This window comes from Marivita sp. GX14005 (genome assembly GCF_023370775.1).
Taxonomy (GTDB): domain Bacteria; phylum Pseudomonadota; class Alphaproteobacteria; order Rhodobacterales; family Rhodobacteraceae; genus Marivita.
Genome location: NZ_JAMCCQ010000001.1, coordinates 725117 through 781546, shown reverse-complemented (window position 1 = coordinate 781546; position 56430 = coordinate 725117). Strand labels below are relative to the sequence as shown.

The 56430-nt window shown below is 61.8% G+C and carries 56 protein-coding genes (2 of these 56 only partly in view); 25 read left to right on the top strand and 31 right to left on the bottom strand.

All coding sequences use genetic code 11. The features are described from left to right. A protein-coding gene (locus M3465_RS04015; RefSeq protein WP_249500407.1) for a YihY/virulence factor BrkB family protein crosses the window boundary here: on the bottom strand, positions 1-661 show its 5' portion. The gene continues 287 nt to the left of window position 1, outside the view; only the first 661 of its 948 coding nucleotides appear in the window; its start codon is at positions 659-661; its stop codon lies beyond the left edge, outside the window. 278 nt (positions 662-939) lie between these two features. Between M3465_RS04015 and M3465_RS04010 the strand changes: the two genes are divergently transcribed. Continuing rightward, positions 940-1137, top strand: coding sequence for a CsbD family protein (locus M3465_RS04010; protein WP_249500406.1), 198 nt, complete (start codon positions 940-942; stop codon positions 1135-1137). A 145-nt stretch (positions 1138-1282) separates the two neighbouring features. Here M3465_RS04010 and M3465_RS04005 read toward each other — a convergent pair whose 3' ends face one another. Together M3465_RS04005 and nth are read right to left on the bottom strand one after the other, a co-directional pair. Next, on the bottom strand, positions 1283-2275 hold the full coding sequence (locus M3465_RS04005; protein ID WP_249500405.1) for an adenosine kinase: 993 nt from the start codon (positions 2273-2275) through the stop codon (positions 1283-1285). Further along, positions 2272-2916: an endonuclease III gene (gene nth / locus M3465_RS04000; protein ID WP_249500404.1), complete on the bottom strand. Its 645-nt coding sequence runs from the start codon at positions 2914-2916 to the stop codon at positions 2272-2274. Before nth ends, M3465_RS04005 begins: the two co-directional genes overlap by 4 nt. A gap of 86 nt (positions 2917-3002) precedes the next feature. Between nth and M3465_RS03995 the strand changes: the two genes are divergently transcribed. The 3 genes from M3465_RS03995 (at position 3003) to M3465_RS03985 (ending at position 5350) form a co-directional block, all read left to right on the top strand. Further along, positions 3003-3890, top strand: a complete 888-nt coding sequence (locus tag M3465_RS03995) for a bifunctional helix-turn-helix domain-containing protein/methylated-DNA--[protein]-cysteine S-methyltransferase (RefSeq protein WP_502846096.1) — start codon at positions 3003-3005, stop codon at positions 3888-3890. A 121-nt stretch (positions 3891-4011) separates the two neighbouring features. Beyond that, positions 4012-4671 carry a YiaD family glycine zipper/OmpA-like lipoprotein gene (locus M3465_RS03990; RefSeq protein ID WP_249500403.1) on the top strand — a complete coding sequence of 220 codons (660 nt, stop codon included), beginning with the start codon at positions 4012-4014 and terminating at the stop codon, positions 4669-4671. 124 nt (positions 4672-4795) lie between these two features. Further along, positions 4796-5350 carry an NADPH-dependent FMN reductase gene (locus M3465_RS03985; RefSeq protein WP_249500402.1) on the top strand — a complete coding sequence of 185 codons (555 nt, stop codon included), beginning with the start codon at positions 4796-4798 and terminating at the stop codon, positions 5348-5350. Here M3465_RS03985 and M3465_RS03980 read toward each other — a convergent pair whose 3' ends face one another. After that, positions 5351-6040 (bottom strand): sugar transferase, encoded by a 690-nt coding sequence (locus M3465_RS03980; RefSeq protein WP_249500401.1) that lies wholly within the window; start codon positions 6038-6040, stop codon positions 5351-5353. It abuts the gene before it with no gap. 879 nt (positions 6041-6919) lie between these two features. Here M3465_RS03980 and M3465_RS03975 point away from each other — a divergent pair. From M3465_RS03975 to M3465_RS03950, 6 genes are all read left to right on the top strand, one after another. Continuing rightward, complete coding sequence (locus tag M3465_RS03975; RefSeq protein ID WP_249500400.1) at positions 6920-7534, top strand: ribonuclease D; 615 nt, start codon at positions 6920-6922, stop codon at positions 7532-7534. Between the two features lie 13 nt (positions 7535-7547). Then, entirely contained in the window at positions 7548-8138 is a 591-nt protein-coding gene (locus M3465_RS03970; RefSeq protein ID WP_249500399.1) for a hypothetical protein, read from the top strand. After that, positions 8138-8617 (top strand): lipopolysaccharide transport periplasmic protein LptA, encoded by a 480-nt coding sequence (gene lptA, locus M3465_RS03965; RefSeq protein WP_249500860.1) that lies wholly within the window; start codon positions 8138-8140, stop codon positions 8615-8617. Before M3465_RS03970 ends, lptA begins: the two co-directional genes overlap by 1 nt. Beyond that, complete coding sequence (gene lptB / locus M3465_RS03960) at positions 8617-9369, top strand: LPS export ABC transporter ATP-binding protein (RefSeq protein WP_249500398.1); 753 nt, start codon at positions 8617-8619, stop codon at positions 9367-9369. The genes lptA and lptB overlap by 1 nt, the downstream gene beginning before the upstream one ends. A gap of 226 nt (positions 9370-9595) precedes the next feature. Further along, positions 9596-10159 carry a ribosome hibernation-promoting factor, HPF/YfiA family gene (gene hpf / locus M3465_RS03955; RefSeq protein ID WP_249500397.1) on the top strand — a complete coding sequence of 188 codons (564 nt, stop codon included), beginning with the start codon at positions 9596-9598 and terminating at the stop codon, positions 10157-10159. Positions 10160-10198: 39 nt separating this feature from the next. Further along, positions 10199-10660: a PTS sugar transporter subunit IIA gene (locus tag M3465_RS03950; protein ID WP_249500396.1), complete on the top strand. Its 462-nt coding sequence runs from the start codon at positions 10199-10201 to the stop codon at positions 10658-10660. A gap of 6 nt (positions 10661-10666) precedes the next feature. Here the strand turns inward: M3465_RS03950 and M3465_RS03945 are convergent, their stop codons facing one another. The 8 genes from M3465_RS03945 to cysQ all read right to left on the bottom strand — a co-directional run bounded on the left by M3465_RS03945 (position 10667) and on the right by cysQ (position 20069). Beyond that, positions 10667-12088, bottom strand: a complete 1422-nt coding sequence (locus tag M3465_RS03945; protein ID WP_249500395.1) for a sulfotransferase family 2 domain-containing protein — start codon at positions 12086-12088, stop codon at positions 10667-10669. A 3-nt stretch (positions 12089-12091) separates the two neighbouring features. Then, complete coding sequence (locus M3465_RS03940) at positions 12092-13795, bottom strand: DUF5927 domain-containing protein (RefSeq protein WP_249500394.1); 1704 nt, start codon at positions 13793-13795, stop codon at positions 12092-12094. Continuing rightward, positions 13792-14802, bottom strand: coding sequence for a glycosyltransferase family 2 protein (locus M3465_RS03935; protein ID WP_249500393.1), 1011 nt, complete (start codon positions 14800-14802; stop codon positions 13792-13794). The genes M3465_RS03940 and M3465_RS03935 overlap by 4 nt, the downstream gene beginning before the upstream one ends. A gap of 41 nt (positions 14803-14843) precedes the next feature. After that, positions 14844-16052, bottom strand: coding sequence for a glycosyltransferase family 4 protein (locus tag M3465_RS03930; RefSeq protein WP_249500392.1), 1209 nt, complete (start codon positions 16050-16052; stop codon positions 14844-14846). Further along, positions 16033-17013, bottom strand: coding sequence for a UDP-glucose 4-epimerase GalE (gene galE, locus M3465_RS03925; RefSeq protein WP_249500391.1), 981 nt, complete (start codon positions 17011-17013; stop codon positions 16033-16035). Before galE ends, M3465_RS03930 begins: the two co-directional genes overlap by 20 nt. 4 nt (positions 17014-17017) lie before the next feature. Beyond that, positions 17018-17908: a UTP--glucose-1-phosphate uridylyltransferase GalU gene (galU, locus tag M3465_RS03920; RefSeq protein WP_249500390.1), complete on the bottom strand. Its 891-nt coding sequence runs from the start codon at positions 17906-17908 to the stop codon at positions 17018-17020. 112 nt (positions 17909-18020) lie between these two features. Next, positions 18021-19265: a glycosyltransferase family 2 protein gene (locus M3465_RS03915; protein ID WP_249500389.1), complete on the bottom strand. Its 1245-nt coding sequence runs from the start codon at positions 19263-19265 to the stop codon at positions 18021-18023. Positions 19266-19271: 6 nt separating this feature from the next. After that, complete coding sequence (gene cysQ, locus M3465_RS03910) at positions 19272-20069, bottom strand: 3'(2'),5'-bisphosphate nucleotidase CysQ (protein WP_249500388.1); 798 nt, start codon at positions 20067-20069, stop codon at positions 19272-19274. 125 nt (positions 20070-20194) lie between these two features. Between cysQ and M3465_RS03905 the strand changes: the two genes are divergently transcribed. Next, positions 20195-21025 (top strand): ABC transporter permease, encoded by an 831-nt coding sequence (locus M3465_RS03905; protein ID WP_249500387.1) that lies wholly within the window; start codon positions 20195-20197, stop codon positions 21023-21025. Here the strand turns inward: M3465_RS03905 and M3465_RS03900 are convergent, their stop codons facing one another. Continuing rightward, complete coding sequence (locus M3465_RS03900) at positions 21026-21628, bottom strand: alpha-ketoglutarate-dependent dioxygenase AlkB family protein (protein ID WP_249500386.1); 603 nt, start codon at positions 21626-21628, stop codon at positions 21026-21028. 212 nt (positions 21629-21840) lie between these two features. On the opposite strand from M3465_RS03900, the gene dnaK reads away from it, so the two are divergent. The 3 genes from dnaK to radC all read left to right on the top strand — a co-directional run bounded on the left by dnaK (position 21841) and on the right by radC (position 25795). Then, entirely contained in the window at positions 21841-23769 is a 1929-nt protein-coding gene (gene dnaK, locus M3465_RS03895; protein ID WP_249500385.1) for a molecular chaperone DnaK, read from the top strand. A gap of 79 nt (positions 23770-23848) precedes the next feature. Further along, the gene (gene dnaJ, locus M3465_RS03890; protein ID WP_249500384.1) at positions 23849-24988 is read left to right on the top strand and encodes a molecular chaperone DnaJ; all 1140 of its coding nucleotides are present in this window, start codon (positions 23849-23851) and stop codon (positions 24986-24988) included. A 66-nt stretch (positions 24989-25054) separates the two neighbouring features. Next, the gene (radC, locus tag M3465_RS03885; RefSeq protein ID WP_249500383.1) at positions 25055-25795 is read left to right on the top strand and encodes a RadC family protein; all 741 of its coding nucleotides are present in this window, start codon (positions 25055-25057) and stop codon (positions 25793-25795) included. Here the strand turns inward: radC and M3465_RS03880 are convergent. The 3 genes from M3465_RS03880 to secA form a co-directional block, all read right to left on the bottom strand. Further along, positions 25792-27351 carry a substrate-binding domain-containing protein gene (locus M3465_RS03880; RefSeq protein ID WP_249500382.1) on the bottom strand — a complete coding sequence of 520 codons (1560 nt, stop codon included), beginning with the start codon at positions 27349-27351 and terminating at the stop codon, positions 25792-25794. The two genes, radC and M3465_RS03880, sit on opposite strands and share 4 nt — an antisense overlap. A gap of 24 nt (positions 27352-27375) precedes the next feature. After that, positions 27376-28341 carry a translocase gene (locus tag M3465_RS03875; protein ID WP_249500381.1) on the bottom strand — a complete coding sequence of 322 codons (966 nt, stop codon included), beginning with the start codon at positions 28339-28341 and terminating at the stop codon, positions 27376-27378. Between the two features lie 104 nt (positions 28342-28445). Next, positions 28446-31136 carry a preprotein translocase subunit SecA gene (secA, locus tag M3465_RS03870; RefSeq protein ID WP_249500380.1) on the bottom strand — a complete coding sequence of 897 codons (2691 nt, stop codon included), beginning with the start codon at positions 31134-31136 and terminating at the stop codon, positions 28446-28448. Positions 31137-31311: 175 nt separating this feature from the next. Here secA and M3465_RS03865 point away from each other — a divergent pair, with 175 nt between their 5' ends. The 4 genes from M3465_RS03865 (at position 31312) to M3465_RS17030 (ending at position 34020) form a co-directional block, all read left to right on the top strand. Beyond that, a complete protein-coding gene (locus M3465_RS03865) occupies positions 31312-32163 on the top strand; it encodes a peptidylprolyl isomerase (protein ID WP_249500379.1) in 852 nt (283 codons plus the stop codon). Between the two features lie 4 nt (positions 32164-32167). Next, positions 32168-33397 carry a bifunctional glutamate N-acetyltransferase/amino-acid acetyltransferase ArgJ gene (gene argJ, locus M3465_RS03860; protein WP_249500378.1) on the top strand — a complete coding sequence of 410 codons (1230 nt, stop codon included), beginning with the start codon at positions 32168-32170 and terminating at the stop codon, positions 33395-33397. Between the two features lie 4 nt (positions 33398-33401). Next, positions 33402-33800 (top strand): 8-oxo-dGTP diphosphatase MutT, encoded by a 399-nt coding sequence (gene mutT / locus M3465_RS03855; RefSeq protein WP_249500377.1) that lies wholly within the window; start codon positions 33402-33404, stop codon positions 33798-33800. Positions 33801-33885: 85 nt separating this feature from the next. Then, positions 33886-34020: a hypothetical protein gene (locus tag M3465_RS17030; RefSeq protein WP_283254899.1), complete on the top strand. Its 135-nt coding sequence runs from the start codon at positions 33886-33888 to the stop codon at positions 34018-34020. Positions 34021-34086: 66 nt separating this feature from the next. Here the strand turns inward: M3465_RS17030 and infB are convergent, their stop codons facing one another. From infB to M3465_RS03820, 7 genes are all read right to left on the bottom strand, one after another. Then, a complete protein-coding gene (infB, locus tag M3465_RS03850) occupies positions 34087-36570 on the bottom strand; it encodes a translation initiation factor IF-2 (RefSeq protein ID WP_249500376.1) in 2484 nt (827 codons plus the stop codon). Continuing rightward, on the bottom strand, positions 36567-37214 hold the full coding sequence (locus tag M3465_RS03845) for an RNA-binding protein (RefSeq protein WP_249500375.1): 648 nt from the start codon (positions 37212-37214) through the stop codon (positions 36567-36569). Before M3465_RS03845 ends, infB begins: the two co-directional genes overlap by 4 nt. A 26-nt stretch (positions 37215-37240) precedes the next feature. Then, positions 37241-38863, bottom strand: coding sequence for a transcription termination factor NusA (gene nusA / locus M3465_RS03840; protein WP_249500374.1), 1623 nt, complete (start codon positions 38861-38863; stop codon positions 37241-37243). 5 nt (positions 38864-38868) lie between these two features. Then, positions 38869-39438, bottom strand: a complete 570-nt coding sequence (gene rimP / locus M3465_RS03835) for a ribosome maturation factor RimP (RefSeq protein WP_249500373.1) — start codon at positions 39436-39438, stop codon at positions 38869-38871. Between the two features lie 133 nt (positions 39439-39571). Further along, a complete protein-coding gene (locus tag M3465_RS03830; protein ID WP_249500372.1) occupies positions 39572-40378 on the bottom strand; it encodes an iron chelate uptake ABC transporter family permease subunit in 807 nt (268 codons plus the stop codon). Beyond that, on the bottom strand, positions 40375-41106 hold the full coding sequence (znuC, locus tag M3465_RS03825) for a zinc ABC transporter ATP-binding protein ZnuC (protein WP_249500371.1): 732 nt from the start codon (positions 41104-41106) through the stop codon (positions 40375-40377). Before znuC ends, M3465_RS03830 begins: the two co-directional genes overlap by 4 nt. After that, entirely contained in the window at positions 41103-41579 is a 477-nt protein-coding gene (locus M3465_RS03820; protein ID WP_249500370.1) for a Fur family transcriptional regulator, read from the bottom strand. Before M3465_RS03820 ends, znuC begins: the two co-directional genes overlap by 4 nt. An 85-nt stretch (positions 41580-41664) precedes the next feature. On the opposite strand from M3465_RS03820, the gene M3465_RS03815 reads away from it, so the two are divergent. Then, positions 41665-42606 (top strand): zinc ABC transporter substrate-binding protein, encoded by a 942-nt coding sequence (locus tag M3465_RS03815; RefSeq protein ID WP_249500369.1) that lies wholly within the window; start codon positions 41665-41667, stop codon positions 42604-42606. Here the strand turns inward: M3465_RS03815 and M3465_RS03810 are convergent. From M3465_RS03810 to M3465_RS03800, 3 genes are all read right to left on the bottom strand, one after another. Then, positions 42600-46682: a translocation/assembly module TamB domain-containing protein gene (locus tag M3465_RS03810; RefSeq protein ID WP_249500368.1), complete on the bottom strand. Its 4083-nt coding sequence runs from the start codon at positions 46680-46682 to the stop codon at positions 42600-42602. The genes M3465_RS03815 and M3465_RS03810 overlap by 7 nt on opposite strands. A 1-nt stretch (position 46683) precedes the next feature. Continuing rightward, the gene (locus M3465_RS03805) at positions 46684-48432 is read right to left on the bottom strand and encodes an autotransporter assembly complex protein TamA (RefSeq protein ID WP_249500367.1); all 1749 of its coding nucleotides are present in this window, start codon (positions 48430-48432) and stop codon (positions 46684-46686) included. Between the two features lie 146 nt (positions 48433-48578). Beyond that, positions 48579-49055, bottom strand: a complete 477-nt coding sequence (locus M3465_RS03800) for a hypothetical protein (protein WP_249500366.1) — start codon at positions 49053-49055, stop codon at positions 48579-48581. Positions 49056-49191: 136 nt separating this feature from the next. Between M3465_RS03800 and M3465_RS03795 the strand changes: the two genes are divergently transcribed. Further along, on the top strand, positions 49192-49473 hold the full coding sequence (locus tag M3465_RS03795; RefSeq protein ID WP_249500365.1) for a hypothetical protein: 282 nt from the start codon (positions 49192-49194) through the stop codon (positions 49471-49473). Further along, positions 49445-50149 (top strand): winged helix-turn-helix domain-containing protein, encoded by a 705-nt coding sequence (locus tag M3465_RS03790; RefSeq protein WP_249500364.1) that lies wholly within the window; start codon positions 49445-49447, stop codon positions 50147-50149. Before M3465_RS03795 ends, M3465_RS03790 begins: the two co-directional genes overlap by 29 nt. An 11-nt stretch (positions 50150-50160) precedes the next feature. On the opposite strand, the gene M3465_RS03785 is transcribed toward M3465_RS03790, so the two are convergent. From M3465_RS03785 to rbfA, 4 genes are read right to left on the bottom strand one after another with little or no spacing between them, the layout of a single operon-like run. Then, positions 50161-50919 carry a 3'(2'),5'-bisphosphate nucleotidase CysQ gene (locus tag M3465_RS03785; RefSeq protein ID WP_349305028.1) on the bottom strand — a complete coding sequence of 253 codons (759 nt, stop codon included), beginning with the start codon at positions 50917-50919 and terminating at the stop codon, positions 50161-50163. A gap of 10 nt (positions 50920-50929) precedes the next feature. Then, positions 50930-52276, bottom strand: a complete 1347-nt coding sequence (locus M3465_RS03780; RefSeq protein WP_249500362.1) for a TldD/PmbA family protein — start codon at positions 52274-52276, stop codon at positions 50930-50932. Positions 52277-52335: 59 nt separating this feature from the next. Further along, positions 52336-53085, bottom strand: a complete 750-nt coding sequence (locus tag M3465_RS03775; RefSeq protein WP_502846095.1) for a phosphodiester glycosidase family protein — start codon at positions 53083-53085, stop codon at positions 52336-52338. After that, a complete protein-coding gene (rbfA, locus tag M3465_RS03770; protein WP_249500360.1) occupies positions 53072-53467 on the bottom strand; it encodes a 30S ribosome-binding factor RbfA in 396 nt (131 codons plus the stop codon). The genes M3465_RS03775 and rbfA overlap by 14 nt, the downstream gene beginning before the upstream one ends. An 84-nt stretch (positions 53468-53551) precedes the next feature. On the opposite strand from rbfA, the gene dapB reads away from it, so the two are divergent. Continuing rightward, positions 53552-54370, top strand: a complete 819-nt coding sequence (dapB, locus tag M3465_RS03765; RefSeq protein ID WP_249500359.1) for a 4-hydroxy-tetrahydrodipicolinate reductase — start codon at positions 53552-53554, stop codon at positions 54368-54370. A gap of 59 nt (positions 54371-54429) precedes the next feature. Beyond that, the gene (locus M3465_RS03760) at positions 54430-54783 is read left to right on the top strand and encodes a dihydrodipicolinate reductase (RefSeq protein ID WP_249500358.1); all 354 of its coding nucleotides are present in this window, start codon (positions 54430-54432) and stop codon (positions 54781-54783) included. A gap of 3 nt (positions 54784-54786) precedes the next feature. On the opposite strand, the gene M3465_RS03755 is transcribed toward M3465_RS03760, so the two are convergent. After that, positions 54787-54969, bottom strand: a complete 183-nt coding sequence (locus M3465_RS03755; protein ID WP_249500357.1) for a DUF1674 domain-containing protein — start codon at positions 54967-54969, stop codon at positions 54787-54789. Positions 54970-55047: 78 nt separating this feature from the next. Between M3465_RS03755 and M3465_RS03750 the strand changes: the two genes are divergently transcribed. Together M3465_RS03750 and M3465_RS03745 are read left to right on the top strand one after the other, a co-directional pair. Continuing rightward, on the top strand, positions 55048-56307 hold the full coding sequence (locus M3465_RS03750) for an RsmB/NOP family class I SAM-dependent RNA methyltransferase (protein ID WP_249500356.1): 1260 nt from the start codon (positions 55048-55050) through the stop codon (positions 56305-56307). A 96-nt stretch (positions 56308-56403) separates the two neighbouring features. Beyond that, positions 56404-56430, top strand: the 5' portion of a protein-coding gene (locus tag M3465_RS03745) for a heparinase II/III family protein (RefSeq protein WP_249500355.1). 1725 nt of this gene lie beyond the right edge of the window; 27 of the gene's 1752 nt are visible here — the first part of the coding sequence; the start codon lies at positions 56404-56406; the stop codon falls past the right edge of the window.

Sequence of the window (56430 nt, the reverse complement as noted above, 5' to 3'; positions counted from 1 at the left end):
ACGCCCACTGCCATTGCGGCTCGTCGCGGGACGGGCCGTAGCGGTAGATCACGGCAAGGCCAAGCATGGTCATTACGAAAAGCAGCCCGATCAGCGCGACGGTTAGAAATCCGCCGAGCGCGCCGCCGATATTGAGAAACTCCAATGCGACGGGCAGGGCGATGGTGGCGACCAACGCCACGACCATTCCCGCGAGAAGGAACAGCGTCAAGGCGATGGTAATGAGCTTGAGCTTGACGAAACCGCGCGTTTCCTCCTCTCCATAGGCGACGTTGACACCCTGGATCAGGCTGCCCATGCCCTTGGATGCCGAATAGACGGCGATGAGGATACCCAGGATGGCGGCAAGGCCCAAACCGCCGGTTTGCGAACCGGCCACCTTCGTTGCTTGATCCATGATGATGGTCAGCGCTTGTTCCGGCATCAGACCGGACAGGCGTTCAAGCATGTTGACCACCTCTGTCGGCTCGACAACGAGCCCGCTGATGGCAAGCAGCGCGGTGATCGCCGGGAAGAGTGCCAGAAGGCCGTAAAACGCGATGCCGGCGGCAATGAGGCCGATACGATCCGTTCCGATATTGTCCTTGACGCGCAAGGCGACGTCCTTCCAGCCGGAACTTGGGATATCGGTGGGAGACTCTGCTGATCGGCCGCGCGCCATGAAAAAACCTCGTTCTGTTTCGCGTCATTCGCGGGACAACGGCATGATGCGAGGCCGGATATCGTTTCGAGCCGCGCATTCGCTGCGCGTTTTCCCTGCAATTTTCAACGCGTTCACCGCCCCCGGGTTCCGATCATCGCGCCGAGCGTGAAATTCTTGACGCACGCGAGGAACATTCGCGAAGAAGGCGTGTTGTTTCATCGAGCCATCCGCAACGGACGGTAGATGGGGCGTAACTTCATGCCCCCGGAAACAGCAACACGGAAAGGACGACAGCCATGAATTGGGATCAAGTCGAAGGTAACTGGAAACAGATGACCGGCAACGTCAAAGCCAAATGGGGTGAGTTGACCGATGATGAGCTTGCCGAAGTGAACGGCGACCGCGAGGCGCTGGAGGGCAAGATTCAGGCCAAATACGGCAAAAGCAAGGAAGAGGCGAGGGAAGAGGTGAACCAGTTCCTTCGCGAGCAATAAAATCATCGCGGCCGCCTTGCACGGAGCGGCCCGACAAAAAGATTGACGGTCTGTTTCCCTCCCCTTCAGACCTGTCAATCGGCCCCATCGCTCACTGGCGCTGTCCCCTCTCGCCGGTCGTGCGATGGGGCTTTTTAAATTTACTCTATATCAATTCGGCCTGTCGGAAGAGCGCCCGGAGATCCTTTTCGGGGCGGGGGCCGATATGGGAAATCACCTCGGTCGCAGCAATGCATCCCATGCGTCCGCACGTTTGCATGTCGCGGCCGGTGGCGAGGCCGTATAGGAAACCGGCCGCGAATTGATCGCCGGCGCCGGTGGCGTCGACGGGCGTGATCCTCGTCACCGGAATATCGGTGCGAACGCCGTTCTGAATGATGCTCACCCCGTCACCGGACCGGGTGCAGATAACGAGTGGGCAGACGGCCGAGACGGCTTCGAGATCCGCTTCGAGATCGTCATTGCGGTAGAGCGACATGATCTCGGCCTCGTTGCCGATGACGAAATCCATTTCTTTCTCGATAAGGTTCAGGAAATCCTCGCGATGCCGTTCCACGCAGAACGGGTCGGAGATGGCGATACCCGTCTTGCCTCCAGCCGCGCGGCAGGTGCGGGCGGTTCGGATAAAGGCGTTCTTGCCCTTGTCCTTGTCGAAAAGATATCCTTCGAGAAAGACCACTTCCGCCTCGGCCGCAACGTCCTCGGAAACGTCATCGGGGCCGAGTTCGGCGGAAATGCCAAGATAGGTGTTCATCGACCGTTCCCCGTCCGGGCTGACGAAGATCATTGAGCGTGAGGTCGGCAATTCGCCTCCCGGCACGGGGGCATTGACGAAATCCGTGCCGTCCTCCTCCATCGCCTGCGCATAGAACCGGCCCAAAGCATCGTCATGCACACGCCCGATGAAACCCGTACGCAAACCAAGATTGCCAAGCCCGGCCAAGGTGTTTGCCACGGAGCCGCCCGGCGTCTGGGTGCGCTCTTCCATCGCGGCATAAAGCGTTTCGCCGCGTTCGCGTTCGACGAGCTGCATGATGCCCTTCTGGATGCCCATGAGGTCAAGGAACGTGTCCTCCGCACGCGCGATCACATCGACGACAGCGTTGCCGATGCCGACAACCTGATATTTCTTGTTCATTGGGTCTTGTCCTCGAATTGGCAAAGATCGCGGATCAGGCAGGCCGGGCATTTCGGCTTGCGTGCAACGCAGGTGTAACGCCCGTGCAGGATCAGCCAGTGATGGGCGTGTTGCTGAAAATCGACCGGAATATGATCCTCGATCGCGCGTTCGACGGCGACCACGTCCTTGCCCGGACAAATCCCGGTGCGGTTGCCGACGCGGTAGATATGCGTGTCGACAGCCTGCGCGGGATAGTGCCACCACATGTTCAGCACGACATTCGCCGTCTTGCGGCCCACCCCCGGCAGGCTCTCCAGCGCGGCGCGGGAATTGGGCACCTCTCCGCCATACTCCTCGACGAGCATCCGGCTCAGCTTGATGACGTTTTTCGCCTTGTTGCGGTATAGGCCGATGGTCTTGATATGCTCGATCACGCCGTCTTCGCCGAGGTCCAGCATCTTCTGCGGCGTATCGGCGATCTCGAAAAGCGCTTTGGTGGCCTTGTTCACCCCCGCATCGGTCGCCTGCGCCGACAGCGCGACGGCGACGACGAGCGTATAGGCGTTTACGTGATCGAGCTCGCCCTTGGGTTCGGGATCGGCCTCCTGAAAGCGCGTGAAAATCTCGCGAATGGTATGATAGTCGAGTTGCCTGGCCATACACGCGATATGCCGCTTGCACGCACGAGGAGCAAGCAAAGACCTTGACGCAGGTTTCGGGTCGCTTCGGTCCGAAGGGATCGGGTATGTATGAGGCCATTCAAGAGGCACGACAAATGCAGATCGAAACCGAGATCGACCAAGGCTATCATTTCAATGTCATGCGCCGCGCGCTCGATGTGATCGATGCGCATGAGGCAGCCCTATCGCTCGATGAGCTTGCCGCGCGAATGAATATGAGCCCCGCGCATTTCCAACGTGTGTTTTCCCGCTGGGTCGGTGTCAGTCCGAAACGGTATCAGCAATATCTGACACTCGGCCATGCGAAGACGCTTTTGCAAAACCGTTTCACGATTTTGCAAACCGCTCATGCGACGGGCCTTTCAGGCAGCGGGCGTTTGCATGATCTGTTCCTGAGATGGGAGGCGATGAGCCCCGGCGAGTTTGCACGCAAGGGCGACGGGCTGACGATTTTCTGGGGCCGGTTCGACAGCCCCTTCGGCCCGGCGCTCGTCATGGGAACCGAAAGAGGGCTTTGCGGCATCGGGCTTTTTGCCGAAACGGGCGAGCGTCACGCCTGGCATGATCTGACATCGCGCTGGCCGAAGGCGCGTTACGTCGAGGCACCGGAACGGCTTCGCGGCTGGGTCTTGCCGGCCTTCGGTGCAGCCGAGCCGACGGAGCCGACGCCGCTTTACCTCATCGGCGCGCCGTTCCAGATCAAGGTCTGGGAGGCGCTGATGCGAGTGCCGTCCGGGCATGTCACCAGCTACTCGGAGATCGCGGCGTCTATCGGCCATCCGCGTGCGGTGCGTGCGGTTGGCACGGCGGTCGGGCGCAACCCGATCAGCTTTCTGATCCCGTGCCACCGTGCGCTGCGGAAATCCGGGGGGCTTGGCGGGTATCACTGGGGTCTTCCGGTCAAACGCGGCATCCTCGCCTGGGAGGCGGCGCGGGCGGATGCGGAGGGCTGATGTTACAGGGCTGGGCGGAAAGATGCCGATTTTTCCCGGATAATTGTTTCGAAGCCGCGCCTTGCCAGATATGGTCCGCTCGTCCCCGACTGCACGGGGCTTCTATCAAGAGGCACAAAACATGATGCAAATTCGAGCCAAATCGACCCTGCTTCTCAGCAGCGCGGCGCTGATCGCGCTCACCGCATGCACCGATCCGAACGATCCGCGTCGTCAGACGAAATCGGGCGCCTTGATCGGCGCCGGTGCGGGCGCCACGATCGGCGCATTGATGGGGAACGACCCCGAGGAACGCCGCCGCAACGCCGCCCTTGGCGCCGTGATCGGTGGCGGTAGCGGTGCGTTGATCGGCAACCAGCTCGACAAGCAGGAAGCGGATCTGCGCGCGCAGATCGGCAATGACAACGTCACCATCCGCAATACCGGCGACCGCCTGATCGTGACCATGCCGCAGGATATTCTGTTCGCGACGGACAGCGCATCGCTGCGCCCCGATCTTCAGCGCGATCTGCGCACGGTCGGTCAGAACCTGCTGGCCTATCCGAACACAACGGTTCAGGTTCTCGGCCATACGGACAATACCGGCGAGGCCAGCTATAACCAGGGCCTGTCGCAGCGCCGCGCGCAATCGGTTGCCAGCATTCTGATGAGCGAGGGCGTGTCGTCCTCCCGCATCCGCGCCATCGGCCGCGGTGAGGATCAGCCCGTCGCAAGCAACCTGACGCCCGAGGGGCGCGCGCAGAACCGCCGCGTCGAGATCGTGATCCTTCCAAGCGCCTGACGCCCGGATCACAGGGAAAATGACAGCCCGCGCCGAGAGGCGCGGGTTTTTCAATGCGGGACGGGCTTGCCGAACGGAAGGCGAAACTCAAGTAGTGCGACGATGATCCAATAGAGGTTTGCGAATGAGTGATTTCAAACTGCTCGGCCTGTGCGGCTCCCTGCGCAAGGCATCCACCAATCGTCTGCTCCTGCGGGAAGCGGCCCGTCGTTTCGGAGAGGCCGAGTTCACCGAAGCCGATCTGCGCCTTCCGCTATATGACGGCGATCTCGAAGAGGTGTCGGGCATTCCGCCGGAGGTTCAGCGCCTCGCAGATCAGATCGCCGCAGCCGATGCGGTGATCGTGGCGACGCCGGAATACAACAAGGGCATTTCCGGCGTGCTGAAAAATGCGCTCGATTGGGTCAGCCGCACGGAGGGCGCACCATGGGCCAACAAGCCAGTTGCGGTGATGTCGGCAACCGCCGGGCGTGCGGGCGGCGAGAGGGCGCAGAACATGGTGCGCCTGTGCTTGCTGCCGTTCAGGCCGCTGATGGTGCCTGGGCCGGAGGTGCTTGTCGCGGCGACGGCGAAGCAATGGGACGGAAATGGCGGCCTGACGAACGAGATCAACGCCAAGGCACTCGACGGGCTGATGGCCGCGTTGCGGCGTGCGGTGGAGGTTAGCCGCGCAGGGTGATCAGCAGCCGGTGCCTTTGGCCACCACGCTAAGCGTTTTCCACATGATGGACAGGTCTGCCAGCAACGTCACCTTGCCGAGATATTCGGCATCATATTGCGCCCGTTCGGCAAAGCTGCTCTCGTTGCGGACCGAGATTTGCCAGAGGCCGGTCACACCGGGGCGCAGCGCGTAATAGGCGGAGCCGGGATAGATCGCCCGCTGCTCGACCATCATCGGGCGCGGACCGACAAGGGACATATCGCCTTTCAGCACATTCCAGAGCTGCGGCAGTTCATCGATGGATGTCTTGCGCAGAAACTGGCCAATCCGCGTGATGCGCGGATCGTTGCGCAGCTTCTGCGTGCGGTCCCATTCGGCCCGCGCTTCGGGATCTGCGGCCAGGTGCTTGCGGAGCGCGTCATCCGCATCAGGAACCATGCTGCGCAGTTTCCACATCCTGAACGATGTGCCGAACCGTCCGACCCGCCGCTGCGTGTAGAAGGGCGAGCCGCCGTCAAGGGCCACCAGCGCGGCGCATATCATGAGAACAACAAGAACCGGGATGGCGGCGCAGAGCACAAGCGCGATGTCCATCAGACGCTTGACGTGATCGCGATAGACGCATTTCGGTTCCGAACGGGCGAAGGCGGTGTGAACGAGCGCCTCTAGATTGGCGCCCGGCAGTGGCTGGCGAAACTGTAGCGTCATAGTCACCTCTCTGGCCATGTCGCGCAGCGCGCCGCTTGTCTTTCGAGCGCAAGAAACCTTGGCGTGCCCGAATTGTTTCAGGCGCGCGACCGTTGGACTGCTGTCCGATGGTTCGACTGTTTCAAGCTGGTTCGGCAGACTTCAGCAGACGATCGTTACGCAACTCCCAACAGTGTGCACCAACCCCCAAGTGCGTATTGCAAAAAACGGCAGGATTGTGGCCTGCGCTTTCTCTTGAGTATATGGCGGGGCGCCTCAATTAGGTCAACTTTGCGGCGCCGGCTGTAACTTTAGGGGTATTTCGGACCGGCGAAAGCTACCGAAGGTTGCGCTCGCAGAGCCAGCCAAGGCTTAGGGCGGCCATTTCCGAAACGTGCGCAATCCTTCGCCGATGCCGTAGGCCGGCGCGATCGATTGGATAGAAACTGTGATATCTCGAGGCCGTCAAATTAGCGGTTTGTTTGCCGCCTCAGGTGTTATCGCTTAACATTCATCGAATTGTTCGCATTATTCAACGCCAGATCGCACCATTTCAGCCCGTATCCGGTTATTGTGTCGGAATTGTTGACAGTTCTTCATAATCAAAGTGGACCTATGTTGTTCGGGAACTGTCGACATAATCGGAGCGCCGGAGGCGTCCCGCGAGCCTCGGACCCACGTCGCGGGGATAAAAGGCCGGTCATTTTAGCCGGATCACAAATTGTAACATATTGAAACAATAATGGCGGAAATTGGACCATGCCAACCACGGGTTTGCCGTAATCTCGCCCGAATCAAACTTCGAATTTGAGAATCGGGCCCAAGTAAGGCGATCTTGGACAGGTTGCGCCACATTCGGGGACGGTCTATCTGCAGGGGGTCTTATTCCGAGGTTTTCTCATGTCCCATTCGGTCTACGCGCGCGACCTTCCCGACGATCTCGATCTCGGCTCCGAGGTGGCGATCGATTGCGAAACGATGGGGCTGCGTCCGCATCGTGACCGGCTTTGCGTGGTGCAGCTTTCTGGCGGCGACGGCAGGGCGCATCTGGTGCAGATCGAGAAGGGCCAGCAAAGCGCGCCGAACCTCGAACGGATGCTTGCGGATCCGAACGTGTTGAAGCTGTTTCATTTCGGCCGGTTCGATATCGCGGCGCTTTATCACAGCTTCGGCGTGCTGACCGCGCCGGTCTACTGTACCAAGATCGCCAGCCGATTGGTGCGGACCTATACGGATCGGCACGGGCTCAAGGCGCTGTTGCAGGAGTTGCTGAACATCGACATTTCCAAGCAGCAACAATCGAGCGATTGGGGTGCGCAAACGCTGAGCCAGGCGCAGATAGATTATGCGGCCTCGGACGTGCTTTACCTGCATAAGCTGCGCGATGCGTTGCAGGACATGCTGGTGCGCGAAGATCGCGCGGAGCTTGCGCAGACTTGTTTCGATTTCCTGCCTACACGTGCGAAACTCGATCTCATGGGATGGCCGGATACCGATATATTCGCCCACTCCTGAAAAGGACGGGACCATGTATTCGCGCTTCATCGCCTGGCTGAAAATCCTTCTGCCGCTGGGCGCGCTGGTTCTTTTGTCCACCGTGTTCCTTTATTCGCGCGGCCCCGATCCGGTGACGACCGTTCCGCTCCTGTCGGATGGAACCGATCCGACCGACCGCGAACAGGTGGGCCGGCCCTTCTATGCAGGAACGACGGAAGCGGGCCACGCGCTGACACTTGCCGCGCGACGGGCGCGGGGCGGCAATGGCGAGGAGGGGGTGATCGCCGATGATTTGCGTGCGGTGGTCAAGATCGGGGACGGCAACCGGATCGTTCTGGATGCCGCCAGCGGGCAGCTCGAGGGCGAAGAGGCGGTCAATTTGAGCGGCGGCGTGACGCTTGAGAGCAGTTCCGGCTACACGGTGCGGACCGAGGTGTTGAACGCCGCGCTTGACCGGATCGAGATCGAGAGCGGCGCGCCAGTCGATGCCGATGGGCCGGGGCTGACGCTGTCGGCGGGAAAGCTCCGTGTGCAGCCGGCGGGCGAGACGGACGAGATCGAGTTGCTGTTCACGGATGGCGTAAAGCTGGTATATGTGCCGCAGGAAGCAGAGGCAGAATGATGTTCCGTGTCTTGAGTGTAGTTTGGATGTTCGGCCTCGGAAGTGCCGCAGCAGCGCAAGGCACCGAGGTCGCGTTCGGCACCGTGCAGCAGGATACGTCCTTGCCTGTCGAGGTGAGCGCCGAGTCCCTGTCCGTTTCGCAGAACGACGGCTCTGCGCTTTTCACGGGCAACGTGGTGATCGGCCAGGGTGAGATGCGGCTATCGGCGCCGCGGGTTCTCGTCTTCTACACCGAGGGGCAGACAGGCGTGGAGCGGCTGGAGGCAACCGGCGGTGTCACTTTGGTCAATGGCGACCAGGCCGCCGAGGCGGAGCGGGCCGATTATCACGTCAATCGCGGCACGATCGAGATGCGCGGCAGCGTCTTGCTCACGCAGGGAGCCAATACCCTCGTCTCCGACGAGATGGATGTCGATCTCGAGGCGGGAACGGCGCAGATGACCGGCCGTGTGCGCACCGTCTTTCAGGGAGAGGAGTGATGCCGGAGCTTGTTGTCACCGAGGGCGATAGCGGGCTTGTCGTGCGGCAATTGCGCAAGAGCTACAAGAAACGCGTGGTGATCCGCGACGTGACGCTCGAAGTGCAGCGCGGCGAAGTTGTGGCCCTGCTCGGCCCGAACGGGAGCGGCAAGACGACATCGTTCTACGCTATCGCGGGGCTGGTGAACCCCGAAGGCGGGCAGGTTCTGATTGACGGAGAGGATGTTACCTACCTGCCGATGTATCGCCGCGCGCGGCTCGGGATCGGGTATCTTCCGCAGGAGATGTCGATCTTTCGCGGGCTAAGCGTGGAGGACAATATCGCCGCGATCCTTGATATCAGTCAGCCCGACAGACTGCGCCGGCGCGAGAGGTTGGAGGAGCTGCTCGGCGAGTTTTCCATCGAACATTTGCGCCGCGCCCCGGCTCTTGCGCTTTCGGGGGGCGAGCGGCGGCGGGTGGAGATCGCGCGCTGCCTGGCCTCGGATCCGAAATACCTTTTGCTCGACGAGCCTTTCGCTGGGGTCGATCCGATCAGCGTCGGCGATATCCGGCATCTGGTTGCCGATCTGAAGACGCGTGGGATCGGGGTTCTCATCACCGATCACAACGTCCGCGAAACGCTGGAAATCGTGGATCGCGCCTATATCCTGCATGATGGAAAGGTTCTCATGTCGGGATCGCCCGACGAGGTGGTGCGCAACGAGAATGTGCGCCGCGTTTACCTTGGTGACAGTTTCCGTATCGGCTGAATCGCTCCCGATACCGGTTTCAGCCGATTGACAGTTGCCTCCTTCGGGATTGAAATGGGGCATGGCGTTTGGAGACTCAGATGGTCACGTCACAGATGTTCCGCAATTGCGGCCGAGCGACCGAATCCCCTGCCCAAGGCGCCAAATCCCCTTTGCCCCTGTAGACCGTGCCGATACCATCGGCGCGGCCATCGTGCAGAGATGAGACAATAACAAAGGAAATCCCATGCGTTACCAGATCACCGGCAAACAGATCGATATCGGCGAAGCGCTTCAGACCCATGTAAAGACCGAGTTGGAAGCCATGCTCGGCAAATATGCCGGGCGGCCGACGGATGCCACCGTCGTCTTTTCCAAGAGCGCGCATGAATTCGTCTGCGAGACGGTGGTTCATCTCTCCACAGGCCTGAACGCGACCGCGAAGGCTCATGCCGTTGAAATCTATGCCGCTTTCGATGGGTGCTGCGAGAAGATGGACAAGCAGTTGCGGCGCTACAAGCGCCGGCTGAAAGACCATCACAAGGATCGCACCGAACCGGTTGAACTCATGGGCGCGTCCGCTTATATCCTCGCGAGCGAAATCGATACGCAGGAAGATGAGCCCGATACGCTTCAACCGATCATCGTCGCGGAGATGGAGACACAGATTCCATCGCTGACAGTCGGTGAAGCGGTGATGCAGATGGAACTGGCAGGACTTCCCGTCCTCGTGTTCCGCAATGACAAGAAGGACGGGGTGAACGTCGTATATCGCCGGGATGATGGCAACATCGGCTGGATCGATCCGTAAACGAGTTGCGGCGACGTTGGTCCATAACGCGAGCAGCACATGAAATTTGCAGAACTTCTGAATCCACGGGCCGTGAAGGCCGTGTCTTCGACGTCGAGCAAGAAACGTCTGATGCATGACATCGCCGATATCGCCGAGAGTGCCTACGGCATCCCGGCGGATCGGTCGGTCGATGCGCTCATGGAGCGTGAAAACCTTGGGCCCACGGGGGTGGGCCATGGCGTTGCCCTGCCGCATGCGCGGCTCGATTGCGTCGGCTCGGTGGTGGGCGTTTTCATGCTGCTGGAAAAGCCGATCGATTTCAATTCGGTCGATCGCCAGCCCGTGGATATCGTTTTTGCGCTTTTCGCCCCCGAAGATGCCGGGGTCGAACACCTCAAGGCGCTGGCGCTCGTGTCGCGGACATTGCGAGACCCGGAATTCTGCACCAAGCTGCGGGCCAATCCCGATCCGGCGACGCTCCATACGATCATTACCGAGGGCGCGACCCTCGCCGCGTGACGGCTCTCAGGCCGGGCGAGCGTCCGGCCAGTCCGAAAATCCGAACATCATGTAATCGCGCGAATAGGCGTCGCGACAGAGCGTTTCGATCTCGTCATCGTAAATCGCCGATAGGGTGCTGCCGTGGGGATCCGTCTGCTCTAAAATCGGCGCATCCGAGATGCCGAGTTGCATTGCCAAGGCCGGTAGCGCGTCGGGCAAGTCGGCCTCGCGAAACAGGTGATCGGGGAGGCAGAATTCCGACATGCCTTGAAGCACTGCAGTCTGGCTCGCCCAATGCGCATCAACACGAATGCTTGTCTGGCCGTTAAGGTTGAGCCGCAGAAAGCGCAGGAAATCCTTGAACGCCTGTTTGTAGGTCACGGAGTCCTGCATCGACGCGTCAGGTAAAGGGATGCAGTGAAAGCGCGCCAGTTGGTTGCGGATTTTTGCGAAGCTTCCCGGCCCGGTGTTCACTATCTTGTCGCAAAAGGCGGCGTGGACACGTGCCACGGGATGCCGCAAGACGGTAAAGCGGCGGTGGCCGGGGTGCTCGCTCATCCACGCGCGGAGCGTTTTCTGGTTGTGCCGAGTTACGAGCTCGCCGCCGCCGAGCTGCGCCATCCAGTCCGTTACAGCCGCTTCGGGGCCAGAGCGCATGGGCATGAAGAGGAGCGGGTATGACGGGTGGGTCACGTAAGACGGCACGACCGGGCCGCGCCGCGGCTCGAAATTCGGGGTTCTCGACAGATCGAAACGATCGAAGTTGCGCAAGGCGCTTTCCATCTGATCGAAATTTTCGACCTTCTCGCGCAGGCTTTGCGGGTTCTGCGGCTTGAGCTTGCTCTCGAAACGCTCGGGCGGGGTGGGAACACCCAACCAGCTTGCCAGACCGCTCAGGATCTCGGGATCGTTCAGATCGTCGTAGCCGATGTAAAAGGCGGTTTGGCCCGTCACCTGCAGCGCGCGCAGAATCTCGAGTTGGAAGGCCTGAACCTCCCCGAAATGCCGTTCGAACTCGACCGCATCGAACTGCGCGGTCGCCGTCTTGCGGTTTTTGACATCGGTCAGTTTCCACTGATCCGTCGCGCGCGCGATCTGCAGGCTCACATAGCTGTCCACCGGATTGCGCGTCAGGACGATCTTGGCGCAGCGCGGATCGGCCAGAAGCGCGGGCAGGATGCGCGGGTCGTGATCGTGGAAGAAGCGGAACCCGCCCAAGCCATCGCTTCGCGTTCGAATGGCCTTCAGCAGCTTCTCGGGGCGGTCTTCGCGGGCGCGATGAGTGACGCCGAGAATCTCGGTGCTGTTGGGATAGCCGATGAAATTGGGATTGAACGCCTCTCCATGCGAGGTGATGCCGTCGATCCGGTTAAGATAATCCTCAAGCAGGTTCGAGCCCGTTCTCATTCCGGCAAAGATCACGAAATGATCGAAACCGCCCTGCATGGCTTATTTCACCAGATAGGGGCGTGTCGGGGCCGGATTGCGCGCAGCGGATGGGGCAATCGGATCGGCGGGGAAATCGCCCATGAGATAGGGGTGCATCCCCTGGTTCTTGAGATTCTGCAGGAACTGGCCGAAGCCGGTGAGATCGACAATGTTTGGAGCCTCGGTCAACCGGCGGCGCGGCTCTAGCCCGATTTCATCTATAATGACCTGTATCGCCTCCATCGGGCTTTCGATGAATTCGGCCATGGTCCAAATGCGTTTGCGACATTTCGAGTAGGGCGAGCGCAGCGCATCGAGCATTTCGGTTTCAATCTTCTGCAATTGCGCGGCTTCGCGTCTCAGATCCGCAAAGGTGCGGTTGGATTGGAAAAGCGGGATCGCCCATGCTCCGCTGATGACGGAAACCTGCGCATTCGGATCCTTGGCGATGTCCCAGATGACGTGCCGCGTGCTGCGCGGCCCAAGCTGGAAACACTGGCATTCCCCGCGCGTGTTCCAGAGCAGGTTGGTCAGGAACATCTTGGGATCGTAATCGCGCAGCGTGGCGCTATCGGACAGCGCGCCGTTCATCACGGACTGGCCCTCGGCGAAATGTGCGCGGTCCGGTGCGAAGAGATGACCATGAACCCGCGCGCCCGTGATTTGCGCAAGCCACGGCTCGAAATCGGTGAAAAGTTCGGTGAAGCCCTGAAAGACGGAGTATTTCGCCGCCGTCACGCCGTTTTCCCAATCCTCGTTCGGAAACCGGCTTTGCATATAGAGCCCTGGCCGCCCGCGTGTGCGCCGGTCCACCGCCTTGGCGAAGATGCGATCGATCTTGCCGGGATTGGGTTCCTGCAGGCTCACCTCTCCGGGTTTCGGGTTCAGGAACGTGTCGTAGAGCCGGTCCGCGTTGTGCCAGATCTTGCGGGCGACAAAGCAGTCGGACCGGCGCAGAAGTTGCAGGTGGTCGTCGTAGAAAATATGCGGTTTGCCCTGAAAATCGAACTTCGACAGGGTCAGGGAGCGGCTAACGATATTGGTCGAATAGAGCCGCGCGAGCGTCTGGAAATAGCTTTCATCGGGGATCCAGACATGGCGGAAATAGCGATCATATTGCCTGCGCTTCGGATCGCCGAGGATGGAAGCGAGGGTTCGCCTCGTGAGGCACCACCATTGGCTGCCCATATGCGGCACGAGCCCGTCCGGGATCTTGCGGCGATATCCGATCTTGCGCTGAAATTCGACGAATCGGTCGAACAGATACCGGCTCTTGCGCCAGGAGAACGGGAACCGCATGGTGAAGCGTTCCTCGTCGAGGCCGCCGACCGTCCAGGGCACATCGGCGGTCGTGGCGCTTTCGATATGGTCGGTTCTGGGGCGGGCCTTGAGGTAGTCGATCAGTTCCTGAACGGGGCGCAGCGGAAGGCAGGACCCGGAGGTGAGATAAACATGGCTGACATCCTCGAACTCCGCCAGCATCATTTCGCTCGCATCCTGACTGGCGGCGACCAGCCCCCATGTGCCCCATTCGCAGCGATGGCGGCGCGAAAAGCGGATCAGCGGATCGTCCGACAGGCGCGAGGTGAAAATCCGGTAGCGCGCGTTCGGCACATCCTTATCGACATGGATCACCACGGGACATCCCGCTTTTGTCCATTGCCGCGCGACCTGTTCGGCCCGGTGCAGCGCGGTATGCGCGAGCATGACGATGCCGACGCTCATGCCCAGTTGCCCATCGACATGAGGCCGAGAATTTCGAGCTGCCGCCAGTTGATGTATTTTTCCGAGAACTTGCACCAAAGCTCGGGGTTGTCGCGCAGTGCGCTCGCATAGGCGACGTATTCCTGGCTGCCGGCGTAATGCTCGCGGCGCTTCAGCTCTTCCATCGCCTTCTCGTTGAAGGTGCTTAGGAACTTGGTGTGCAACAGCGCGCCGGAGGCTTTTTCGCCGCCCCATTCGTCATAGACGTAATTGAGCCCGCGCGGCAGGAGCATATGAGTCGAGCTGGCATAGACATAGCGCTTGTCCCACCTGACCAGCGGGATCTTGTTGAGCGCCGGGGCCGCTTCCGGCCGGTCGGCAAAGAACACGCGCGACCGCACGCCGCCCTGAATCCACAGGTTGCCGAGCAGGTGATTGCGCTTGAGCGTGTAGTTTCCGGAATCGAACCAGCATGCGATATCGAGAGGGTTCTGCCCGGCCTGATACGGCACGGCATCAATGCGCCCCTTGGGATACATATCCAGCAGCATCGCACTGAAGGACCGGATCGAGGACGCCTCCAGCCAATCGGTGAGCGCGGGCAGGGGGCGGGTGTCGCAAAACGGGTAGACGAAGAATTCGTCGGGATCGACGGTGAGGCACCAATGGCCGTGGCCGTATTTGCGCAGTAGCCAGTTGATCCAATCCATACCGAAGCGCGAGCGCTTGTAGCTCTTGCGGCTGTGCCAGACCGAAACATCCGGTTGATCCGCGAGCAATTCGGCGCTGCCGTCCGTGCTGTCATTGTCGACGAAGATAAAATGCGACACGCCCATGTCGCGGTAGTATTTCAGGAAATATGGCAGGCGGACGCCTTCGTTCCGAAAGGTGCAGAACAAAAGGATGTCGTTGCGGCGGATTTGATCGGTGCGGTTGAATACCGGCTTGAGTTCGCGACGTTTGCGAAACGCGCGAATCCTCCAGCGTTTGCGCTGAAGTCTCAGGCCATATCGTTGAACCACACCCAAGGGTCAGCGTTCTTTCTTATCGGTCACAAGCCGCATGGGTATCAAAGAAGGGTAAACAGCCGGTTGAAATGTGCCTGCCATTCGGGCGCCCGGAAACGCCGCTTTTCGTTCTGCTCACCGCTTTGGCCCCGACGTGCTTGCGCCAGTTGCTCGATTTTATTGCGCCAAGCGTAGCTGTCTGATTCCGCCGCGTAAATAGGGTATTGGCCAAGCACCTCTTCAAATGCGGGCAAAGGGTTGCAGATCAGCGGCACATTCAGATGCGCAGCTTCAATGGCCGGGTATCCGAACCCTTCGGCGCGGCTCGGAAACAGCAGGCCATTCGCCTGTTCGAGAAGCGCCCAGAGCTGCGGATCGGGCAAGCTGGGCAGTTCATGCACGTTTGCGGCACTATCGAGCCGTGCAAAAACCTCTTCGCTGAGCCAGCCGCGCTTTCCGCAGATCAGAAGTTGCGGCGCATCCGTGCCGTCGAAATCACGCCAGAGATCGAGCAGAAAGCCGATATTCTTGCGCGGCTCTATCGTGCCGATGGTCACGAAGTAGGGCCGGTCCGACCAAGGGCCGCCCGGCGCGGTGCCGATGGTCATGTCCGGCAGGCCGGGCAGGAGAACTTCGATCCTGGAAGGCGCGAGACCGGTATGCCGGAGCAGGGATCGCTTCGTCGCCTGCGAATTGCACAGAACCAGATCGGCGTTTTTATCGGCGCGGTCGAGCAGGTTTTCGAACTTGCGGCGTGACTTCGGCGTCTGCGTTTCGGGGAGATCGAGGGGGATCGTGTCATGCAGATAGGGAACGATGCGCAGTCGCGCGCTTTGGGCGGCGCCGATCACCCTGTCGGTAAAGTTGGTTTGCCCGATATTGAAGTAGACGGTGCCTTCCGGCAGATGGCGGCGCAGCATCCCGCCAAGACCGGGCGGCGTGGCGCGATCGACAGCGATGCGGCGCAATCCGGCTTCCGTGGCGCCGCGCCCCGGATTGGTGCGGCGCATGACGCGAGAGATCGCGTCGCCGCATGTCCATCGCCGCCGGGCGCAATGCGCATGCAGATCCGCGCAGCCTTGGCGGTCAAGCAGCAGATAGCCGAGCGGTGTTCGCAGAAGCCCCAATAGCGGAGTAGGACATTGCGCAAGATGCGCGAGGTAGGCGCGTTCGATCCGGTCTATGCCTGTCGGGTGCAGGTGCGCACGGCTGACGGTGCGGGTGACGTCGAGCAGGTGCGCGGGCGCGGGGCTATTGACGGTAGTCGGCAACTTGATGCCAGCGCCAGGCGTCCTCGATCATCTTCGGCATGGTCGATCGCGTGGCAGCCCAGCCGAGTTCTTCGCGCGCGCGGGAGGAGCCGGAAACGAGCTTGACGGCATCCCCGGCGCGGCGTTCTCCGATGTTGGTCGGAACATCGCGATTGGTGACGCGGCGCGCGGCGTCGATCACCTCGCGCACGGAAAAACCGTCGCCCGTGCCGAGATTGAAATCACGGCTCGGCTTGCCATCGAGCAACCAGCGCAAGCCGAGGATATGCGCGTCGATCAGATCGGAGACATGCACATAGTCGCGGATACAGGTTCCGTCCGGTGTCGGGTAGTCCGTTCCGAATACGGTGATGGCCTCCCTCTTTCCCGCCACGGCATCGAGCACGATGGGGATGAGATGCGTTTCGGGGCGGTGGAACTCGCCGATTTCTGCATCCGGATCGGCTCCGGCGACGTTGAAATAGCGAAAGATCACATGGCGCAGCCCATGCGCGGCTTCGAAGTCGCGCAGCATGATTTCGATGGCCGCTTTCGACGCGCCATAGGCGTTGATCGGGCGCTGCGGCGTCGTTTCATCAAGCAGCACGTTGTCCTGATCGCCATAGGTGGCGCAGGTTGAGGAAAAGACGATGTCGCGGCACCCATGCGCCAGCGCGGCTTCGACGAGATTGAGCGAGCCAAGCACGTTGTTGCGCCAGTAGAGCGCGGGATCGCGCATGGCCTCATCGACCCGGCTCACAGCGGCGAAATGAAGGACGGCTTTCGGATCATGCTCTGCAAAAGCGCGGTCAATATCGGCGCGGCGCGACAGGTCGCCCTCGACCAAGGGGCCGAACTTCACGGCGTCTTTCCAGCCGGTCGACAGGTTGTCTAATGTCACGGGCGTGAACCCGGCGCGGGCCAGCGCCTTGCACGCGTGCGAGCCGATATAGCCTGCGCCGCCGGTGACGAGAATCTTCATCCTGCTACTCTGCGGCGTTGCCGATCTGCATCACGGAGCCCAGGAAGGCGCGCAGGTCGTCCTTCAGATCGTCGCGCGCGAGGCCGAAGGCGACAGTTGCTTGCAGGAACCCAGCTTTGGAGCCGCAATCGAACCGTTGGCCGCGAAAGCGATAGCCGTAAACACCCGTTCCGTCGATTTCCTGTGCGATGGCATCGGTCAACTGAATTTCTCCGCCCGCGCCTGTCTTGATCTTGTTAAGGTTCTTCAAGACGCTCGGATGCAGGATGTATCGTCCGATGACAGCAAGGTTGGACGGCGCTTCGTCGGATGAAGGTTTTTCAATCATTCCCTTCACCGACACGAGTGCGCCCATATCGTCTTGCACGTCGAGTATCCCGTAGCTCGACGTTTTCTCGCGCGGAACTTCCATCGCGGCGACGATATTGCCGCCGGTTTCCTCGTAAGCTTCCACCATTTGTTGCAAGCAAGGTTTTTCAGCCGATATCACGTCGTCCGGCAGCATTACCGCAAAGGGCTCATCCCCGATCAGGCGCCGCGCACACCATACCGCGTGACCCAGCCCGAGCGCCTTGTGCTGGCGCATATAGGCGATGGCTCCGCTTTCCATGTTGGTCGATTTCAGATCCTCGAGGATCTTGTCCTTGCCCTTCTTACGCAGTTCCTGTTCCAGCAGGGGCGACTGATCGAAGTAATCTTCAAGCGCGCCCTTGCCGCGTGACGTGATGAAGATGAATTCCTTGATCCCCGCGGCGCGCGCCTCATCAATGGCGTATTGAACCAGCGGGCGATCCACCAGCGTCATGATCTCCTTGGGAACGGATTTCGTTGCGGGAAGAAATCGGGTGCCGAGGCCAGCGACTGGAAAAACTGCTTTGGTGACTTTTCTGCGCATGGGGCGGATCCTTGTTGCTGCGGCTTACTGCGCGTCTCTTGGTATGCCACAGGAATTCCGAAACGTGTATGACATAACTCTGTAGAAACTGCTTTATTTCAAAAAAGGGTTGCTAACTCCTGCCGATCAAAGCGGTTTTCGAGCGGATGCCGGCCAACCGCCGCAAGGTGCGATTGATCCTGTCTTGCCGTCCCGCAAGCTGAAAAAGCGGTTCGGTGCGAACCTCCCGGCCGAATATGCCGCCAATATGATGCCAAAAGCCTTCGTCATTGAATGTGACGCGATGATAGCGCGCGTTCGGCGAAAAATCAAAGACCGTGACCCTGTGCCCCTGCCGCACCAAATCGCGTGCCTTGCAAAGACTGGGGCGGCGGCGTCCGGAGTCTACAGTCAGGTAAATGTCCTCGCCGGTCATGGGCTGCACCGGCACGATGGGGGTTTCGGGCGGCGGCGCAAAGTGCGGCAGCCGCGGGGGCGGGATCGGGTTTGCATAGCCGCGCTGCAAGTCACGCATCAGGCGGTGGACATCGTCCGGCGTGAGCGTTCCCCGTTGCATGTGTTTAAGCAGCCAGCCGCGCCTTTCGCCCATCAATGCGGCTCGCGCGTGGTCGCGTTCGTCCGGCGCGGTGTGTTTGGCATGGAAAAGTGCAGAGGAAGCGCCGATCTCGTAAAGCCTGCGCGGGGTTCGGTCGGGCGCTCTGAACCGGCTCGGCCCGGTGGCGTGATGCACGATTGCCTTCGGCACATGGAGCGTCTTTCCGCCGCCTTTCGAGATGCGCAGCGTCAGGTCGGTTTCTTCAAGGTAGAAGGCGAAGCGTGGATCGAAGCCGTTGTGCCGAAGCAGGACGTCGCGGCGGAACGCCATATTGGTGCCGCAGAGGCGCGGACGGAAATCGCCATGACCGCGCACCACTTGCGGTTCCGCCCCGGTGGTCGGCGCCGCAATGCTGCGCCCGGCCGGATCGACCAGCAACGCGGCGTGCTGGATCGAAATTCCGTTGCGCCTCAAAGTGGTGCCGCCCGCCTGCGCGACGGCCTTATCCGCAAACACTTCGCTGAGATGCGAGAGCCAGGTCGGCTCCGGCACCGCGTCATCGTCGATAAGGGCGATGATATCGCCAGCCGCGTGGGCGATGCCTTCGTTGCGCGCTTCGGAGATGTTGGCGCGTTCGAAGGGAATGACTTTCCGCCCGCAGCGTAGATCCGCGACGCGCGCGACCTCCGCACCTTCCGCGCAGGCGACGACGACGATCTCGAACAGCGGATGGTCCAGCTGCGATAGCGCCTTCAGGCACCTTTTCAGGAACTGCGATCGGTCGCGGCTGACGACGATGATGCTGACCGGCAGGGGGAGCATCTGCGCTCAGACAGGCGAAAGATCGATGCCCGGTGCGGTCGCGACGAAAAACGGATTGGCGAAGCCGGGCTTGCCATAGGCCAGCGGCGTCAGATCGTCGAGCCGAAGAACCTGCCCACCCGCGCCGCTCAGGACGGCATGCCCGGCGGCGGTGTCCCATTCCATGGTGCGGCCAAGGCGCGGATAGAAATCGGCCTCTCCGGTGGCGACGAGGCAGAATTTCAGCGATGATCCGGCGCTGCGGCTGTCTTTCACGTCATAGCGGCGGATATAATCGTCTGTCGCCTGATCGCGATGCGATTTGGACGCCACGACCATCAAAGCCTCCTCGTCGGGTGACGAGACGTGAATGGCGGTCTGTTCGCCTACGGTTTCCTTCTCGAACGGGCCGGTTTCCTCGACGCTTTGCCCATTCGCGAGCGTATAGAAAAGGCGGTTCTTCGCCGGCGCATAGACGACTCCCCGTACCGGCATCCCGCCTTCGACAAGCGCGATATTGACGGTGAAATCACCGCGACGGTGGATGAACTCCTTCGTGCCGTCCAGCGGATCGACGATCAGGAAGTCGCGCACATCGAGATCATGCGTGTCCGATTGCTCCTCGGTCACCAGCGCGACGTCCGGAAACGCGGCGCGGAGCCCCGCGGAGATCAGCGTGTCCGCGGCTTCGTCCGCTTCGGTCACCGGGCTTGCGTCGGATTTGGAGCGCACATCGAGATCGTCGGTCTGGTAGACCTTCATGATCTCGTCGCCCGCCTTGAGCGCCAGACGGCGCATCACTTGCATCAGTGCATCATAATCCACGGTGTTCCGCCCCGGCTTCATTGATTTGAAAATCTGTTCCTCTTATCGTCGGCTTAACGATTATCCGCAATAAAAGTCAGGGCAACTGACGCCGAATTTGCGGAGCGAGGCGAAGGCGAAGAGCAGTGTTTCAGAAAACGGTCCCGACAAACCGGGTTTCCTCGGCTGTCAATATTGCCGAGTTGATCTACCACAACACGGTCAGATCCATTCGCAAGACGCATGGAAACGCCTTCATGTCGATCGCGATCAGCGTGTTTCAATCGCTGATGTTCGTGCTGTTCTTCTACGTCATGTTTTCGGTCATGGGCCTGAAAGGTCTCGCGCTCAGGGGAGATTTCGTGATTTTCCTGTTGACCGGGATCTTCATGTTCATGACTCACAACAAGGCGGTCGGCGCGGTGTTCGGCAGCGAAGGGCCGGCCAGTCCGATGATGCAGCATGCGCCGATGAACACATTCATCTCCATTGCATCCGCGATGATCTCGACGCTCTATATTCAGGTTCTGGCGATGATCCTGATCCTTTTCATCTATGATGTCGCGATGAATCCCTATGTGCTGACGGAGATCGTCGAGCCCGTCCCGGTGCTTGGAATGTTGCTGCTCTCGTGGTTCTCGGGCGGTGCGATCGGTCTGGTTTTTCTGGCGCTGAAGCCGTGGTTTCCCGGCTTCACCGGCACGCTCGCCACGCTTTACAAGCGAGCTAACATGATCGCCTCGGGCAAGATGTTCGTGGCCAATTCCTTGCCCGCATTCATGGTGTCGATGTTCGACTGGAACCCGCTCTTTCATACCATCGATCAGGCACGCGGCTTTGCCTTCATCAATTACGTCCCGCGAAACAGCAATTGGGAATATGTGGTCTACCTGTCGCTCGTGATGCTGATGATCGGGTTGATGGGAGAATTCTACACCCGCAAACACGCCTCGGCGTCGTGGTCAGCGCGACGCTGATCACGTCACGACACGAAGCGTCAGGTTGATGCGCCCGCCCTTCGGCAGCAGAGTGGAGCTTCCGGGGCGCACCCTGTCGATGCCGTGATAGGCGCGGCGCGCCTCGCCCTGCATCACCACCACATCGCCTGAGCAAAGCCAGATCGATTCGGTCTTCCCGCCGCGTGTGACGTTGCCCATGCGGAACAGCGCATCGTCGCCAAGCGACACGGACAGGACCGGCTGCGTAAGATCGGCTTCGTCCTTGTCCTGATGCAGCCCCATTTTCGCGCTCTCGTCATACCAGTTGATGAGACAGCATTGCGGCGCTCGTGCGCCCGGAACAAGATCGCGCCAAAGCTTCAGCAGCGGTTCGGGAATGGGCGGCCATGCGGCGCCCGAGGGGTGCCGATCCTCATAGCGATAGCCGGTCGCATCGCTGATCCAGCCATAGTCACCGGCGGCGCTCATCCTGACCGACATCTGCTTGCCGCGCGGCGTCGTCGGGCGCACCAGCGGCGCTTGCGCAAGGCAGGCGCGGATTTCGTCCACCAGTGCCGATTGCGCATCTGCAGGCAGGTAGCCGGAATGAATTTCGAAATCCCGAACGCGGAGAATGGTCATTCTTCGGATCTAACGGCCCGGCAGCGTGAAAAACATACCGAATTTTCAGAAATTCCGGATAGCAGCGACGCTTGCAGGCGTAGGGATGCCTCCTTATATACCCTGCGGACCTGCTGAAGACAGTTGGCTTCGGCAAATCGGAATGCGGGGCGGGATGCCGGAACGGGTCATCGTCTCGCGATATCGCCTTGGAAATAGAAGGGATCGAAAACATGGCCAAAGTGATTGGTATTGACCTCGGAACGACCAACAGCTGCGTCGCGATCATGGATGGATCGCAACCGCGCGTGATCGAAAACTCCGAAGGTGCACGCACAACACCCTCCATCGTCGCCTTTACCGATGATGAACGTCTCGTCGGCCAGCCCGCGAAGCGGCAGGCTGTCACAAACCCCGAAAACACCGTCTTCGGCGTCAAGCGCCTGATCGGCCGTCGCAACGACGATCCCGATCTCGCCAAGGACCGCAAGAACATGCCGTTCGAGGTGATCGACGGCGGCAATGGCGACGCATGGGTGCGCGCCAAGGGTGAGAAATACTCTCCCTCGCAGCTCTCCGCCTTCATCCTGCAAAAGATGAAGGAAACCGCAGAGAGCTATCTGGGCGAAGAGGTGACACAGGCCGTCATCACCGTGCCCGCCTATTTCAACGATGCTCAGCGGCAAGCCACGAAAGACGCCGGCAAGATCGCCGGGCTTGAAGTGCTGCGGATCATCAACGAACCGACCGCTGCGGCGCTTGCCTATGGCCTCGACAAGAAAGACAGCAAGACGATCGCCGTCTACGACCTTGGCGGCGGCACGTTCGACGTGACCATTCTTGAGATCGACGACGGCCTGTTCGAAGTGAAATCCACCAATGGCGATACCTTCCTCGGCGGTGAAGATTTCGACATGCGCATCGTCAACTACCTCGCCGAAGAGTTCAAGAAAGAGAACGGCGTCGATCTGACGAAGGACAAGATGGCGCTGCAGCGTCTCAAGGAAGCGGCGGAAAAGGCGAAGATCGAGCTTTCCAGTTCCAGTCAGACGGAAATTAACCAGCCGTTCATCTCGATGGACGGGAAAACCGGGCAGCCGCTGCACCTCGTCATGAAGCTGACCCGCGCCAAGCTGGAGAGCCTCGTCGGCGATCTGATCAAGGCATCGATCAAGCCGTGCCAGGCCGCGCTCAAGGATGCCGGGCTCAAGACCGACGATATCGACGAGGTCGTCCTTGTCGGCGGCATGACGCGGATGCCCAAGGTGTTCGAGGAAGTGACCAAGTTCTTCGGCAAGGAGCCGCACAAGGGTGTGAACCCCGATGAGGTCGTCGCCATGGGCGCCGCCATTCAGGCAGGTGTTCTGCAAGGCGATGTGAAGGACGTGGTTTTGCTCGACGTGACGCCGCTGTCGCTCGGGATCGAAACCTTGGGCGGTGTGTTCACCCGCCTGATCGATCGCAACACCACGATCCCGACGAAGAAGAGCCAGATCTTCTCGACCGCCGAGGACAACCAGAACGCCGTGACGATCCGGGTCTTCCAGGGTGAGCGCGAGATGGCGACCGACAACAAGATGCTCGGTCAGTTCAATCTTGAGGATATCCCCCCCGCACCGCGCGGCATGCCGCAGATCGAGGTGACCTTCGACATCGATGCCAACGGCATCGTGTCCGTGTCGGCCAAGGACAAGGGCACCGGCAAGGAGCAGAACATCACGATCCAGGCGTCCGGCGGTCTGTCCGACGAGGATATCGAGAAGATGGTTCAGGAAGCCGAGGCCAATGCGGAATCCGACAAGAAGCGCCGCGAACTGGTCGAGGCCCGCAACCAGGCGGAAAGCCTGATCCATTCGACGGAGAAATCGCTCGAAGATCACGGCGACAAGGTCGATCCGACGACTGTCGAGGCGATCGAACTTGCCGTTGCCGCGCTGAAGGACGATCTGGAAGACGACAAAGCCACGGCCGAGAAGATCCGGTCGGGCATCCAGAACGTCACCGAAGCGGCGATGAAGCTCGGGGAGGCGATCTACAAGTCGCAGCAGGATGAGGGCGAACCCGAAGCGCCGTCCGCCGATGCGCCGGAAGGATCGAACGACGATGACGACAGCATCGTCGACGCCGATTTTGAGGATCTCGACGACGACAAGCGCGCTTGACGCTTGTTGAACGGAACCGATCAAGGGGCCGGACCGGATACCGGGCCGGCCTCTTGCGTTCCGCGACAAGGAGGGCTTGATGGCCAAACGTGATTATTACGATGTGCTCGGCCTATCGAAGGGCGCCTCGGCCGAGGAAATCAAGAAAGCGTATCGGCGAAAGGCGAAAGAGCTTCATCCAGACCGAAACGGGAGCAATCCCGATGCGGAAGCGCAGTTCAAGGAAGCTAATGAGGCGCATGAGGTTCTGAAAGATCCCGACAAGAAGGCAGCCTATGACCGATACGGTCATGCCGCGTTCGAGGGCGGGATGGGCGGCGGGCGTCCTGGCGCAGGCGGGCATGGCGATTTCGCGTCGGCGTTTTCGGACGTATTTGACGATCTGTTCGGCGATTTCATGGGCGGCGGCCGCGGCGCCGGGCGCCAACGTGCGGCGCGGGGCGCTGATCTGCGCTATAATCTGCGCGTCACGCTTGAAGACGCCTTTGGTGGTTTGCAGAAAACCATACAGGTGCCCACTTCGGTGCAATGCGATGCCTGTTCCGGCTCCGGCGCGGAAGGCGGGGCGGAACCGACGACCTGCCCCACTTGCTCCGGCATGGGAAAGGTGCGCGCAACACAGGGGTTCTTCACCGTTGAGCGCACATGTCCAACCTGTTCGGGGCTTGGCCAGACGATCAAGAACCCGTGCAAGAATTGCGCCGGCGCCGGCCGCGTTCAGAAGGAGCGCGCGCTGTCGGTGAACATTCCCAAAGGCGTGGAAACCGGCACCCGTATCCGGCTTGCCGGCGAGGGGGAGGCGGGCCTGCGCGGCGGACCTCCGGGCGATCTTTACATTTTCATCGATGTCGCCCCGCACAAATTGTTCGAACGTGACGGAGTGCATCTGCACTGCCGCGTTCCTGTGTCGATGACCGTCGCCGCGCTTGGGGGTACGATCGAAGTGCCAACGATCGATGGCGGGCGCAGTCGCGTGTCGATTCCCGCTGGAAGCCAGTCGGGCCGTCAAATGCGCCTGCGCAGCAAGGGCATGCCGGCGCTTCGCGGGCAGGGGCAGGGCGATATGTTCATCGAACTGGCCGTCGAGACGCCCGTGAACCTCACATCGCGGCAGAAAGAGCTGCTACGCGAGTTCGAGGATCTAAGCGAGGACAATAACCCCGAATCCAAAAGTTTCTTCAAATCCGTCAAGGGGTTTTGGGATTCGATGAAAGGCTGACTACGGGGCCGCGGTTTTTGCGCGGCCCTTAGCCTTTTGTTAAGCGCTTACTGCCAATATGGCGGCATGTCTAGCAACGCGGTGCAACCCTCCCTGTTCGAAGCTCCGGCGCCCGCGCCGGTGAAGGCGCGGCAGCCATCCTATATCGCCGGTCATCGTAAACGCCTGCGCGAACGGTTCCTTGTCGGCGGGGCGGATCCTCTGCCGGATTATGAAATGCTGGAACTGCTGCTGTTCCGAACGATCCGCAATGGCGATGTGAAGCCTGCGGCCTATCGGCTGATCGACACATTCGGCGATTTCAACCGCACCATCTCCGCCCCTATCGATCGGCTCAAGGAGGTCGAGGGGATCGGTCACGAGGTCGCGCTCGATCTCAAACTGGTGGAGGCGGCGGCGCATCGCTTGTCTCAGGCCCGCGTTCTGCGGCGGCAAGTAATCTCAAGCTGGGATGCTCTTCTGGACTATTGCCGCGTGAGTATGGCGCATCGGGAGACCGAACAATTCCGCATCCTCTTTCTGGATCGTAAGAACGTGCTGATCGCCGATGAGATGCAGGGTCGGGGAACCGTCGATCATGTTCCCGTCTATCCGCGCGAAGTGATAAAACGCGCGCTCGATCTAAATGCTTCTGCGTTGATCCTCGTTCACAATCATCCCTCCGGCGATCCGACACCATCGACAGCGGATATCGACATGACGCAAAATATCCTGCGCGCCTGCGGGGCGGTTGGGATTACCGTGCACGATCATCTCATCGTCGGAAAATCGCGAGAAACGAGTTTTCGTGCAGAGGGATTGATTTAACGGACCCATACTTCGACCCTTCGATTGACCTGCCGGCCCCAACCGGTATCGTCGCAAGCCATCGGCATCGCCTCCCCGAATGCGTCGGTCGAAAGACTGACATGCTCAAGATGGGTTTTTGCCACCGACGCTTCGACGGCCTGTTTGACGGCAAGCGCCCTCTGCTTCGCGATTCGGGCGTTCAGCTCGGCCGCGCCACGCCCGTCGGAGAATCCGATGAACACAAGCTGACGCCCATCGTAAATGCCCGCTTCGATCGCGCGGGCGAGTTGCTGGAGGTTGGAGCGGGACTGCGCGTCAAGGCGTGTGGCGCCGGGTTCGAACCTGAACGAGGTCGTCAATCGCCGCAATGGCGTCAAGATGTCGACCATCCGCTTGAGCCGGGCAAGACCGGGCTCGCCCGCCGCAACGCGGATTGCGTTTGCGAACCGATCCCCCTGAGCGTTGATCTCGACCTCCTCCGGCGCCTGATCCACAAACCCCGCGCGCCGCGCAATGATCTGAGCCGGCCCCGAGCGCAGATAGGCAAGGAAATCGCGTGCAAGTTTGGGCAAGCGCCGCGCCGGCACATAAAGAAACATCGGCGCAGTCAGGGGATAATCCTCGGTCTTGATCGTCAGCCGATCGGCGGTGAGCGTGAACCCGCATGAGCCATTCAGCGCCAGCGGTCGAGCGTTGCCGACCTCCGAATGGCTGACGATACCGATCCCGAGCGGATCGCGCATGACGGAGCGGGAAAGAAGGCGGTTCGTTTCGTGCCGCACAACATCCGGGCGAAGCGTGCGCGAGGCCGGTCGCAACAGCCTGTCGTCGATGGCCTGTGCGATGCCGGATCGGGGATGCAGCAAATGAACAGAGATCGGTGCATCGGGGCCGCCGAGTTCGCGCCAGTTGTCGATTTCTCCGGCCAGCACGCGCGACAATTCGTTCATCGAGATAGCGGAAACCGGATTGGTCGGCGCGACGATCGCCGTCATCGCGTCGAGCGCAAGGATGCGACTGCGTTTTGCATCGTCGAGCGTGCCGAGACCGGCTTGCTTTGCCAGGTTTACTTCCTCTGGCCTGATTTCACGCAGCGCCATGACCAGATCGGCTTCGTCCGCCAGAAGATCGGCAAAGCCTTCGTCGGTGCTCGTCAGCCGAAAATGAAATCGCGCGGCAATGGTGCCGCTTTCCGGTTGCCTCAGGATATAGCTGAACCGCCGTGCCCCTTCGTTGACACGTTCCGCCGAATACCCGTCTTGCAGCGCGAAACCTTCGACAAGGGCGGGCAGCAGAACATCGCCTACCGTGATCGATCCCGAGATCGAGATTTCGGCCACGAAGTCCGTGAGTGACGGACAACCGGGGCCGTCACAGGCAACGCCGGACCCATCCACCGTCAATTCGCCATACCGCGTCTGGACGCGGTAAAATTCCCCGTCGAACCCGAGAAGCGTGCCCGAAAGCTCTATCGCGCCGTCGCGCGAGCGCAGGGTCACATCCTGCGCCTGCGCCGCAAGGGCGGTGGCGAGCAAGATTAGTGCGGCCCAAAAAGCCGCACGCAAATGTCTCATGGATTGTGCCTTTTGACCGCCCGTTTATCTTGCGGCGATTGTCAGGTCTTCGACGACGTTTTTCAACAGCAAGAAGTCACCCACGCTGTCGCAGCCCGGCACGTCGATGGTCAACTCCTTCGATCTGAGATCGCGGCCATTCCGGATTTCAAGTGTCTGCGCTTCGATCACCCGATCGCAATTCGAGGGCTGGATTTCTGCCTCGACCGTGATTGCGACGGTTCCGAATGTGGAGGTCATGCCGGCCGGAAAAGTGTAGATCTCGGCCAGCAGGGCGTCGGGGACATCCGGTTGACCTATGCGCGTGAGAAAGCCTCCTTCACCGCGTGCTGCACGCTTCGGATCGGCATTGGCACCCATCCAGATATGACCGTCGCTGAAATAAGCCGCATCGAATTCACGCGCATGAAGCTGCAACCCGGCATCGCCGCGCCATTGCAGGACGATACGGTCATAGAACGGCACGGAGGACACTTCAGCATGTGCGACCGCGCCCGAGCCATCGGGGAAAGAGGCGATCACCAGCGCGTTTTCGGCCAGCGCTGGAAGGTCGAGTGACAATGTCCCGTCGGGCTGCATGACTTCGGTCACCATGAGACCGTTGTGATGAAGCGTGACGCGTTCGCTGCCGTGGCAGGGGGCAGTCAGCAAGACCGAAAGCATCGCCCCGGCGGCAGGCGTTGCCGTCAGTTCCGCGTCGCAGGTGAAGCCGGTCTCCGCGGGGGTGCTGGGCAGTTCAATGTCCGGCGCCGGTTCCTTCAGCGCTGCGTTGTTAACAACTGCGCTTGGCAGCTTTGCCTCCGGCGCCGCATCGACGGGGAGCGGCGCTTTCGGCGTCGAGGAGACATCCTGCATGTCCGACACCATCGCGTCCGTCACGATTACGTCGTTTTTCGGTGCGGGGAATGGCAGATATTGCATGGCCGCACCGATACCGAGCGCGACGGCGACCGATCCTGCGGCGACGAGCGTTGAGATTTTGCGCTTCATGGCGGACTCCCGATGCATGACCTGCACCAGGTGTTCTGCCATCCGATTCGGGTGCGTCTAGGGCAGCCGTTTGATGGTTTTGCGCCGCTTTTATGGCACGATCCTCAGGCCAAACGCCCGTGACAATGCTTGAATTTCTTGCCCGATCCGCAGGGGCAGGGCTCGTTTCGGCCCGGATTGCCCCAGGTTGTCGGATCGGTTTCGTCGAACCCCGATACCGCATCGTCATTCGGCTGGGCGGGCGCGTCCACGGCCTTTTCCAGCGCCGCGCGCTGGGCCGCCAATTGCTCCATCATCGCGCGCTGCTCTTCTTCGGACATCGGGCGGATCTGGCCGAGCTGCTTGGTGACATCCTCCCGCAGGCTATCCAGCATGGATTCGAAAAGCTGGAATGCCTCGGATTTGTATTCGTTGAGCGGATCGCGCTGCGCATAGCCCCGGAAGCCGACGACAGACCGCAGATGTTCGAGCGTCAGAAGATGCTCGCGCCACTTGCTGTCGATGGTCTGGAGAAGCACCTGCTTTTCGATCTGCCGCATCGTGTCGGCGCCGAACGCCTCGGCCTTTTCGTTCATGTGCCGGTCGGAGGCTTCTTCGAGCCGTTCGAGGATCACCTCGCGATCGACGCCTTCCTCATCGCCCCATTCGATCACCGGCGCGTCGAATCCGACCTGTTCCTTGACGGCCTTTTGCAGCCCTTCGGTATCCCACTGATCTGCATAGGTCTTGGGCGGGATGTATGTGTCGACGAGATCGTCGATAACCTGATGGCGCATGTCTTGGGCAATCTCCGACAGGTCCTGCGCTTCCATGATTTCGCGGCGCTGGCTGAAGATCACCTTGCGCTGATCGTTCATCACATCGTCGAATTTCAGCAATTGCTTGCGGATATCGAAGTTGCGCCCCTCGACCTTGCCCTGCGCACGTTCGAGCGATTTGTTGACCCACGGGTGCACGATCGCCTCGCCCTCCTTCATGCCAAGCGTAGACAGCACCTTGTCGAGCCGTTCGGAGCCGAAGATGCGCATCAGATCGTCATCGAGCGACAGGAAGAACGAAGAGCGACCCGGATCGCCCTGCCGGCCGGAGCGGCCGCGCAGCTGGTTGTCGATGCGGCGGCTCTCGTGCCGTTCGGTGGCCAGAACATAGAGCCCGCCGGCATTCTTGACGGCCTCTTCGTCCTTGTCATGTTCGGCCTCGATCCGCTTGCGGATCGCTTCGGGATCGCCTTCGGGATCGGCGGCGATGGCTTCCATGATCTGGAACTCGACATTGCCGCCCAGCTTGATGTCGGTGCCGCGCCCGGCCATGTTGGTGGCGATGGTGATGGCGCCCAGCTTGCCGGCATCGGCCACGATCTGCGCTTCCTGTTCGTGCTGGCGCGCGTTGAGCACGTTGTGCTTGAGCTTGGCCTTGGTCAGCAACTGGCTGAGCATCTCGGATTTTTCGATTGAGGTCGTGCCGACCAGGACCGGCTGGCCCTTTTCATGCGCTTCCTTGATCTCGGCGATGATCGCGTCGTATTTCTCCTGCGCGGTGCGGTAGACGCGGTCATCCTCGTCGATCCGAGCGATCTCACGGTTCGTCGGAACCTCGACAACACCAAGCCCGTAGATTTCCGCGAACTCATCCGCTTCGGTGGAGGCGGTGCCGGTCATGCCTGACAGCTTTTCGTAGAGGCGGAAGTAGTTCTGGAACGTGACGCTTGCGAGCGTGACGTTCTCGGGCTGGATATCCACGCCCTCCTTAGCCTCGATCGCCTGATGCAAACCTTCGGACAGGCGCCGTCCGGCCATCATGCGGCCGGTGAATTCGTCGATCAGGACAACCTCGCCATCCCGCACGATGTAGTCCTTGTCGCGCTGGAACAGCTTGTGAGCGCGTAGGCCTTGGTTGACGTGATGAACGACCGTCGTGCTTTCGGGATCGTAGAGCGACTGTCCTTCGGGAAGGATGCCCTGCTCCTGCAGCATTTGTTCGAGGAACTCGTTGCCCTCATCGGTAAAGGTGACGTTTCGCGTCTTTTCGTCGATGGTGAAATGATCGTCGGCCAGTTCCGGGATGATCTTGTCGATGGAGAGGTAAAGATCGCTGCGGTCCTGCGCCGGTCCGGAAATGATGAGCGGCGTGCGCGCCTCGTCGATCAGGATGGAGTCGACCTCATCGACGATGGCGAAGAAATGATCGCGCTGATGAATCTGGCTCAGCTCCGATTTCATGTTGTCGCGCAGGTAGTCGAAGCCCAATTCATTGTTTGTGGCATAGGTGATATCGGCAGCATAGGCCGCCTGCTTTTCGTCCTCCGGCTGACGCGGATAGACGACGCCGGTCGTCAGGCCGAGCGCTGAATACACATTCCCCATCCATTCGCTGTCGCGCCGCGCAAGGTAATCGTTGACGGTGACGATATGCACGCCGCGCCCCGTCAGCGCGTTGAGATAGGCCGGAAAGGTAGCGACGAGCGTCTTGCCTTCGCCGGTCTTCATCTCGGAAATGTTGCCCTGGTGCAGGAAAATCCCGCCCATCAGCTGCACATCGAAAGCGCGCAGGCCAAGCGCACGCTTGGCTGCTTCGCGGCAATTGGCGAAGGCATCCGGCAGCAGTTGATCGAGTGTTTCACCGTTCGACAGCCGCGACTTGAATTCGGCGGTCTTCTCGATGATCTGAGCGTCCGAGAGGGCTTCATACTCGGCTTCGAGAGCGTTGATCTTCTCAACCAGCGGGCGCGTCGCCTTTACCTTGCGGTCATTCGGCGTTCCGAAGACCTTGCGCGCGATATTTCCAATGCCCAACATGCTCTCTCTTTCCGCTTTGACGTCTTCGTGTGCGGCATCTGCTTGCCCGTTTCGCACACTGCCCATATGACACGGGGGGAACGACTGGCCACACTCAGCCTGCAGGCGATGTAAGGTCCGTGAAATACAGTGTCAACGGCACCTGCCGCGGCGGGCGTCACAGGAGGAAAGAGCGATGTCGAAACTCTTCACGAAATTGTCCGCAGGCGCGGTTGCGCTGATGCTGGCGCTGCCGGCCCATGCTCAGGACAGCCTGACCGCCGATAGCGTCGTGGCGACCATCAACGGCACGGAAATCACGCTCGGCCACATGCTGATGATCCGCGCGGGCCTGCCCGAGCAGTATCGCCAGCTTCCTGATGAGGTTCTCTGGGACGGTATCCTCGACCAGATCGTGCAACAGACCGTGCTGAGCCAACAAGCGCAGGAAGAGGACGGCGCGCGTATCGCACTTGCGCTGGACAATGAGCGCCGGGCGCTCCGCGCGGCTCTGACGGTCGAGGAGATCGTCGGGGAGGCGGTTTCGGACGAGGCCGTTCAGGCGCTCTATGACGAGACCTATCTCAACGGTGAGCCGACCGAGGAATTCAACGCGTCGCATATCCTTGTCGAAACCGAGGATGAGGCGAAAGCGATTGTCGAGGAGCTTGAGGCCGGCGCCGATTTCGCCGAACTCGCGCAAGAGAAATCGACCGGCCCGTCCGGCCCCAATGGCGGCGAACTCGGTTGGTTCGGCCCCGGCATGATGGTGCCGGAATTCCAGGAGGCGGTCGAAGCGCTCGAAGTCGGGGAAATCTCCGACCCCATCAAGTCTCAATTCGGCTGGCATGTCGCGCGTCTGAATGAGAAGCGCAACAAGGAAGCGCCCGAACTCGATGCCGTGCGCGCCGAGATCGAAAGCCAGCTGAGTCAGCAGGCGGTTGCGCAGCGGATCGATGAGCTGGTGCAGCAAGCCGAAGTGACCCGCACATCGAAAGAGGATGTGGACACCTCCGTTCTGAGCGATCTCGATCTGTTGGAAGACTGACACCATGGCCAAGATCACATCCGTCTCTCCCCTCGCGCCCGAGCGGTTTCTGGACATGCCCGTCATCAAGGGCGCGCGTTTCGCCACTGCCGCCGCAGGCGTGAAATACGCGGAGCGAACGGATGTGATGCTGGCTTTGCTCGATCCCGGAACGAGTGTGGCAGGCGTTTTCACCAAATCCGCCACGCGCTCGGCCAATGTGCTCGACTGTCAAGCGAAGATCGGCAAGGCGACGGAGGCGGGCGCGGCGATCCTCGTCAATTCCGGCAATTCCAATGCCTTCACCGGGCAGGCCGGTGACGCATCGGTGAAGGCGGTGTGCGATGCTGTGGCAGCAGCCACCGGCTTGCCCAGCAGCCGCATCTTCACCAGCGCGACCGGCGTGATCGGCGAACGGTTGCCGCATGACCGGATCAACGCGAGGATCGGCGAACTGGTTGCCGGGGCCAAGGAACATGCGCTGCCCGATGCGGCCAAGGCCATCATGACGACGGATACGTTCGCTAAGGGTGCTGCGGCAACGGTCGATCTGTCGGACGGTCCGGTTTCCATTGCCGGGATCGCCAAGGGTTCGGGCATGATCGCGCCGGACATGGCGACGATGCTCGTTTATATTTTTACCGATGCGAAGGTCGCGCAGGGCGATCTGCAGGCAATGGTTTCTCGCCTGAACGAAAAGACGTTCAACTGCATCACCGTCGATAGCGATACCTCCACCTCCGACACGCTTCTGGTCGCGGCGACGGGCGCATCCGGCGTTTCTGTTGCGCCCGATAACCGAGCCTTCGAGGACGCATTGCATCGTGTCATGCGCGGTCTGGCGCATCAGGTCGTGCGCGACGGGGAGGGGGCGACGAAATTCGTAACCGTTCACGTCACCGGCGCGCAGAACGATGCCGATGCCAAGACACATGCGCTGTCTATCGCCAACTCTCCCTTGGTCAAGACCGCCATCGCGGGCGAGGATCCGAACTGGGGCCGGATCGTCATGGCAGTCGGCAAATCCGGCGCAGCGGCGGATCGCGACCGGCTGTCGATCTGCTTCGGCGATGTGAAGGTTGCCGAGAAGGGCTGGGTGCATCCCGATTACCGCGAAGAACAAGGCGCCGCGGTCATGAAGGCGCAGGAAATCGAAATTACTGTCGATCTGGGGCTAGGTGATGGCGCCGCGACGATCTGGACCTGCGATCTGACGCACGGCTATATCGCGATCAACGCCGATTACCGGTCCTGAGCGCATGAAGATCGTTTTTGTTTCGGCAGTTGCGCTGATCGATCCCGACGGCCGCATCCTCCTGACCCAACGTCCTGAGGGAAAGGCGATGGCCGGGCTGTGGGAATTTCCGGGCGGCAAGGTCGAACCGGGGGAAACGCCGGAAGCGGCGCTGATCCGGGAGCTGCATGAGGAAATCGGCATCGACACATGGCAAAGCTGCCTCGCGCCGCTGACCTTCGCCTCCCATGCCTATGAGAACTTTCACCTGCTGATGCCGCTTTTCGCCTGCCGCAAATGGAACGGCACACCGATGTCGAAGGAGGGGCAGGCGCTCAAATGGGTACGTGCCAATCAACTTCGGGATTATCCCATGCCCCCCGCTGATATTCCGCTGATCCCCATCCTCCGCGATTGGCTGTGACAAAAACGCAAAACTAGCGTTTTTTCTGGAACAGGGCCAAACCGCGCTCTATCTAAGCGGCGTCAGGCCTTGGGGGAGATTTGGCATGTTGAAAACAATCGTCATCGGAAGTTGCATGTCTGTTCAGGGGGTTCTCGAAAAGACCTTGCCGGACGGCCGCATCGCGATCCGCGTTGGAGATCGGATTTTCACCGGCGCGCCCGTTCTGAAAGCGGCTTAAACCAGTCACGGAAAAAAGGGGCAGCCGTTTGGCCGCCCCTTTTTCTACGCGTATCGTGCTGCGGGATCAGTCGAGCTCGCGCTCGACCTCCTCGCGCTCGAAAATCTCGATCACGTCGCCGACGCGGATGTCTTCGTAGTTTTCGAAGGCCATACCGCATTCCTGACCCGATTGCACCTCGGCAACCTCATCCTTGAAGCGCTTGAGCGTCTTCAGCGTGCCTTCGTGGATCACCACGTTGTCGCGCAGAAGCCGCACGCCTGCGCTGCGACGCGCGATACCTTCGGTGACGAGACAACCGGCAACCTTGCCAACATTGGACACCTTGAAGACATCCTTGATCTCGGCATAGCCGATGAAGTTCTCCTTGATCTCATTGCTGAGCAAGCCGGAGGCGGCCTTTTTCACATCATCGACAAGATCGTAAATGATGCTGTAATAGCGGATCTCGACGCCCTTCTGGTTCGCCGTGTTCCGCGCCGACGCATTGGCCCGCACGTTGAACCCGATGACCGGAGCACCCGAGGCTTCGGCAAGTCCGATATCGGTTTCGGTGATCGCACCGACGCCCGAGTGAAGCACGCGAACACGCACCTCCTCGTTGCCGATCTTCTCCATCGCCTGAACGATCGCTTCGGCGGAGCCCTGCACATCGGCCTTCACCAGGATTGGCAGTTCGGAGACGTTTTCGTCCTCTTTGGCCTTTTGCATCAGCTGTTCGAGCGACGTGGCGGCACCAGCGGCGGCGCGCTTTTCCTTGGCGAGATTGGCGCGATACTGCGCGATCTCGCGCGCCTGCGCTTCGGTTTCGGTCACGTTCAGAACGTCACCCGCTTCGGGCGTGCCATTGAGGCCGAGCACTTCGACCGGCACCGACGGCCCGGCTTCCATGACGCGCTCGCCTTGATCGTTGATGAGCGCGCGCACCTTGCCGTATTGCTCGCCCACGACGAAGATATCGCCCTGACGCAGCGTGCCGTTCTGAACCAGAACGGTTGCGACCGGGCCGCGCCCGACATCGAGCTGCGCCTCGATCACCGCGCCTTGCGCCGCGCGATCGGGGTTGGCTTTCAACTCCAGGATTTCAGCCTGAAGCGCGATCGCCTCGAGCAGTTCCGGCAGTCCCTGGCCGGAGACTGCGGACACTTCGACATCCTGCACATCACCGGACATCTGTTCGACGACAACCTCGTGCTGCAACAGATCGGTGCGCACCTTGGTGGGGTTCGCCGCCGGCTTGTCGATCTTGTTGATCGCGACGATCATCGGAACCTTCGCCGCCTTGGCGTGGTTGATCGCCTCGACCGTCTGCGGCATCACGGCATCGTCTGCCGCAACCACGAGAACGACGATATCCGTCACCTGCGCCCCGCGCGAACGCATCGAGGTAAAGGCGGCGTGGCCCGGCGTGTCGAGGAAGGTCAGAACCGACCCGTCCTTCGATTTCACCTGGTAAGCGCCGATATGCTGCGTGATGCCACCTGCTTCGCCGGAGGTCACATTGGCTTCGCGGATCGCATCGAGAAGCGAGGTCTTGCCGTGGTCGACATGGCCCATGATCGTGATGACCGGCGCGCGCGGCTTGAGATCCTCTTCCGCATCCTCCACCTCGGCAATCACATCCTCCACGTCCGCATCCGAAACGCGCGTGACCTTGTGACCGAATTCCTCGATGATGAGTTCCGCGGTATCGGCGTCGATGGATTGGTTCTGCGTCGCCATGATGCCGTTGGTCATCAGCGCCTTGACAACGTCGGCAACCCGTTCGGCCATGCGATTCGCGAGCTCCGCCACAGTGATCGCTTCGGGCAGCTTCACATCGCGCACGATCTTCTCGCGCGGCTGGCTGCCGCCCATCGCCTTCTGACGCGCGCGCTCCTGCTTGCGCTTCATCGCGGCCATGGACTTCTGACGACCGCCGCCGCCGCCCAACGCCTGGTTTAGCGTCAGCTTGCCGGAACGACGACCGCCATCCTCGGTCTTGCGGCGTCCGCCACCTTCGCGCTCCCGGTCGGATTTGCGCGACGGGGTCTGTGACGGTTTCGGCCCGCCGGACGGCTGGCGCGCTGTCTGCGGCTCCGACGGAGCGGCAGCGGCCTGCTTGGCAGCTTCTGCGGCTTCGCGAGCCTTGCGCTCTTCGTCCTCGGCCTTGCGGCGCAAGGCTTCCTCGGCCTCGCGCTGTTCGCGCTCCTTCTGCTCCTTTTCGGCACGCAGGCGCTCACGCTCTTCGGCGCGCGCTTTCTCCTCGGCCTCGCGCTGCGCGGCTTCCTCGCTCTCGCGCGCTTTCGCGGCCTGAAGCGCCTTCAGACGGCGTTCCATCTCCGCATCGGAGATCCCGGCCGGACGCTTGCTGCCACCAGCGGCGGATCCCGAGCCGGAGGAACCGCTCGACGATGGTTTCGACGCGCCGGGTTTAGGCACCACAACGCGCTTGCGCTTGGTTTCCACCACGACATTCTTCGTGCGTCCGTGGCTGAAGCTTTGCTTTACGTTCCCGGAGCGGGGACCGCCGCGCAAACCCAAAGTCTTTTTGCCGTCGTTATCGCTCATTTAGCTCTATTTTCCTTCCCAGCGGCCCCTGCCGCTGCCAATGCATCAGACGTTCCGATGCGAAAGCCCTTCAATCTTTGGGCCTCCTCTACAACACGTTGCGTGAGTCCACCAGCACCAAGCGCGGCGTGAATCACAGTTTGTCGCCCGAAGGCCATTCCCAGCTCATCCGCGGTCAGCCAACCGATATAGCTGCCGAAATGCGGAGTGCTGAGTTTCGATTTGCCGCGGGCCGATCCGTCGTCGGCCTGCAAGAGCACTTCGGCGTTTTCCTTTGCCAGTTCGCTCTTGACCTTCTCATAGCCCGAGACCGCGAGACCCGACTTCCGGCTGAGGCTTATCAAATCCACGACACGCCGTGCAAGCTGCCGTTCCACATCGGCGACAAGGGTGCCCGGCACCGAAAGCTGCTGTCGTGCGGCTCTGGCAAAGATGTTCTTTTTAACGGCCGTTTCAAGAGCCGCGCGCGTGGATGTGACCCAAATACCCTTGCCGGGCAGCTTACCCGCGAGATCGGGGCAAAGCTGACCGTCCGGCCCCACGACAAAGCGGATAAGCTCGGCCTTCGGGCGCACCTGCCCCGTCGCAATGCACTTGCGCTCGGGGCCGGCTGCCCTGTCCTTGTCTTTTCCGCCACGTGTCATGGGGGTGTCCTCGTTCAAACGCCGGTTCAGGCCGATTCCGCAGTCTCGGGGTCTTCGGCCCCGTCGGCTTCATCCGCCTCTTCTTCGAGTTCGGTCGGATCGACCCAACCGAGTAGGACCCGCGCGGTCATCACCAGATGCTGCGCCTCTTCCAGCGACATATCGAACGGCTCGAGCAAGCCGTCATCCTTGACGCGCTCGCCGCCTTCGGTCGTCCAGCCGCCGGCCAGTTCCCAATCCGCGCAGGTGGCGAAATCCTCAAGCGTCTTCACGCCATCCTTCGCCAGCACTTCGACCATTTGCGGCGTCAGCCCCTCGAACTCGATCAGGCTGTCATCGGCCCCAAGCGCACGCGCATTGTCCAGTGCCTTCTGCGCTTCGGCTTCGAGATGCTCGCGCGCACGGGTCTGCAATTCCGCCGCCGTCGCTTCGTCCACACCGTCGATCACCAGAAGCTCGTCGATCTCCACATAGGCGACCTCTTCGAGATTGGTGAAGCCTTCGGCAACGAGCAGCTGTGCGAAGAATTCGTCCAAATCGAGCGTGTCCATGAAGAGTTGCGTGCGCTCTTCGAACTCTTTCTGGCGGCGGGCGGATTCCTCTTCCTCGGTCATGATGTCAATATCAAGGCCCGTCAGCTGCGACGCGAGCCGCACGTTCTGGCCCCGGCGGCCAATCGCAAGGCTCAACTGCTCGTCCGGCACGACGACCTCGATCCGCTCGGCATCCTCATCAAGAACCACCTTGCTCACCTCGGCAGGCTGAAGCGCGTTGACGAGGAAGGTCGGCATGTCCTCGTTCCAGGGGATGATGTCGATCTTCTCGCCCTGAAGCTCGTTCACAACGGCTTGCACCCGGCTGCCGCGCATACCCACGCAGGCGCCCACGGGGTCAATCGAGCCATCATAGGAAATCACCGCGATCTTCGCCCGGCTTCCGGGGTCACGCGCCACGGCCTTGATCTCGATGATGCCGTCGTAAATCTCCGGCACTTCCATTTTGAACAGCTCGGCCATGAATTCGGGCGCGGTGCGGCTCAGGAAAATCTGCGGCCCGCGCGTTTCGCGGCGCACATCCTTGATGTAGCAGCGAATACGGTCGCCATTGCGATAGCTTTCGCGGCCGATCTTCTCGTTCCGGCGCAGGATGCCTTCGCCCCGGCCGATATCGACGATGACATTGCCGTATTCCTCGCGCTTGACGATGCCGTTGATGATCGTGCCGGCGCGGTCCTTGAATTCTTCGTATTGACGATCACGCTCGGCCTCGCGGACCTTTTGCAGGATCACCTGCTTGGCCGATTGCGCGGCGATCCGGCCCATCTCCACCGGCGGCACTTCCTCGACAAAGGTGTCACCGACCTTGGGATCATCGAGATACTGTTTCGCGGTCTCGACCGTCATCTCCGCCTGGTAATTCTCGAGCTCCTCGTCCTCGACCACGGTGCGCACGCGGGTGAATGTGGCGCGACCGGTCTTGCGGTCGATCGACACGCGAATGTCCATCTCGGACCCGTAGCGCGACTTCGCAGCGCGGGCGAGGCTCTCTTCCATCGCCTCGACCACAAGGCCGGGGTCGATCATCTTTTCGCGCGCCACCGCTTCGGCGGTTTGCAACAGTTCCAACTGGTTGGCAGAGGTAATCGCCATCGGTCTCACTCCTCTTCGGGGCCGGAGCCCTCAATCACGTCGTCAAATTTCGTCTCGTCAAAGCCCTGCGCCTTGCGCGCCTTGAGCATTTCCTTGATCAGCTCGTCGGTCAGCACCAGCTTGGCATCGGCCAGCCAATCGAATTTCAGCCCCACGGTGCCTTCGTCGATATTGATGAGCACCTCATCGCCCTCGACACCGGCCAGAACCCCCTTGAAGCGCTTGCGCCCGTCGATCATCTCGGAGGTTTCGATCTTGGCCTCGTATCCCTCGAAGGTCTCGAAATCCTTGAGCCGCGTCAGCGGGCGGTCGATTCCGGGCGAGGACACTTCGAGCGTATAGGCATCCAGAATCGGATCTTCCACATCGAGCGTGGCGCTGACGGCGGTGCTGATCTCGGCGCATTCGTCCACTTCGATACCGCCCTCCGGGCGCTCGGCCATGATTTGCAACGTGGCGGTCTTGCCGCCCATCAGACGCAGGCGCACGAGTTCGAACCCCATATCCTCGATCACGGGGGTGACGATTTCGGCCAGACGGCGATCCATGGCCGCTTTGGCGATCAGGTCGGACATTGTCTCGCTATACTCCAAACACAAAAAAACGGGCGCGCGGCCCGTTGCTAGTTTCGGTGGGTGCGGGCCGAAGCCAACACGCCGCTGTTGAGGTGCATATACGGAGGCCGGGCCGAGTCTGCAAGAGCTTTCGTCATGCGCGCCGGCTGGCTCGGATAACGGGGCCGGCCAGGGTGCAAATCCCGAAGAGAGCCGCCGCAACGGTAACGATGGTCGGGCCCGTCGGCGTATCCAGGTGCCAGGACGCCGCGAGCCCGCCAAGCGCCGAGACGATGCCGATTGCCCCTGCGATGAACGCCATCTGCTCGGGGGTTCTCGAAAAGACCCGCGCGGCGGCTGGCGGAACGATCAGCATCGCCCCGATCAATAGCACACCGACCACTTTGATCGACACCGCCACCACCAGCGCCAGCGTCAGCGTCAGGATCAGTTTTTCCCGCTGCGGATCGATCCCCGACGCATAGGCCAAATCCTCGTTCAGCGTCGCGGTCAGCAAGGCGGACCAGCGCCATGCCAGCAACCCGGCCACCGCCACCGCGCCGCCCCAGATGACGAGCACGTCCCATTGGTCGACGGCAAGGATATCCCCGAACAGGAAGGCCATGAGATCGATGCGCACGTTTTCCAGAAAGGACACCGCGACCAGACCGACGGCAAGCGCACTATGAGCAAGCACGCCGAGAAGCGTATCGACCGCCACATTCCTCCCCGATAGCGAAGAGACTGTCCAAGCCACGGCGAGCGCCACCGCGAGCGCGCCGAGAAAGACCGGCAAATCGGCGGAAAGTGCCAAGGCGACACCCAGAATAGCGGCATGTGCCGTCGCGTCCCCGAAATAGGCCATGCGCCGCCAGACCACGAAACACCCCAAAGGTGCAGCGGCAACCGCAACACCGACCCCGGCCAGCGCCGCGCGCCACAGGAAATTGTCGAGGATCATTCCGCTGCCTTCCTGCCGTGATCGTGGCTGTGATCGTGCTCGTGCCGATAAAGCGCAAGCGCGCCATGCGTGCCGGTGCCGAAAAGCGCGCGGTATTCGGGCGCGCTCGCCACATGCTCCGGCGCGCCTTCGCAACAGACATGACCGTTCAGGCAGATCACCCGGTCGCTTGCCGCCATCACGACATGCAACTCATGGCTCACCATCAGCACGGCGCAGCCCAGTTCGCTGCGCAATTCCTCGATCAGACGATAGAACGCCGCCGATCCCGCCTGATCGAGCCCCTGCGTCGCCTCATCGAGCACCAGAAGTTGAGGATCGTTCAGAAGCGCCCGCGCCAGCAGCACGCGTTGCATTTGCCCGCCCGACAGATCGGCAACCTGCCGGTGGATCAGGCCGGCAACACCCGTGCGTTCAAGCGCGCTCAGGGCCGTTGCTTTCGGCACCGGAACCGGCAGGCTCAGGAAGCGCGAGACCGGCAAGGGAAGCGTGGGGTCGATATGCAGCTTTTGCGGCACATACCCGACCCGCAACCGGCTCGCTCGTCTTATCTGCCCGGCACTAGGGGCAATCGCGCCCAGTAAGGTCTTGAGCAAGGTCGATTTGCCCGAACCGTTCGGGCCCACGATGGTGACGATTTCACCGCGGCCAATCGTCAGCGACACGTTCGACAGGATCGGCGTGTCACCAATTCGCACGCTGACGCCTTGCGCTTCGACAAGGCTCATGCGCCCGCCCCGTTCTGGCACAAGGGGCAAAGCCCTTCGAGTTCGATCACCGCGCTTTCGACGGCAAAGCCGCTTTGCCGCGCGCTTTCGTCAAGCGCAACGCGGGCTTCGTGCGCTTCGGCGACCGCGCTGCAATCGCGGCAGATCAGGAAGGCAGGCGCATGATCCGCGCCCGGATGGGTGCAGGCGACAAAGGCATTGAGCTTCTCGATCCGGTGGGCAAAGCCGTGCTTGACCAGAAAGTCGAGCGCCCGATAGGCGACCGGCGGTTGCGAGCCAAGTCCTTCGCGGCGCAGCAAATCCAGGATGTCGTAGGCTCCCATGGCGCGATGCCCGTCAAGCAGGATCTCCAGCACGCGCCGACGCACGGGCGTAAGCTGCAGACGCGCCTCTTCGCACCTCGCTTCGACGTCCCGAACCGCTCGGGCGATGCAGGAGGCGTGATCGTGTTCCGAAAATCCGATCGTCGACATGACATTCTCCGTTTGACACGACTGTTATAATATCACATTAGTCCCCGCAACCCATCCTGACACGCCGAACGCAGGGAGCCAGACTATGCCGCGCATTTTTCTCATCGCCTTCGCCGCGTTGGCAATCGCCCAAAGCGCGCGCGCGGAGGTGCCTCGCGTCGTTGCCGATATCGCGCCTGTTCACAGTCTTGTCGCCATGGTCATGGACGGGATCGGCACGCCCGATTTGCTGATCGAGCAGAGCGCGGGGCCGCATACAAACGCCATGCGCCCATCCGCCGCCGCGTCGCTGCAGAACGCCGATCTGGTTGTCTGGATCGGAAAAGAGCTTTCCCCGTGGCTGACCGATCCCCTCGGCGCGCTTGCCGGGGATGCAGAGCGGCTCGCCTTGCTTGATCTGGAGGACACGCGTCGTCATGCCTTCCGCGCGGCGAATGCATTCGCATCTGGCGAACATGGTGACCATGCGGGCCACGGGCATGACGGCCATGCCGACGAGGATCACTCGCATGACGGTGTGGATCCGCATGCCTGGCTCGATCCTGCAAACGCGCGCCAGTGGCTGACCCATATCGCGCGCGTCCTGTCAAAGATGGACCCGGCCAATGCCCGCGCTTACGAGGCAAACGCCGCCAGAGGCGCTGCAATGATCGCGGATGCCGCTGATACCGCGCAAGCTATGCTCGCGCCGGTGCAGGATTGGCCCTTCGTCGTTTTCCATGACGCCTACCAATATTTCGAACACGGCTTCGGCCTCCGCGCCATCGGCGCGCTCGCACTAGGCGATGCCGTCCCGCCCGGCCCGTCGCGCATCGCGCGAATCCGAGAAGAGATCCGCGAGCAGGGCGTGGTTTGCGTTTTCTCCGAACCGCAGTTCAGCGATCGGCTCGTTCGAACGGTGATCGACGGAACCGATGCGCGCATCGCCGAACTCGACCCGCTCGGCGCTGCCCTTGATCCGGGCGCCGCGCTTTATCCAGCGCTTATTCTCGACATGGCGGAGCGGTTCCGCACCTGCCTTCAGTAATCGCGTTCGAAGAAGATGCCGATGGAGGAGCCGCCTTCGTTGTCGACGCTGCCGCGCGCGGTGATTTCGTCGGTTACATCGAGGTTGAGGTTGATCTCGGTTCGGCCGCCGCTTTCCACGACGACATCGGAATAGACATTGTCCGAGATATACTTGCCCGCGCGCACCGCCGTTCCGCCATCTTCGGATTGCGAGACATCCAGATCGTCCAACCCGAACCCTTCGCGCAGGTTCGACAGAATGCCGCCCGAGCTGCGACCGGCGAGCGTGGCAACGGCATTGGCAAGCTCAAGCGCCTGAAGCGCCGACAGGTTGGACAGATCACGCCCGAAAAGAAGCTGCGCGAGCACCTCGTCTTCGGGCAGTTCCGGCGTTGAGGAAAAGGTAATATCCGGCGAGGATGCCGGGCCGTCCAGGATGATGCGCACCTGCACGCCGCCATCTGTCCGGGTCGAGGCGACGAAACGCAGAATCGGGTTGAAACTTCCGCTCATCTGCACGCGCCCTTCGTCCAGCGTGAACCGCTGGTTCAGGATATCCAGTCGCCCGCGCACGAGTTCGAACCCGCCTTGTGGTATTATATTCGCAGTCGTGCCAGTCAGCCGCAATTCGCCCGCCAGTTCTGCATCGAGCCCGCGCCCGCGCACGAAGACCTGCCCCGGCGCACGTAATGTCAGATCGAGCCGCGTTGACGATTGCGACGACTCACCATTCGCCCCGGTGCGATCCGCGCTGTCCAGATCGGCGCGTTCGATCGTCCTCATCACCGGGCGCGTTGCGCCGATGTGATCGATCGGGGGAATGTCGCTGAGCGCGGTGATGCCCGTGCTCGGCACCTGGATTTCCGTCTCGTTCAGCCGCAAGTCGCCGGAAATGAGCAGGTTCTGCCCGATGGTTCCGGTGATGTTCACGTTGCCATCGACGCTGGTGTCGTAAAGTTCCACGTCGCGCACGCCGAAGCGATCGAGCGTGGCCGTCAGGTTCGCGGTGAGCGTGTCCAGCCCCAGCCGGCCATCGACCGCGACCGATCCGCCATTATTGCCTTGGGCGGTCAGATTGACCTGCGCCGCGCCGTTCTGCAGGCGGATCTGCCCGCTGATCGGGTTCAGGATGATCCCCAGCGTCGGCGCGCTGGCCTGTGCGTTGACCGGGGTGATCGTGCCCGACAGGCTGCCCAGCCCAAGGGGCCCGGACAGCGTCAGATCGATCCGCGCTTGCCCGTTCAGGCGGCGCGGCTCAATGAAGGCATTGGCCAGCCCGAGCGGCGCGGTTCCGTTGATCCGCAAATTCGCGCTTTGCGCATTCGTGACCTGACCGGCAATACCCAATGTCGTGCCGCCCGGCCCATCGACATCGACATCGACGCGGTAAGCACCGCCGCGCCGTTGCACCGACCCGTCGACGCGCAAGGCGCCCTGGAAGTCAGGCGCGATCAGGCCGACATTCCTGAGCCGTGCATCGATATCCAGATCGTCCAGCGTCCCGCTCACCTGCGCGTTGATCTCGTTGTTCGCGACGGATGCGTTCAGGCTCTCCAACGCGCCGTTTGCGCCGGTCGCCGCGAGGTCGAACCGGGTTGTCCCGGCGAAAAGGCGATCCACGATCGGATTGCCGATCCCGAGAGAATTGGCCTGGCCGTCCGCGGTGATGTCGAAACCTCCGCCGGATGCGTAGGTGCCGCTTGCCGAGATCGTCGCCGACCCGCGAAGCGATTGGCCGGTGAGCGCCGACAGCGGGGCGAGACTGCCGGCTTCGGCATTCACCGAGAATTCGACCGCAGGCGCCGTGAACGGCTCCGTCACTGTTGCAGTTCCGTTGGCCGATACGGCACCAGCCTCCAGCGAGAAGGAGTCGAGCGAAAGGCGCTGTGCACCTTGCTGCCAGTCGAACCGCATCTGTGCTTTCGGATCGCGCCCGATGGCTTGGGAAATTCGCGGATCGGCAAGGCGCAGGCCGCTGGCCGATGCGGTCAATGTCCCGCTGACTGCCTCAAGCGGGCTGTCCTCGCTCTGACGCAACTGGCCGTTGCCTTCGACCGCGAGTGACGCAGCGCTCACCTGTTCAGATTGCAGATCGGCGGCGCGGACCGTCGCTTGCCACGACCCATCAGCCCCGCCGCGCGCGCTCAGCCGGAGCTGCGCGCCGTCCAGCGTCAGGCCGCCCGCGACCGGAAGGCGCACATCGCCGGACGCGTTGGAGATATCGGCTGTCACCTCTGCACTGTTCAGCACCGTGCCCGACAGTTCAACGGACCCGTCCAGCGTTGCCGAACCTGCCGCCTCGCCGGGAAAGGCGCGGCTCAGATCCTTGATCTCGCCATCGAACTGAAGCGATGTCGACTCGCTGGTGATGTCTCCCTTCGCGTCGATCCGGGCGGCCGGCGTGGCAATGCGCGCTTCCCGAAGGGTGGTTCCCGTCTCGTCCCGCCGCATGTTGAGCCGCGCCGTTCCGACACCGCTCAACAGGCCGTCAACCAGATCCTGCCCGATGGAAAGATCGACGGTCGTTCCATCGACCACCAGATCGGCCATGCCCGAGATCGGCGCAACGTCACCTTCGATGCTCACCTCCGCCCGGCCGCCCAGATCGCGCCCGGCCAAGGCCGAAAACCGGTCCAGCCGTTCGGCAACAAGACGCAGATCGAGCCCGAGCGGAATCGTCTCGGCGCTGTTCCAACTGGCCGAACCGCTCAGCCCGAAATCCTCTCCGTCGGCTCGCAGATTGGTGATCTGCACCGGGCTGCCGCTCTGGTAATCGATCCGCGCCGAACCGCTGAGGTCCGTGCCAACGGCGTCTGCCAGCGCGGGATCGGCGAGCGCGAGATCGCTCGCGTCCCAGGTCAGGTCGAGCTCGAAGGCACCGCCATCGGATAGCGTGTCGCGATCCAGCGCGCCGCGCCCGGAGATCGTCACCGCACCCAGCGTTGCCGAGGGGCTGCGCAGATCGTCGAGTTTCGCATCAAAGCGCAGGTCGTCGTCGATCTGCGCATCGAAGGTCACGGAGGCCACCTGCGTATCGCCCCCGCCGAAGGGCAGTGTCACCGGCCCGCCCTCGGGGTTGGCCAAGCGTCCGGTCGCATCCAGCGACACCGGCCAGCCATCGGCGCCGATCACGGCGCTTCCTTCCAGCGTCAGCGCCCTGGCGCTCAGTTCGAATTGCGGCAACTCCGTTTGCCCGGAGGCATCGCGCGAAACCTGTGCCTTCAGTGCGATATCCGTGCCGAAGAAATCGCGCACATCGTCGGTGACGAGCGGCGTCGGATCGCCGCTGATATCCACCCGCAGATCCCAGCCATCCCGCTCGGCCGGCGACATGATCGCCACTGTTCCGGTGATGCGCGGCGCACCGTCGGTGGCGAGCGCGATCTCGGCCTCGAAATCCTCGACCTCGCCAGCGCCCTGCACCGTCAGGGATACGGACGGCTCGCCGGGAATGCCCAGCATTTCCGCGGCGATGCCTCCCGCCGCCTCCTGTGCATCGAGATCGACCGAAAGCTGCCGCGTGTCCGGGTCGTAGCTTGCCGCAAGCTCGATGGTGGCATCCTTTCCGTCTTCGCGGTTCAGAACGAAGGCGATATCGGCCCCGCCATCGGCAAGGCTCGCCGATCCTTCCACGGAAAATTCGGCGCGCTCGCCAAGCAGCGGCTCGCCCAGAACAAGCGAATTCACCCCGATGCGTCCGATCTCGACCGAGACGGGAAGATCCGGAATGGTGAACGGTGTGGCTTCGGGCTCGGGCAGGTCAGGGCCGGCCTGCGGTGCGCGGGAAATGGTCACGCTTTGCGCGGTGAAGGCCGTGACCTCGACGCGCCCGCGCAGCAGCGCCGAGCGGTTCCAGTCCAGCACGATATCCTCGGCCCGGAACCATTCGCCCTCCTCGTCAGAGATCGCGAGCAGGGCAATCGTCGCCTCACTCGACAGCGCGCCCTCGAAACCCCGAATCCGCACATCGCGCCCGGCACCGGACAGCGCGTCCTGCAACAAACCAGCGAGATAGCCCGGACCGTCATCGTCCTCCTGTGCGACGGCCGCCACGGGCAACCAGAACAGCGCGAGAAATATCAGAATGAAACGCATGTCAGAATGCCTGCCCTATGCCGATATAAAGTTCCACCGCCTGGCCCGCGTCATCGCCGGTCGCCGGCGTTGCCACATCGACGCGGATCGGCCCGATCCCGGTATCGTAGCGCAGGCCGACCCCCGCGCCGGCGTGCCAGTCGCTATCGCCGGAAAAGCTGCTGTCTTCGGTGACCATCCCGGCATCGTAAAACCCAACGAGACCGATCTTTTCACCGACCCTCGCGCGCAATTCGGCCGACACGGCCGCGAAACTCTGCCCGCCGGTGAAATCCCCGGACGGCAGATCGACGCCAAGCGATTGATAGGGCTGCCCCCGAACGGTGCCGCCGCCGCCAGAATAAAAGAGGTAATCCGGCACGGTTTCTGACAGGCTCGGCCCCCAGATCGTGCCGATCTGCGCCCGCCCGGCCAGCACGAAACGGTCCTCTTCGCCAAGGCCGAGATAGGCGCGCGCATCAGAGGTCAGGCGAAAGCCGCTTTCGGTATCGTCCAACCCCAGAAACGGCGTGCCAGTGGCCGAAAGGTAGAAACCTTCGGTCGGGTTCAGGACGTTGTCCCGCGTATCGTAGGTCGCGCTCAGCGTGGCGGTGAAAAGCGAAAACTCACGATCTCCAAACGCGTCCTCTGTTTCCGAGTAGCGATAGCCGAGCCCGAACGTTCCCTTCAGTCGATCAGAAAACCGATGCGAGAGCCCGGCACCTATGCTGGCCTGATTGCTGGTGAATCCGGGCTCGTTGAGCCGTTCGATCCCGGCGGTCAGGTAGAAATCCGTATCCGGCGTGAAGGTCGCGGGGCGTCCGTAGGTCACATCGAGCGAGTAATCCAGATCCTCATCGTCCTGACCGATTCCGCCGACCTCGCCTTCGACGCGGAGCCGTTCGGCCCCGCCGAACAGGTTTCGGTGTAGCCAGAATGCGCTGAGCTTGCCGCCTTCCTGAGTTGACAGTTCGGCACCGAAGCCAAACCGGCGCGGCTTCTGCTCCGCCACCTGGAGCGCAAGATCGAGCGTTCCGTCCGGATCGGGCCGATCCGCCTCGGAGATGGCGACCGAACTGAACACGCCGGTTTCGCGCAAACGCCGTTCCGCTTCGCGGATCTCATCCGGGTCGAACACCGTGCCTTGCGGAATGCCCGCGATTTCGCGAATCCGCGTGCGGCGAACCGCGTCATTTCCCGTCACGACGATATCGCCAAAGCGCAGCCGCGCCCCGGGCTCGAGTGTGAGACGCACATTCAGCTTCCGCTCGGGATGGAGCGCGGTAATCTGCTGGCTTTCAAGCTCGGCTTTGGCATGGCCGATCTCGCGCCAGCCGGTGATCCCGGCATCCACGGCGTTGCGAATGGGCGCCGTCCCGGCGCGCGCGCCGGCGCGAAACGTATCCGGGATCTCCGTGCCCTGCGCGAGTGGCCCGATCTCGGCCCGTCCGAAGCGAAAGCGCGGGCCCGGATCGACGACAACATGAATTTTCTCGATCCTCGCAGGTGCCTCGAAGGGCGACATTTGCGCGGCTTCCCGACCATCGACCTTGATCGAAACGACCGGACCGAAGCGGCCGACGGTATAGAGCGCCGTGACGATGCGGCTGTAATCGGCCTGAGCGGCGGCCAGAAGCGATTGCGGTGTCGGATTATCCTGATCGAGCAACTCGACAAGGGACATCGCGTCCTTCAATTCGCTGCGCAGCTCATCGCCGCCACCGCTGATATCAAGATCGAGATCCTGTGCCGCGCCCGCCAATGGGGCCATGATCGAACACGCGCATAGAAAAGCGCGAAACAGCCTGCTCATTTGCCCGGGGTCCCTTGTCGTTGCTCTTATCTGTTTAACAGTCGAACAATCCTTGGGGCAAACGGGTTCCGTGCCCGCACGATCACAATTGCGCCCTGCACGTTTTACCTGCTGCGCTCGATCCGATAACCGCTCTGGCGCAGGCAAGGCAGGGCATAGGCGCGCTTGGGACCGCGCCGGGTTTCGACGCGCATCCTGCAGTGTCGCGGCAAGGCGCGGGCGCTGCGGTAGTTGCGTTTGAGGCATCCCGCCATTGCCACGCGCGCGACATGGCCGCCTTCGATCCGCCGCACGCATTTCCGTGGCAGCGGTGCGATACGATGGTTCTGATGTCTATGGCGCGGAACGACTTTCGGCAGCGCGCGATCCTCATACCGATACCGATGCTTCGCTTTCTTTCGCCGATCCTTGTCGCGGTCGTCACGTGTATTCTGAATTGCCTTGCCGAGAATGAAGACCGTGGCCGCCGCACCCAATATCCGCGCGATGTCCTCTTCCGAGGCGGCCTTTGCGGGCGTGGCGGAGAAACCGGCGATGGCGGTCGAAACGATGAGAGCGGCGGCGATGAATTTGCGTGACATGGGCTTGATCCCTTTGCTTGGTGACGGGGCTTCATCGTCCGGCGCCGAGCCTCCGCCACGCAATAACGCGGCACGGTTATCGGATAACAGCCTATGCGTTATTGCGTTTCACGGCCGGACTGCGCAGTTTCAGGACATGGTTCGTATACTCACCCCCCTGATTTTCGCCTGCCTGTTGGCGCCAGCCGCCCAGGCCGCCTGTTATGCCGACTACAAGGCCAAGCAAGACAAGCCCTTGCGGCTTCATTACGGCGTGGCCGAAATCGACACGCCATGTGACGTGGAATCGGCCGCGAAACAACTGAACGAACGGCTCGGCCGCGCGGGCTGGACGCTGCTCAATGTCGTTTCGGTTTTCGGGGATGACGGGCTTGCCGAAAGGAAAGAGAGTGCCGGACCGAATTTCCTCCGTTACTGAAGCCCGCCGATCCGGAACGCGGATCGTAGTGTTTGGCCTTGTCTCCATCGTGGCGCTTCTGGTCGTCTCCGGGGCGCTGCTGATCTTCACCCTGCCGGACGCGAACGCGTTCAATGAACGGGTCGAGCAGATTTTCGTGGCCAATGACGATCTGACGTCGCAAGCCGAGATCAAGCTGCTGGAAATCCTCGCGCAATCGGGAACTGCGTTTTCGGATACGCTCGCCGGCTATCGCACCACGATCTTCGTCCTTCTGATTTTCGCCGCCGCCATGCTGATTGCCGCGCTCATCTTTCTGGTCATGCTGACGGTTCTCAACCGCCGCATGGTTCAGATCGAACGCTCCGGCATTCAGGTCAATTCGCTGATCGTCAGCCGCGAGGAAAACACGGTCTATCTTAACACGATGGGCTTTCGCCTGACCGATGCGATGATGGAGACGCTGTCGATCCTCGCCGAAGCCCGGCTCGACGACGAACTTCTCTCGGGTGCACAGATCGAGGCGATGATCTCCGGTCGCACCGAGAGCGAATGCGATGAGGCGGCCGGGGCGACCCGCATCAAACGGCTGCGCGATGGGCTCGGCAACCAGCTTGTCAGCGAATTGCTGATCAAGAACATCGCGCGGCGGGGATACATGCTGGCCATCGACAAGGACGTGATCGAGGTTCTTTGAGAGCGCACCGCCTAAGAGCGATAAACAAGGCGGTTTGCGATGCGCCCGTGAAGGCGTTTTCCCGCTCCGATGAGCCCTTCGGTTTGCGCGGACCGGTTGTTGAACCGCAATGGCTTGCCGCCACGATCCGTCACCGTCGCACCCGCTTCGGACAGGATCAAAGATCCTGCCGCGATATCCCATTCCCAGGTCGGCCTGAGCGTCAACATCGCGTCATAGCGCCCTTGTGCCACCAAGCACAGGCGATATGCCAGCGAGGGGCGATGCGACCGTTTGAAACCGGGAGCACCCTCTCTCCAATGTGCGGCATCCATATTCGCACGCGTGGCCAGCACGCGCGCATTACCCAAGGATACATCATCTGAAACACGAAGCTGCGCATCATTGCAAAACGCCCCTTTCGATGTTTCGGCAGAATAGAGCAGGTTCATTTCCGGAAGATGAACGACGCCGGCAATAACGATACCATTTTCGATAATTGCCAGCGAATGGGCCCAAATCCGTTCACCGTTTATAAAGCTACGGGTGCCATCTATCGGGTCTATGACAAAGACCCGCCGCGCCGCCATACGTCCGGGATCGTCCTCGATCTCCTCGCTGAGCCAGCCATATTCCGACCGCTCCGCTCGCAAAAAATCGTGCAGCGCGCGGTCCACTGCAATATCGGCCTGCGTCACCGGCCCGGCGCCTCCGGGTTTTTGTTCGATCTCCAGCCCGCGCGCCTTTTCCCGCAGGGCGATGCCCGCCGCCAGTTCAGCGGCATCCAGCAAGAGGCGAAGGTCACTCCCCGGCAAGGGTCAACCCTTCGACAAGCAGCGATGGCACCACGCGGCTGAGCCAGGGGCGCGCATCATTTGCAGGGATCGCCGTCCTGAGCATGTCGCGCAGGTTCCCGGCAATCGTGACACCGCTCACCGGATAGCGGATCTCACCATTCTCGACCCAGAAGCCAGCCGCGCCGCGAGAATAATCGCCGGTATTGGCGTTGATGGTCGATCCGATCATCGACGTCACGACAAGCCCCGTGCCCATCGCCGCGATCAATTCATCGCGGCTTTGGTCGCCTGCGCTCAGCACCACATTGGACACCCCCGGCGTCGGCCCGCCGGAGGTGCCGCGCACGGCATTGGCGGTGGATGTCTGGCCAAGCTTGCGCGCGGTGGCCAGATCGAGCGTCCAGCCGGTGAGCACACCGTTCCTGACGATATCGCGCGCCTGTGTTTCAAGCCCTTCGGCATCGAACGGACGCGATCCGCTCACACGCCGCCGGTGGGGGTCTTCCGTCAGCGTCAGGCTCTTCGGCAACACCTCTGCCCCCATGAGATCGAGCGCCCAGGACGACCGCCGCGCAATCGCCACACCGTTGATCGCGCTCAGCAAATGACCGATCAAAGATTGCGAGACACGTTCGTCGAAAAGCACCGGGTAGGCGCCCGTTTTCGGCTTGCGCGGATTCATGCGCTCGGTCGCGCGTTCGGCCGCCGTTCGGCCGATCTCTTCGGGAGTGCGCAAATCATCCTGAAAGATGCGTTGATCCGCGTCGTGATCGCGCTCCATGGCGGTGCCGCTGCCCGCGATCGCGACGCAGGATCGGTGCCGCGACGATCGCCTGTAGCCGCCGGAAAACCCGCTCGTTGTCGCAAGGTGAATATCCTGCCACCCGTAGCCTGCGGTTGCCGCCGAAACCTGCGTGATGCCCGCGACGTCAAGCGCGGCGGCCTCCAGGCGGCGGGCGTCGTCTTCCAGCTCGGATATTGCAGGTTCCGGCGCGGGGTCGTGCAACTCAAGATCATTCGCATCGCGTATCTCGGAAAGCTGATCGGGCGCGGCGATCCCGACGAAGGGATCGTCCGGCGCCTCCCTCGCCATCGCGACGGCGCGCTCCGCCATCGCTTGCAGACTTTCCTTGCGCAGATCGGAAGAGGAGACATTCGCGACCCTCTGCCCGATGAACACGCGCAGCCCGATATCGGTGCCTTCGGACCGTTCCGCTTGCTCCAGCGTGCCGCTGCGCACATCGACTGTCATCGAGCTGCCGCGCACCGCCAGAACATCGGCGGCATCGGCGCCGGCCTTGGCTGCCTGCCGCAACAGGCTTTGCGTGAGATGGTCGAGCGAATGTGTCATGGTTTCTCCGGAAGGCTGCGAGCCAGAGGTAGAGCGGCGCGGGCACCGCCGCAACCGTGCTAGCGCGGCAAAGGTTCGACCACGCCGACAATCGGGCCGAGCCAGCGTCCGAAATCGGACCGGTTGAGCCCGGGCGCATGGAGCCGCGAGATATTGCCGTCCAGGAACAGCGCCTGGGGCAGGTTCAGATCGTCCCGGAAGATGCGACCGAATTCATGAAACGTCACAGCCTGATCGGAAATGACGAAAACCGCGCTTGTGCCGTCGCCGGATGTCCCCACGCCGTTGCGGATATAGCGCGATGTGCTGTCCGGCAGAAAGCGGGGATGCAGTTCACCGTCGATCACGAGCATCGGACCGGATTGCGTGGCATAGCGGCAATCGGGGCGTTCTGCGGCAAAAGCGCGTGTTTCGATGACATCGGCGCGATCGTCGCGAATGCAGAACACACCGTTCGGCAGAAGGCCGAAATTCCCCGGACCGGCATTGGGGATCACCCGCATGACCTCCTGTCCGTCTTCGACATAGTGCCCTACCGGAGCGCGATCGTCGTGATACATCCCGCCATTCATGGCGAAAGCGAGCCGCTGCCCCTCTTCCGCGAGCGCCCGATCGATTGCCGAGAACTGGCCGAAACGCTCCCCGCTCGCATCGTCGAGAAAAAGCCGAAGATCGTCGGTGCGGGGATCGACCCGGCATGCACTATACCGCAGCCCTTCGAACTGCCGCGCCTCGCAGGGAACCTCCGCCGCGACGGCGACCGGAAGCGCGGCCAGCAAGCTCAAGAGGAGCGCTCTAGTTTTCCACATCTCGGCGCACGTTGTCTTGATCGAACATGCGGCGGGTATCGTCCATCCGGTCAAAGGTCTCATCGAGCCGGAAGCGAAGCTCCGGCGAGAATTTCAGCGTCAGGTTCTTGGCCACCGCGCGGCGCAGCTCGCTCCGGTTGCGGTGCAGCAGGTCGAGAACATCGTCCTGCCCCTTGCCGCCGAGCGGCACGACATAGGCCGTGGCTACCTTGAGATCCGGCGAGGTGCGAACCTCGCCGACGGTGATCGAGTAGCGGTTGAGATCGGGGTCATGGATGTCCCCGCGCGCGAGCACATCGGCGAGCGTTCGCCGGATCAGCTCGCCCACACGAAGTTGGCGGGTGCTGGGGCCGTCTGCGCTTTGAAATCGGTTTTTTGCCATACCCGGCACATAAGCCGTTCGCCGGGCTTTGCCAACCGCCCGCAGCGCGGGTATTGAGGCGAAAATCCAGTCATGGAGCGGAGCATGAGCGAAGAGATCGGGGTTGTCGTGACAGGAGTGTCCGGCCGGATGGGGCAGATGCTGGTTGCGGAAATCGCCAGGCACCCACGGCTTTTCCTTGCCGGCGCGGTCGAGCGAGAGGGTCATGGCTGGATCGGCCGGGATATCGGAACCGCCATGGGCGGCGCGGCGCAGGGCGTGCTTGTCGCCGATGATCCGCTCGATTGTTTTGCGCGGGCGCATGCGATCGTCGATTTCACGGCGCCATCCGCGAGCGTCGCCTATGCCGAACTCGCCGCGCAGGCCCGCGCGGTGCATGTGATCGGCACGACCGGCTTTTCGGAGGATGATCTGGCCAAGATCAAGGCCGCGGCGCGCCATGCCGTCGTCGTGCGCGCCGGGAACATGAGCCTTGGCGTCAATCTCTTGACCGTGTTGACACGCAAGGTCGCCGCGGCGCTCGATGCGGATTTCGATATCGAGGTGGTCGAATACCATCACAATCAGAAGGTCGACGCGCCCTCCGGCACGGCCCTGATGCTCGGTGCGGCGGCGGCAGACGGGCGGGGCGTCGATCTGCGCGAGGTCTCCGACAGCGGTCGCGGCGGGATGACCGGCGCGCGTCGGCGCGGCGATATCGGGTTCAGCGCGGTGCGCGGCGGCGATATCGTCGGCGAACATGACGTGATCTTCGCCGGGCAAGGGGAACGGATCGTTCTTCGTCATGTCGCGAGCGATCGCGCCCTTTTCGCCAGGGGCGCGCTCAAGGCCGCGCTTTGGGGGCAGGGCAAGGTTCCCGGCGAATATGACATGCTCGACGTGCTGAACCTCGCCGACCCGTGACGAAGTGATCCAATTCGCCCCCTACAGCGTATGTCTGGGCAGGTGGTTCGGAGGATCGCATGGTTACACGATACGCAATTCTGCTCGGTCTTCTGGCGGCCCCCGTGACCGCGATGGCTGATATGCAACGAATTGACGACAAATCGGTCTTCACGTCGCTGGTGCAGGGCAAGACCCTGTCCCGTCCGCTTGTAAGTTTGCGGGTCAGCCCGGATGGACGCATCGCGGGGCGCGGTGCGGTTTGGGATGTGTCGGGCTCGTGGTCCTGGAAAAACGGCTATTTCTGCCGCGATCTGAATTGGGGTGGCGACAACCTGGGATACAATTGTCAGGAGGTCCGCTCCGACGGAGCGCGCATCAGGTTCACCGCCGATAGGGGCGCTGGCGATACTGCCGAGTTCCGGCTTCGCTGACGGTCAGAAGTCGATAGCCAGCCCGCCCTTTTCCCAATCGCCATAGCGCACCGGCTCAGGCCCGTCCCGGCCGCCGAGTTCGGTGGGCAGTTGTGCCTTCCTGTCAATCTCCTTGCGGCGCGCTTCGGCTTCGGCAAGGGCGCGTTTAGCGGCTTCGGGGAGGGGCTTGGCTGGGTCGTTGCTCATTGCGGTCTTTCCTCTCGCATGTCTTTGATATACGCGCGGTCCGGCCCCGGACAAGCCCTTCAGCCGAAAGGAACCGCCATGTCTCCCCGCCTTGCTGCGCTCGACGGTCTCAGCCAGATCATCGGAGAAGGTCGTATGCTGTCGGATGTCGTGGCCGATCCGGGCTGGCAGGAATTTACTCCGTCCGAACGCGCGACAGCTCAGAGGCTGATGGTAGAAACGTTGCGCTATCTCGGGCGCGCGGATCACCTTCTCAAGCCGCATCTGCAGCGCCAGCCGCCGCTCAGGGTAATGAACCTGTTGCGCATGGCCACGGCCGAGTTGATGACCGGCGGAGCGGCGCATGGGGTGGTCAACGACGCGGTGAAACTGGCCGGGCGCAACCGCAAGACCGCTCCGATGAAAGGGCTGGTGAACGCCGTTCTGCGCAAGATCGCGGCACTGGGTGAAGACGCTTGGCAGAAGGCACCCGATACAATGCTGCCGAAATGGCTGCGCCCGAAACTGGTGAAGGCGTGGGGCAAGCCTGCGGTCGTCGCCGTCGAAAGGGCGCACGCGGTGCCGCCGCCTGTCGATCTGACGGTCAAGAGTGATGCCGAAGGCTGGGCAAAGACGCTGGGCGGAACCGTGCTCCCGACAGGCTCAGTCAGGTTGCCGGCCGGCGGTCAGATTTCCGCGCTCGAGGGGTTCTCGGCGGGCGAATGGTGGGTGCAGGACGCCGCGGCGGCGATGCCGGCGCAGCTTTTGGGCGATGTCGCCGGGCAAAGCGTTCTCGATATCTGCGCGGCGCCGGGGGGCAAGACCATGCAGCTTGCGGCGGCGGGGGCGCATGTAACTTCGCTCGATATTTCGGAAGCGCGGATGAAGCGGTTGTCCGAGAACCTGTCGCGCACCGGGTTGAGCGCCGAGGTCGTTGTCGCGGACGCGCTGACATATCCTTTGGAAGGGCAGTTCGATGCGATCCTGCTCGACGCGCCCTGCACGGCGACGGGCACGATACGGCGCCATCCCGATCTTCCTTACGTCAAGACGCAGACCAGCATCGACGATCTGGTCGCGTTGCAGCGCAATCTGCTGAACCGCACGGTTCGGAGGCTCAAACCGTACGGGCGAATGGTCTATTGCACATGCAGCCTTCTGCGCGAAGAAGGCGAGGATCAGATCGAATGGCTGCTGCGGCAATCGGATGATCTGGAGATCCTGCCGCCTGACTTCGCGGGGCTCGACCCCGAATGGATCGGTCCCGGCGGCGGCGTTCGCCTCCGGCCCGACTATTGGCCGGATATCGGCGGCATGGATGGGTTCTTCATGGCGCTTGTGCAACGCAAGGGCGGTTGACCGCCGGCGGAAGATTGCCGCGTGACGGAACGCCGCCGAACCGCTATTATCGCGCCAAAAGAACGCTCGCGAAACAATGGGCGAGGGGCAGAGCAGATGTTTCGACTAGACGCCGCGAAGCGG

Excerpts from the sequence above, each read along its gene's own strand:
- M3465_RS04010 (WP_249500406.1), top strand. The coding sequence starts at position 940 with ATGAATTGGGATCAAGTCGAAGGTAACTGGAAACAGATGACCGGCAAC.
- M3465_RS04005 (WP_249500405.1), bottom strand. The coding sequence starts at position 2,275 with ATGAACAAGAAATATCAGGTTGTCGGCATCGGCAACGCTGTCGTCGAT.
- nth (WP_249500404.1), bottom strand. The coding sequence starts at position 2,916 with ATGGCCAGGCAACTCGACTATCATACCATTCGCGAGATTTTCACGCGC.
- M3465_RS03995 (WP_502846096.1), top strand. The coding sequence starts at position 3,003 with ATGTATGAGGCCATTCAAGAGGCACGACAAATGCAGATCGAAACCGAG.
- M3465_RS03990 (WP_249500403.1), top strand. The coding sequence starts at position 4,012 with ATGATGCAAATTCGAGCCAAATCGACCCTGCTTCTCAGCAGCGCGGCG.
- M3465_RS03985 (WP_249500402.1), top strand. The coding sequence starts at position 4,796 with ATGAGTGATTTCAAACTGCTCGGCCTGTGCGGCTCCCTGCGCAAGGCA.
- M3465_RS03980 (WP_249500401.1), bottom strand. The coding sequence starts at position 6,040 with ATGACGCTACAGTTTCGCCAGCCACTGCCGGGCGCCAATCTAGAGGCG.
- M3465_RS03975 (WP_249500400.1), top strand. The coding sequence starts at position 6,920 with ATGTCCCATTCGGTCTACGCGCGCGACCTTCCCGACGATCTCGATCTC.
- M3465_RS03970 (WP_249500399.1), top strand. The coding sequence starts at position 7,548 with ATGTATTCGCGCTTCATCGCCTGGCTGAAAATCCTTCTGCCGCTGGGC.
- lptA (WP_249500860.1), top strand. The coding sequence starts at position 8,138 with ATGTTCCGTGTCTTGAGTGTAGTTTGGATGTTCGGCCTCGGAAGTGCC.
- lptB (WP_249500398.1), top strand. The coding sequence starts at position 8,617 with ATGCCGGAGCTTGTTGTCACCGAGGGCGATAGCGGGCTTGTCGTGCGG.
- hpf (WP_249500397.1), top strand. The coding sequence starts at position 9,596 with ATGCGTTACCAGATCACCGGCAAACAGATCGATATCGGCGAAGCGCTT.
- M3465_RS03950 (WP_249500396.1), top strand. The coding sequence starts at position 10,199 with ATGAAATTTGCAGAACTTCTGAATCCACGGGCCGTGAAGGCCGTGTCT.
- M3465_RS03945 (WP_249500395.1), bottom strand. The coding sequence starts at position 12,088 with ATGCAGGGCGGTTTCGATCATTTCGTGATCTTTGCCGGAATGAGAACG.
- M3465_RS03940 (WP_249500394.1), bottom strand. The coding sequence starts at position 13,795 with ATGAGCGTCGGCATCGTCATGCTCGCGCATACCGCGCTGCACCGGGCC.
- galE (WP_249500391.1), bottom strand. The coding sequence starts at position 17,013 with ATGAAGATTCTCGTCACCGGCGGCGCAGGCTATATCGGCTCGCACGCG.
- galU (WP_249500390.1), bottom strand. The coding sequence starts at position 17,908 with ATGCGCAGAAAAGTCACCAAAGCAGTTTTTCCAGTCGCTGGCCTCGGC.
- M3465_RS03915 (WP_249500389.1), bottom strand. The coding sequence starts at position 19,265 with ATGCTCCCCCTGCCGGTCAGCATCATCGTCGTCAGCCGCGACCGATCG.
- M3465_RS03900 (WP_249500386.1), bottom strand. The coding sequence starts at position 21,628 with ATGACCATTCTCCGCGTTCGGGATTTCGAAATTCATTCCGGCTACCTG.
- dnaK (WP_249500385.1), top strand. The coding sequence starts at position 21,841 with ATGGCCAAAGTGATTGGTATTGACCTCGGAACGACCAACAGCTGCGTC.
- dnaJ (WP_249500384.1), top strand. The coding sequence starts at position 23,849 with ATGGCCAAACGTGATTATTACGATGTGCTCGGCCTATCGAAGGGCGCC.
- radC (WP_249500383.1), top strand. The coding sequence starts at position 25,055 with ATGTCTAGCAACGCGGTGCAACCCTCCCTGTTCGAAGCTCCGGCGCCC.
- M3465_RS03880 (WP_249500382.1), bottom strand. The coding sequence starts at position 27,351 with ATGAGACATTTGCGTGCGGCTTTTTGGGCCGCACTAATCTTGCTCGCC.
- M3465_RS03875 (WP_249500381.1), bottom strand. The coding sequence starts at position 28,341 with ATGAAGCGCAAAATCTCAACGCTCGTCGCCGCAGGATCGGTCGCCGTC.
- secA (WP_249500380.1), bottom strand. The coding sequence starts at position 31,136 with ATGTTGGGCATTGGAAATATCGCGCGCAAGGTCTTCGGAACGCCGAAT.
- M3465_RS03865 (WP_249500379.1), top strand. The coding sequence starts at position 31,312 with ATGTCGAAACTCTTCACGAAATTGTCCGCAGGCGCGGTTGCGCTGATG.
- argJ (WP_249500378.1), top strand. The coding sequence starts at position 32,168 with ATGGCCAAGATCACATCCGTCTCTCCCCTCGCGCCCGAGCGGTTTCTG.
- mutT (WP_249500377.1), top strand. The coding sequence starts at position 33,402 with ATGAAGATCGTTTTTGTTTCGGCAGTTGCGCTGATCGATCCCGACGGC.
- M3465_RS17030 (WP_283254899.1), top strand. The coding sequence starts at position 33,886 with ATGTTGAAAACAATCGTCATCGGAAGTTGCATGTCTGTTCAGGGGGTT.
- infB (WP_249500376.1), bottom strand. The coding sequence starts at position 36,570 with ATGAGCGATAACGACGGCAAAAAGACTTTGGGTTTGCGCGGCGGTCCC.
- M3465_RS03845 (WP_249500375.1), bottom strand. The coding sequence starts at position 37,214 with ATGACACGTGGCGGAAAAGACAAGGACAGGGCAGCCGGCCCCGAGCGC.
- nusA (WP_249500374.1), bottom strand. The coding sequence starts at position 38,863 with ATGGCGATTACCTCTGCCAACCAGTTGGAACTGTTGCAAACCGCCGAA.
- rimP (WP_249500373.1), bottom strand. The coding sequence starts at position 39,438 with ATGTCCGACCTGATCGCCAAAGCGGCCATGGATCGCCGTCTGGCCGAA.
- M3465_RS03830 (WP_249500372.1), bottom strand. The coding sequence starts at position 40,378 with ATGATCCTCGACAATTTCCTGTGGCGCGCGGCGCTGGCCGGGGTCGGT.
- znuC (WP_249500371.1), bottom strand. The coding sequence starts at position 41,106 with ATGAGCCTTGTCGAAGCGCAAGGCGTCAGCGTGCGAATTGGTGACACG.
- M3465_RS03820 (WP_249500370.1), bottom strand. The coding sequence starts at position 41,579 with ATGTCGACGATCGGATTTTCGGAACACGATCACGCCTCCTGCATCGCC.
- M3465_RS03815 (WP_249500369.1), top strand. The coding sequence starts at position 41,665 with ATGCCGCGCATTTTTCTCATCGCCTTCGCCGCGTTGGCAATCGCCCAA.
- M3465_RS03810 (WP_249500368.1), bottom strand. The coding sequence starts at position 46,682 with ATGCGTTTCATTCTGATATTTCTCGCGCTGTTCTGGTTGCCCGTGGCG.
- M3465_RS03805 (WP_249500367.1), bottom strand. The coding sequence starts at position 48,432 with ATGGCCCCATTGGCGGGCGCGGCACAGGATCTCGATCTTGATATCAGC.
- M3465_RS03800 (WP_249500366.1), bottom strand. The coding sequence starts at position 49,055 with ATGTCACGCAAATTCATCGCCGCCGCTCTCATCGTTTCGACCGCCATC.
- M3465_RS03795 (WP_249500365.1), top strand. The coding sequence starts at position 49,192 with ATGGTTCGTATACTCACCCCCCTGATTTTCGCCTGCCTGTTGGCGCCA.
- M3465_RS03780 (WP_249500362.1), bottom strand. The coding sequence starts at position 52,276 with ATGACACATTCGCTCGACCATCTCACGCAAAGCCTGTTGCGGCAGGCA.
- M3465_RS03775 (WP_502846095.1), bottom strand. The coding sequence starts at position 53,085 with ATGTGGAAAACTAGAGCGCTCCTCTTGAGCTTGCTGGCCGCGCTTCCG.
- rbfA (WP_249500360.1), bottom strand. The coding sequence starts at position 53,467 with ATGGCAAAAAACCGATTTCAAAGCGCAGACGGCCCCAGCACCCGCCAA.
- dapB (WP_249500359.1), top strand. The coding sequence starts at position 53,552 with ATGAGCGAAGAGATCGGGGTTGTCGTGACAGGAGTGTCCGGCCGGATG.
- M3465_RS03760 (WP_249500358.1), top strand. The coding sequence starts at position 54,430 with ATGGTTACACGATACGCAATTCTGCTCGGTCTTCTGGCGGCCCCCGTG.
- M3465_RS03755 (WP_249500357.1), bottom strand. The coding sequence starts at position 54,969 with ATGAGCAACGACCCAGCCAAGCCCCTCCCCGAAGCCGCTAAACGCGCC.
- M3465_RS03750 (WP_249500356.1), top strand. The coding sequence starts at position 55,048 with ATGTCTCCCCGCCTTGCTGCGCTCGACGGTCTCAGCCAGATCATCGGA.